Here is a 57,671-nt window from a genome sequence, read left to right on the forward strand (position 1 = left end):
TCGTTCCTTCTACTTTGGTTGTTTGTACCACTTTTGTATTTGTAATGTCATAACCTTTGACTTCTGTTTGATATCCATCTACCGGTTGTTCTTTTACTTCATACTTATATGCATTTCCGTCTGTATCATATGCTGCTAAATCTTTGAATTCATATTTCCAACCGCTTGCTTCTGTTACTTCTTGCGTTGTGATTACTTTTCCATTTTGTAGTAAGTCTACTTTAATCATGCTCGGACGATCTTTCGCATTGTCGCCTTTCCATGTTTTTGTTCCTGCAATGGATGTAGTTTTCACTTTATTGGAAATTGGTAACTCGACTCCATTTTCAGCATCTGCTTTTACTTCAAACTCTACTTTTGCCTGACGATCAAAATCGATATAGTCTGGAGCTGAAACCTCTTGCACATAATATTTACCTGGTGTTAATTTAGGAGTCTCAATTATCCCCTTGTCATTCGTTGTATATTCGCCTCCAACTTGTTCACCAGACTCTTTATACAACTTAAACGAAACACCCGGGATTACTTTTTTTGTATTTCCTTCAATATGTTTAACAATTTTTAACGTTCCTTTTGGAATCTGGTTACCTTCAGCACCACCGCCAGCTGACATATTTTTGGTTTCGGCAGTACCTGAATCAGAAACGTGGTCTTTGTTTTCCACTTGGTACTCAATCTTATAATCATTCTTAAAAAATTCTTGTTTTATTCCGTCTTCCGTTATAGTAGTAGTGTAACCAATCGAAAATTTGTTACCACTTGCTTTATCCTTATTAAACACAAATTTAAATGAATTATCACTAGTAAACGTAACTGTTCCATAACCTTGATCTTCAAAGTCTTTCAGTGATAAAGAAATTTTGTCATTAACGTACATATAGAAGCTATCTTTATTCAGTGTTTGACCTTCTTGCAAACTATCAGACAAAACAATATCTGTATTTAATTTTTCACGGTTGTAGTTTACATTCAAGAACCAGCGTACTTCATTTTCATTACCGCGCATATCACCAGCTTTATAAAAGAACGGTCCCTCTCCAGGGTCTGTACCACCGCCACCTTTTGGGCCAGTAATTGTTACAGTCTGCTTATCTAAATTTGTACCAAAATTTGTTTCAATCTCTTTCTTTTCATCAGTTCCTACACCATTAGCTATCACATTAAAGTTTAAATGCCCTTTAATATTCTCATGTGTATCTACTTTATCATTAAATGTACATACCACAGTACCTTCATTTACTTTACAAATACCATAATCATCTAACTTAATCGTTCCCTTATATCCTTGTAATTCTGGAGGCAGTGTCAATGTTAGTGTGTCTCCAGGCTTCAGCTTAACTCCATCTTTTTCACTGAAGGTTACAGTTACTTGTGTCGATTCTCCGCTCTGTAGATTTGTATTATCAATCTTAAAGCTATCCACAAGTCCTAATGTATTTAACTCTTGTGCATTTACTACTATAGGTAGCAAACTCTGACCTATAGTAAACATAAAAATCATTATAATCGAAAAAATCGAAGTTATTCTTTTTAGATACATGCTTTCTGTTACCCTCCCTATAAAATTAAATATTTCTAGATTTTGATACAAACATACTATGACAAAGATGCTATGATTCAATGTCATTAAGCTATTTTGCTTACATATGTTTGATAGCTATTATCATCTTTTTCTCTTTTTCAACTCTTCTATTGCTTAGAGACTTGAAATTTGACCTTTATATAGATTCATCCAATTTCTCCGACATGTCTAAACTGTGCTATTTCTGGTCTATATTGTTTACCAAAAACAGATACGGGAAAGGACAAACTTAAATAAAGGAATCCAAATTACAAATACACATGAACGGGCCATAGAACAACTTCAAAGTCAGGAGAAGACAATTCAACAAGCATTCACGATAAAACTCATGACAGTCATTCGTCTTATTATGCCGTAGAGTTTCCGAAATTTCTTCGTATCCAACGCAAACGGTTGCTCAATACATAAAAATTTCATTGCAGGCAAATATAGACGAACTACTCCACAGCAAATATGCTTTTGATCAAATTCCATCATTATCCTCGTAAAGAATAACAAGAAGTACAGCGTATAATCGAATTTAGCACCCCAGCCGAAGAAGGTTATGGCTGTGAAACATGCTAGAATACTCGTATTCTAAAGGATATCATTGAAGATATGGTTTCGTTTTCTATCATCATGGGTCGACGTGAGATTAGCCATATGTTAAAACGTTCTATGTTGCGTTGCACAACTGAACTACACACCGAAACAATCAGACAAGAAAAACAAGAAATGTTCCAATATAAGCGCTATATGATAAAAAACGCTCCGGACGAAATATTGCTTGCCCATGAAGATAAAAGTCATATTCTCCAAATCTGAATACAGTGGAATGAATTTGGGGGTAAATAAAAAAGAGTTTAATTGGCAACTAATTTCATATGAATCGTGTAGAAATATGAAATTCAGCCTTTTCATTTTTGGAGTCTATAAATGAGTGTCGAGAAAAAGTAATTTACCTAATGGATCTATGGCTATATCGAAGAATTAAAATGAACTTATACATACATTTCACTTACTCGCTAAGAAGAGTTAGCTTTTCTAGGGTGATATTATATATATTAAAATCGCGATGTTTATATATATAAGTGATGATAATGTCAAAATCGAGAGATTTATATCCTTTCATTACTTTTATCAAATCATGAAAACTTCAGTTGGACTATATGTACTATTTTAGACATAAAACCCCTAGTTTCTTAGCTAGGTTGGAAATTTTCAAGATTAATTACTAATTGTTTAGATGCTTGGTTAAATGAAGTGCTATTTTAGTATTTGGCATAGCTGTAACAACATTATTTACAACAATCGCAACATTCCACCAACTAATAATACATGTGCGACTTTTTGATAAATTTACCCCCGACTCCCTATTATTCTAGAATCATTCTAAAAAATCAATAGTTAATTGGTGTTTTTCTATTTTCCTTTTATCACCACAGCATATATTTGTCACATATATTTAGATTAGAAAACCGAAACAAAAAAAGAGATAGCTTTGCCATCTCTTTTTTCTGCCCAGCTTTCCCCCATCAATCTATAGGCTGATGAGATAGTTTTATATCAACTTGTATATCACTTTCATACAAAAATAAGCATCTTTTCTCTATTGTCTAGCTCTGCCTCCTAGTCCCTTGCGTCTAAGAACCTTCCCCACAAGAAGGTAAAAAGCACCTTCTGTGGGAAGAACCTTAGCCACCGGGACTAAACAGTCGGCTCCGCTTTTCTCTATTACATTTTCTCCGGTGCAGATACACCTACTAATGCTAATGCATTTTGAAGTGTAATGCGTACTGCACGCATTAAGTCATAACGAGCTTTACTTAACTCTAAGTTATCTTGGTTTAATACTTTTTCTGCATTGTAGAAGCTGTGAAGTGCTGCTGCTAATTCAAATGCATAGCTTGTAATGCGGTGTGGTAAACGTTTTTGCGCTGCATCTGCAACTACCGCTGGGAATTCACCAAGCTTTTTCAGTAATTCTACTTCTTTTTCAGAAGCAACTAGTTTGTAGTTTACATCTCCGCCTGCAGTCAGTCCAAGTTCTTCGCCTTGACGAAGGATGCTGCATACACGTGCATGAGCGTATTGTGCATAGTATACAGGATTTTCGTTAGATTTTGACACAGCTAAGTCCATATCGAAGTCTAAATGAGAATCACTGCTACGCATTGCAAAGAAGTAACGCATTGCGTCCACGCCCACTTCTTCCATAAGCTCACGAAGTGTAACAGCTTTACCTGTACGCTTACTCATTTTCATTTTTTCACCGTTTTGGTACAGTTGCACCATTTGGATGATTTCTACTTCTAGTGTATCTTTATCGTAACCAAGCGCTTGGATTGCTGCTTTCATACGAGGAATGTAACCATGGTGGTCAGCACCCCAAATGTTAATTAATTTATCAAATCCACGCTCTAACTTATCACGGTGGTATGCGATATCTGGTGTTAAGTATGTGTAAGATCCATCATTTTTAATTAATACACGGTTTTTATCATCACCATAAGTCATAGAACGGAACCAAGTTGCGCCATCTTCTTCAAAGATTTCGTCACGCTCTTTTAATACTGCAAGTGCTGCGTCAATTTTCCCGTTTTTATATAATGATGTTTCAGAGAACCAAACATCGAATTTAACACGGAAGCTTTCTAAGTCTTTTTGAAGTTTTGCTAATTCATATTTTAAACCGTACTCACGGTAGAACTCGTAGCTTTCTTTTTCATCAGCTTTTGCATAACGATCGCCAAATTCTTCTGCTAAACGTTGTCCAATTCCAATGATGTCCGCACCATGATAGCCATCTTCTGGCATTTCTTTATCTAGACCTAGCGCTTGCATGTAACGAGCTTCAACAGAAAGTGCTAAGTTATGAATTTGGTTACCAGCGTCATTGATGTAGTATTCACGAGATACATCGTATCCTGCTTTTGCTAACACGTTACATAATGTATCACCTACAGCTGCACCACGTGCATGCCCTAAGTGAAGGTCGCCTGTTGGGTTTGCAGATACGAACTCAATTTGTACTTTTTCACCTTTACCAGTGTTTGTTTCACCGTAAGCTTCACCAGCTTTAACGATTGCTGGAATTAGATCTGTTAAGTAGCTGTTATCCATATAGAAGTTAATAAAACCAGGACCAGCAATTTCAATTTTTTCAATAGAAGCTTTCGCTTTATCAAAGTTTGCAATTAACTCCTCTGCAATCATACGAGGTGCTTTTTTCGCAACACGTGCAAGTTGCATCGCCATATTCGTAGAGAAATCACCATGTGTTTTATCCTTTGGAGATTCTAATACAACGTTTGGAATTTGTTCTGCTGTTGCTAATTCAGCTTTTAATACCGCAGCCTGAATTTCGTCTTTAATCAATTCTTTTACTTGTTCTAAAGAGTTCATTATTTTGCCTCCTTCAAATTAATCGTAATTGTATATCGGCCCGCCTCTTGTTCACCTAGAAGCAGTGCGTACGTTAAAAAGAGTTGTCCTTTTTTCTTCTCATCCGACCATTTAAAAAGAACATTATCGGTTTTCGTTTGCAATGCAAACGTACCAAGTTCACTCGTATACGTACCAGTTGTCCATTCACCTTTCGCATGCGTCTGACGCATAGAAACAGCACCTGAACGCATAATGAGAACTTGTTCACCTTGAATTTTAATAATCGTCTTCACTTCACCTTGTTCGTTCGGCTCTTGAAATGTTACATATGTACCTTGACCTTTTACATAGTATTGACCATTTGCCTCAAAAGCAACGGTCTCCTTTCGAGCCCCTTCTCGGATTTCTGTTACGAAATGAACGTGTACCGGCAAGCCTGCAAGTTGTTTCTCCACGTCTTGCACACCTTTCAACATGTTATAGATATAAAGTAAACTTTATAATAAATCACTTTTCCTATCATATCAAAAAAAGCCCATGTCTGTCTGCTCAAAAATGAGGAAAACGATGTTTCAAAAAAACAATTCATTACATTCGGTTCTTTATGATAAAATATCTTTCAAATCTAAATTTTCCCCCATTATATTTTAACAAACTAAAAAAGGAGCACATGAATCGCTCCTTTATGTTTTCTGCAATTGTTCTAAAGCTTTTTCTGGAATCTCATCTTTTGAAACTTCAGCCCAGCCCTTTCCTTGCATTCCCTTCGCATAAATCTTTATAAAATCACCTGAATGCAATTGACGGTTCACCATCTTTTTAATCGTCTGCTGTTTTCCATCTTCTGTATATCCCTTTAGTGTATACAAATATTCATCATCTATTTTTTCACCCTTATTTATAACCGCATAATAATCTTTTATTTCCTTATTTGAAAAGAAGTTATCGACAAACGCTTGAACACCTTCTGTTTTGGAATGTAAATAATATGCCGTACCACCTAACAAAATGGCAAAAACGGCTAAAACCTTGATTACCAATTTCATGCACATGCCTCCTATATAACCTTGATCGATCTTCACATAAACATATTTGTAATTATACATAAAGGGGGATACTATTCTCTATTGAAATGACTTACACTTTCCTTACATTATTGTAATAAAAACATTTTGTAGTATTTTCCTAATAAAAAAATTTTCCGTTTAAACAACTTTTGTATTATTATTGAATAATACAAATTTTTATAACAAATATCAAAAAGGAGACATTTATCAAATGGCCATCTTGCAAGGTTTAGCACTACTACTTATTGTACTTTTTCTTTTCACACTATTTAGCTACCGTGCTCCTTACGGAATGAAAGCAATGGGTGCTTTAGCCAACGCTGCAATCGCAAGTTTTCTGATTGAAGCATTTCATCGTTATATCGGTGGCGAAATGTTTCATAACAGCTTTCTGCAATCGGTTGGACAAGCATCAGGTAGTATGAGCGGTGTCGCAGCTGCCATTTTAGTGGCACTCGCAATTGGTGTATCTCCTGTATATGCTGTTTTAATCGGTATTGCCACGAGCGGATTTGGTATTTTGCCAGGCTTTGTCGCTGGATATGTTTGCGCCTTCGTCGTGAAATTTCTTGAAAAGAAATTGCCAGCTGGCGTAGAGTTTTTAGCAATCTTGTTCATCGCTGCACCACTTTCACGCGGAATGGCTATGCTTATGGATCCGGTTGTGAATGCAACCCTTGGAAAAATCGGTTCTATTATTTCAATTGCAACCACAGAAAGCCCGGTTATTATGGGCATTATGCTTGGCGGGCTCATCACAGTTATCTCTACATCACCATTAAGCTCCATGGCGCTAACTGCTATGCTTGGTTTAACAGGATTACCGATGGCGATTGGTAGTCTTGCAGTAGCAGCCTCTGCCCCAATGAACTTTATTTTCTTTAAACGTTTAAAGATTTGTTCAAAGAAAGATACGATCGCTGTAGCAATTGAGCCATTAACACAAGCTGATATTGTCGCAGCAAATCCAATCCCGATTTATACGACAAACTTTGTTGGCGGGGCACTTGCCGGCATTATTACATCCCTATTCCAACTTGTAAACAATGCACCTGGTACAGCATCACCAATTCCAGGCCTCCTTGTCCTCTTTGGATTCAATGATGTAATAAAAGTAACAATCGCTGCTATATTATGTGGAATTGTTACCACAATTATTGGTTATATCGGAACAATTATTTTCCGCAAGTACCCAATTCGTACCGCCGATGAAATTCGCGGCACTACTCCGGAAGAAAAAGTTGCATAAGAAAAAGGAGCGAGTCCAAAAGCATGGGAACTCGCTCCTTTTTTTCTTATAGACAACGGCTAGAATGGTCGGTGGCTTCACTTCTTCCTGCGAGGCAAAAATCGCCTCTACGTCTGAAGCTCCATCCACCTCTCATTCTGAACGAGCCGTTTCCGCTTTTATTTTACCCAACCAAGAAGCATTTCCCGCACGAATTTGCTTGCTGCGATTGGTGTTTGGTCACTATGGTCGTAGACTGGGGCTACTTCTACTAAGTCAGCTCCAACTACTTTTATATTTGAATTTGCAATTGCTACGATGGAATCTAATAGTTCTTTAGATGTAATACCACCAGCTTCTAATGTTCCTGTTCCAGGAGCATGCGCTGGGTCTAATACGTCAATATCAATTGTGACGTAGACCGGGCGTCCTGCAAGCTTTGGTAATACTTCTTTCAATGGTTCTAATACATCAAATTTATATAGGTTCGTACCTACTTCTTTTGCCCATTCGAATTCTTCTTTCATTCCAGAACGAATTCCGAAAGAATATACGTTTTCCGGACCAATTAAATCGCACACTTTACGAATTGGTGTAGAGTGAGATAAAGGCTCTCCTTCGTATGCCTCACGTAAGTCAGTATGAGCATCCATATGAATGATTGCTAAATCCGGATATTTTTTTGCCATTGCCTTAAAAATTGGCCAAGACACTAGGTGCTCACCGCCGAGACCTAATGGAAACTTACCGGCATCTAATAGTTTTGCTACATATTCTTCAATCATGTCTATACTACGCTGTGGATTTCCGAATGGTAATGGAATATCACCAGCATCAAAATATTTCACTTCTTCTAGTTCACGATCTAAATATGGACTATACTCTTCTAATCCAATCGATACTTCACGAATACGTGCAGGACCAAAACGAGAACCTGGACGGTAGCTTACTGTCCAATCCATTGGCATCCCGTAAATAACAGCCTCTGACTCTTCAAAACTTGGATGACTTTTAATAAATACTTTACCTGAATAAGCTTCATCAAAACGCATATTCTTTTCCTCCTTATGTGGAACTTAAGGTATCCCAACCTTTCATTATTTCTCAAATTTGGAGTGCTATACTCCTCTTTCTCGATTTACCTCAATCTTCTTTTAACGATGAGAAGATTATTTTTACAATAGCGTCAGCAGCTAGCATGCTCAAGTCTTGTGGACGTGCACCTTAAATGAGCTACTTACACTTTCATCTATTATCCAGCTACAGCGGCTAGAATACTCGGTGGCTTCGCGCCTTTCTCCGAGGTAAACTATACCTCTCTGTCAGGAGCTCCATCCACCTCCTATTCTGAACGAGCCGCTTCTGCTTTTATTATTTAATTAAATCCCCAACAAATCTCGGTAACACAAATGCTGCTTTATGCAATTCTTTTGTGTAATATTTCGTTTCGATTTCGTGGAAACGCTCCTCGCTTACTTCTAATGGATCATGTTGCTTAGATCCAATTGTGAATGTCCAAAGTCCACTTGGGTAAGTTGGAATGTTTGCAGTGTATAGACGTGTAATTGGGAAGATTTCTTTTACGTCTTTAAACACAGTTGAAATTAACTCTGGTGTAAACCAAGGGTTGTCCGTTTGTGCAACAAAAATACCGTCTTCTTTTAATGCTTTAGAAATTCCAGCGTAGAATCCTTTTGTAAATAGGTTTACTGCTGGTCCTACTGGTTCTGTAGAGTCAACCATAATTACATCGTATTCATTTTCACTTTCTGCGATGTGTAGGAAACCGTCTCCTACTTTTACTTCAACGCGCTCGTTATCTAATGCGCCTGCAATTGATGGTAAGTACTGTTTAGAGTACTCGATTACTTTGCCATCGATTTCTACAAGTGTTGCTTTCTTTACGCTTGGGTGCTTTAATACTTCACGGATTACACCACCGTCACCACCGCCAACAACTAATACGTTCTCAGGGTTTGGATGTGTAAATAAAGGTACGTGTGCTACCATTTCGTGATAAACGAACTCGTCCTTCTCTGTCGTCATAACCATGCCATCTAAAATAAGCATGTTTCCAAATTCTTCAGTCTCAACCATATCAAGCTTTTGAAATTCTGTTTGCTCCGTATGTAATGTGCGGTTAATACGCGCAGTAATTCCAAAGTGTTTTGTTTGTTTTTCAGTGAACCATAGTTCCATCGTACAATCACGCCTTTCGCTGCAAATTTATAATAGGGACATCATTAATGTCCCCTAACAAAAATAAAACAAAACATACAAAATGTATAGTTAAAAGTACAAAAATACCGAAAATATATTTTAATTAAAGTATTTTTATTCATATATCACTTAAACACTATATTTAACAACAAAGAAAACCCTTTCTTAAGAAAGGGAACACGGTGATTTGACGAAAGTGGTGAATGAAATTTTATCAACCATTTCTCACAATATATCGGCGCAAATTTAAATATATCGGCGATTCGACAAAGGATACCGACTAACCAACAAAAAAACGACAAAAAACAGGAGCTCCTAGCTCCTGTTTCCTAACACGCTGGTTATGAAAGGGTTTCTGCTTCTACTTTAGAATCTTCTCGAATAGGAATCAAAATCATAATACAACCAACTAATACAACGATTCCTCCAACTAAAAATGGACTTTGTGGTGAAATCGTATGACCGATAATTCCTGATAAGATTGGGGCAATTGCTCCGCCAAGCCAACGGACGAAATTGTATACACCAGACGTTACAGATCTTTCATAAGGTGAAATATCCATGACATAGCTTGTATATAAAGCGTTATTTAATCCAGATGCTAATCCAGATAAGACGATAAGAGCAATTTGTAACCACATAACGTTCACAAAGAATAATGCAATTAACAAACCTGCAAATACAAATAAGCTAAATCTTAATAATGCTTTCGGTTCATATTTCCCTTCTAATTTATGCGCTAATATGGCCGAACCATACGCTAGCGCCAGTCCCCAGCCGCAAAATACGAAGCCGAGCTGAATTGCAGATAAATGCATAATAAGTGGTGAATATGCTAATACAACGAAAAACCCATAATAATATAACATGCCTGAAATGGCGCCTTGCATAAACAGTTTATATTTAATCAGGTTAAGTAATTCCCCTACTCCAGCGGCTTTACGCTGCACTTTGCGCTCCGGTTCTTTTACAAAAAAGAAAACAAGAATAAATGCTAATAAAATTAAAAGACTTGTCGCAAAAAACGGGTATCGCCAAGAATATCCGCCAAGTAATCCACCTAATAACGGACCACCTGCCATCCCTAAACCAATTGCTGCTTCATATAAACCGACCGCTTCATGTACTTCTTTACTTAAAGCAATTAATAATGTCATCGCTGTTGCGAAAAACATCGCATTTCCTAGCCCCCAGCCAGCCCGGAAAAGAGACAACTGAGCAATTGTTTGTGATATACCACATATAAAAGCAAATACAGTTACAATCGATAAGCCAATTGTCATCATTCTCTTATCGCCAAATCTTGCTGCAAATAAACCAGCAGGCAACATCATAATTGCCATCGTTAAAATATAGGCTGTAAATAACATTTCCACTTGCCAATGTGTTGCACCGATCTTCTCAGCAATGATCGGCAAAATAGGATCGACTACCCCTATGCCTGAAAAAGCAAGGAAGGTAGCCAGTACTGTAATCAATCTCCCCATTTTTTGTTTGCTCTCCATATTTATTACTCTCCTTTTGTTTTCTCCAAGAAATTACTTGCGCGCTCTAAACTATCTTCTAGTTCTGCTTTCACGCGCTCCATCTGTTTCATTTTTGCATCAAGCGTTTGCACTTGATTCTCGAGCATATCCTTAATTTCTTGAATCACTGCACGATCACGTGGATTGTCGCTATTTCGTCTTTGCTCCATACGCTCTTTTAATGATAAGAAATGCTGCATTTCTTGAAGTGTAATTCCTAATACTTCTTTCGCTTCTACAATCCTCTTAATACGTTCAATATCTTCATCTGTATAAAGACGAATATTTCCTTCGCTACGCTCCGGCGGATGAATCAGGCCAATTTCCTCATAATAACGAAGTGTACGCTTTGTTAATCCAACTTGCTTTGTGACTTCATCGATTTTATACATGTGTATTCCTCCTTTCATCACATTATTACATTTTACGTTAACGTTAACTTTTATGCAACTGTTATACTTTTGTAAATGTTTGGCATATAAATTGTATTTTTTTCGCCGTAGTTTCATAATGAAAGAAATGAACTCATAAGGAGATTTTCAAATGAAAAAACCACTTATTTTTGCCCATCGCGGAGTGAGAGGCACACATCCAGAAAATACAATGATTGCTTTCCAAGAAGCGGAACGTGTTGGTGCTCACGGCATTGAACTTGATGTTCACCTTTCAAAAGATGGTGAGCTCGTTGTAATTCACGATGAAACTGTTGATCGTACGACAAATGGAATGGGGCTAGTTTCTGAGAAAACAGTAGTGGAATTACAAGCGCTTGATGCAGGAAGTCATAAAGCCCCTTCTTTTCACGAAGCAAAAATTCCAACCTTACGAGAAGTACTCATTTGGTTATCTACGACAAATTTAGAACTTAATATTGAATTAAAAACAGACATAATCCACTACCCAGGTATCGAAGAGAAAGCTGTCGACCTTGTTCGTGAATATCACCTTTCAAACCAAATTACCTTCTCTTCGTTTAACCACGATTCTGTTTCTTTACTGGCAAAACTCGCTCCTGAAATTCCGAGAGCTATTCTATACGACGAACCGCTCCCTGATCCAATTGCTGAAGCAAAGAAAAGGGAAGCGGCAGGGTTACACCCTAATTTCCAACTATTAACAAAAGAATTTGTCCAAACTGCAAAGCAGCAAGGTTATATATTCCGCCCTTATACAATCAATGAATATAAAGATTTACAAACTATGATTGATTATGGCGTAGATGTAATTATCACAGATTGGCCAATGCGCGCTTTTGAGCTTCTTTCTTAATTGAAAGGGCTCTTTTTCATTTTGTGTTTAAAATACGAAAAAACCCTCAATACTATTAAAGTGAAACTTTAATGAGTGGGGCTTCACCAATCGAGCCTTTACGGGCAGCTTATACTTCTTTGCCTTTTCTACAGTCTGAGGGTAGGAGATTACTGCCCTCGAATAGCGGGATACAAGTATATGATGAGGGGGACGCAAAAGATGGATCAAACTATAAATCCAAAACTAAAAAAATATAAACGTCTTTTCTTCACCGCACTTTTTTCATGCGTTCTTTTTTTCGTTTTTTCTTTATTTATTATTATTATTGCTGCAAAGATTATGGGCCCGCCCCCCGTCGCTGTACCGCAAACAAGTATCTTTTATGCTAATGATGATACTGTAATGGGACAAAGTAATGGAATACAGAAACGTTATAATGTATCCCTCGACCAAATTTCCCCTTATGTAAGAGAAGCAACGCTTTCTATTGAAGACCAACGCTTTTATGATCATCATGGTTTCGATATGAAACGAATTGCCGGTGCAATCGTTGCAGATATAAAGGCAATGGCAAAGGTTCAAGGTGCTAGCACCATTACACAGCAGTATGCCCGCAATCTGTATTTAGATCATGATAAAACTTGGAAACGAAAAGCGTTAGAAGCACTCTATACGATTCGTCTTGAAGTCAATTACGATAAGAATCATATTTTAGAAGGATATTTAAATACGATCTATTACGGACACGGCGCTTATGGTATTGAAGCAGCTTCTCGTCTTTACTTTAATAAATCAGCTAGTGACTTAACATTAGCAGAAGCAAGTATGTTAGCCGGCATTCCAAAAGGCCCTAGCGTATATTCCCCCTATGTAAAAGAAGAGCGAGCAAAAACAAGACAGTCTATTATTTTAGATGAAATGGTAGAACAAGGTTACATTACAAAAGGCCAAGCAACCTCTGCAAAAAAAGAAAACCTTACGTTTGCTTCATTAAAAACAAAAGAAGTCGCGGAAATCGCACCTTATTTCCAAGACGCTGTGCAAAACTCTCTTCTTCATGATATCGGACTAGATGAGCAAGCATTGCAACGCGGTGGACTTCGTATTTACACAACATTAGATCCAAAACTACAAACAATAGCTGAGCAAGCTGTAAAAGATACGATTTCAGAAACAACGAATATACAAACTGCCGTTGTCTCAATGAATCCCAAAACAGGAGAAGTAGCAGCTCTTGTCGGGGGAAGGGATTATAAGGAGAGTCAATTTAACAGAGCGATTCAAGCAGCTCGTCAGCCAGGGTCTACCTTTAAACCGTTTTTATACTACGCTGCACTTGAAAAAGGGTTTACACCCGCAACTCGTTTGAAAAGTGAATATACAGTATTTACACTAGGCGATGGTGTTTCTAAATATAAACCGAAAAATTACAAAGACTATTATGCTGATGATTTTGTAACGATGGCGCAAGCTCTTGCAGTATCAGATAACGTATATGCTGTAAAAACACATCTGTTTTTAGGGGAGGATTCTCTCACAAAAACTGCTAAACAATTTGGTATTAAAAGTGCGCTAAAAGATGTGCCATCCCTTGCTCTTGGTACTTCTCCCGTCAAGCCAATTGAAATGGTAAGCGCATATAGTATGTTTGCTAATGGAGGAAAACAAGTACAACCAACCTTTATCCGTCGCGTTGTTGATAACGAAGGGAATATTTTATACGACGCACATTTAGAAAGTAAACAAGTACTCGATAAAAGTAATACATTCGTAATGGAAGAAATGATGACAGGAATGTTTAATGACAAGCTAAGTGGATACGCATCAGTAACAGGGCACTCTCTTCTCCCAAAACTTTCTCGTACATATGCAGGAAAATCCGGTTCCACGGAAACGGATAGCTGGATGATTGGCTTCACTCCGCAAATTGTAACAGGTGTTTGGGTAGGATATGATCAGCCGAAATCTATTTCCAATACAGCAGAACAAAGCTACGCCAAGAAGATTTGGGCCACTACGATGGAAAAAGGGCTAGACGGTCAACCGAAAAAGAACTTCAAACAGCCAAGTGACGTTGTTGCTGTTGGTATTAATCCCGAGAATGGGAAAATTGCAACAAAGAGCTGTCCTGTTTCTGTGAAAATGTATTTTGCAAAGGGAACAGAGCCGACTGAATACTGTATGGATCATGTTGATGACAAAGAGGAATTTGAGAAGGCTAGTGAAGAAAAGAAAAAGGAAGGTTGGTGGAAGAAATACCTTCCTTGGTAGAAAAAACATACTATTCACAAAGGAGCAGCTTCATTCTCTGCTCCTTTTCTATTTTGAAATGCTATGCATCAATCTTTCTCATTAATAATTGCTAGCACTTGATGGCTTTCCCACTTCCCATTAATCTTTACATTTTCTCTGGCAATCCCCTCCTTATGAAATCCAACTTTTTCTAAAACGTGAATAGATCCTTTATTATGTGGCATAACTTCAGCTTCAATCCTATGAAGCTTTAATTCATGAAATGCATACGAAACAACAAGACCGACCGCCTCTGTCATATACTCTTTTCCATTGTGCTGCTTATCCAAGTAGTAGCCGATGAGGCAATTTTGTAAAGGGCCTCGCAGTATATCTGAAAGTGCAATATTTCCAATTAATTCTTCTGTTTCAATCAAAAAAATTCCGAATGAGTATGCTTGATCTAACTTTCTCTTTTCATATTGTTTTCTAATTCGATCTCTCTGCCCTTCCAAAGTGTAAAACGCAGCATCTCGGAATGGCGTATACGTCTCAACAAAATCTCGATTCTTCAATTCTACTTGTAACATTGCGTTAACATCATACTCTTCAAGAGCCTTCACAAAAATACGCTTCCCTTGTATTTTCACTTTATATCTCCCCCTTTACCTATCTTCCAGCACAAATAAGAAATCCCCTTCTATTTTGAAGGGGATTTCTTATTACTCTCCTAATAATGCATGACGCAATTCTTCACTAGATTCATTCCAAATTGCTTCATTATGCTCTTTTAAGAATGTACCAAGTACCTTTTTAGATGATTCATCCATATGATCAACCATGATGTGACGCTTTAATGATTTATCCATCTTGTTTACATGCTCTGGGAGAGATTTATAACCACGGCGAATTTCACGATCAACTGTCATTTCACAAGCTGTAACACCTGCATAATAAGCTCCATGCGCTGTTCTTTCAATCGTTACCCACACAAGCCAATATGGCTTTCCGTTTGGAACCTCGTCTTTATTCGTTAAAAATTTAATTCCTTTTTCAACAGTACTACGCGCATGCATTGCACCGATATCAACGAATGCATTTTGTTCTACTACATCCACGAAAACAGGTGAAATGTTTTCTAAACTTAGCGCTCCAACACCAAAGCCACCATGTCCGTCTGTCGAATCGTTCTTCACGATATTAAAACCGATTTTTTTCTTTTTCTCTGTCATATGTAATTCCTCCTCACTCATTCATTACATAAGCCCAAATATAGGCGCAATTATACTTTCTAAAAACCCTAGCACATACGGTATTACCACCTGAAAAATTGGTTGAATTGTATAACGATCAAGCGGCGTAATAACAAGAATTAATAAAGCGATTGTTCCGTATTTCTCATATTGCGTCATTTTCGCACGAATATTTGCTGGTGCTAAATCTTCAATCACACGATATCCATCAAGCGGTGGAATCGGTAATAAATTGAAAACAAGTAAAACGATATTAAGAGTAATAAAAATTTGAAAGAATTGACGTAATGTATCTGCCACTGCAAATGGAATGGCCTCTAGTACCCCAAATCTTATTAAGCTGTACCAAATAATTAAACCTATAGCACTTAAGATGAAGTTACTAATCGGTCCTGCAATCGATACTAACACACCAGCAAGACGCGGTCTTTTAAAATTATACGGATTCACTGGCACTGGACGCGCCCAACCAAATCCAATGATTAATATCGCAATCATCCCTATCGGATCCAAATGAGCCATTGGCGATAACGTTAAACGTCCCTGCCTTTTGGCCGTATCATCCCCAAATTTATATGCAACATATGCATGTGCAAATTCATGCACAGATAAAGCGATAATAATAGCCATTGCTACCAATGGAATTTGGTGCAGTGGATATATAAAGAAATTCTCCATACTTCATCTCCTCTTCATTATGTCAAAAAAGAAAATATTTGTTTTTCCGATTGTTCTTCCTCATAATCCGTTATAATAAGATTGTAACTTACATAAAGGGAGCGATTGTACATGCCATACGTAACAGTGAAAATGCTAGAAGGACGCACAGAAGAACAAAAGAAAGCTCTTGCTGAAAAAGTAACAGCAGCAGTAAGCGAAACAACTGGTGCTCCAGAAGAAAACATCGTTGTTTTCATCGAAGAAATGTCTAAAAATCATTATGCAGTTGGCGGAAAACGCTTAAGCGACAAATAATTTCAAGTTTCTTTCACAAGAAGCAGTCCATGGGCTGCTTCTTATTTCTTTCCTTCTAATAATTCAATAATTTTCTCTTTATATTTTCCTTTTCTTCCGCCTTCATAAATTAAATCATGCGGATAGAAAAGTTTTTGATCCCTTCTCTTCTTACCAGTAATCGCTTCTACGATATCAGATTCACGTGAAAGTTCCCTAAGGTCTCCGTTTGGCATAAGAAGCAAGATTGGAAGCCTTTCTTCTTCTTCACCAGCACGGTAAAAGTCATACGGTAAGTCCGATGTTGAATCCACAACTAAATAGTACTCCGGATCCAGTCCAATCTTTTTAAATAAACTGCTTAATTCCATCCAATTATCTAAACCATGATTCTCTGTAAATTCCACGTATTTAAAGAGATTTCGGTTCATAAAACGACGACATAAATCACTTAAAATTTGGTCATCTTCATCTTGCCATACCTGGAAATAATAATACATTACATTCTCATCTAGCTTTAAATAATCCTCTACCGTTACTTCTTCTTCAAATAAAGAATAGAAGTGAACTGGATAATGTTTAAATGTATAATACTGCTCATGTAATGTTTTCGCACGGTGTAAAATCTTTGTTAAAATCACTTCTGCACTGCGCGTTACAGGATGAAAGTATACTTGCCAGTACATTTGATAACGGCTCATAATATAGTGCTCAACAGCGTGCATACCACTATTTTTAATTACCACTTGATTTCCGTATGGGCGCATGACACGAAGTATACGCTCCATATCAAAATTCCCGTATTTTACACCCGTAAAATATGCATCTCTTAATAAATAATCCATACGATCTGCATCAATTTGACTAGAGATCATACTAATCGCTAATTTATTATCAGACGTTTTCGCAATCACATCTGCTACTTTTTGCGGAAATTCTCGGTCTACACGGCTAAGTACATCATTGATTTCTGTATCACCAACAATAATTTTTTGCGTGAACTTCTCATGATCTAATGAAAATACTTTTTCAAAAGAATGTGAGAACGGACCGTGTCCAACATCATGTAAGAGCGCTGCACATAAACATAATAATCTATCTTCTGCATTCCAATTCGGTCTGCCATCAAACACATCATCAATCATACGACGAATAATCTCATATACACCTAATGAATGAGTAAAGCGACTATGTTCTGCACCATGAAATGTAAAAAATGTCGTTCCGAGCTGCTTAATACGGCGCAGACGTTGAAATTCCTTCGTTCCGATTAAATCCCAAATAACACGATCACGCACGTGCACATACTTATGTACTGGGTCTTTAAACACTTTTGTTTCGCTGAGTTTGTCGTTTAAATATACCATCTCGACATCCTCCTTCCTTACTACATTCTTACTTTATATTATAAACGAAATCGGAAACAGAAAGAAACGAAAGACTATATAAATCCAAATTTAAAGACGAATATCAAGCCATTCTTTTAGATGGATGAGAGCATCCGGCCACGCATAGAAGCGGTCAATACCTTTTTTAACCCCATGCCATGGAAAAACAAAAGGAGAAAATGAGTAAAAGTCTCTATTTGTTCTCCGTAGCCATAATTTATCCCGCACCAATGGGCAGGAACCCCCCACTGATTAAAGTTTCACTTTATCTATTTACAAACTCAAATTGAATTTGTATAGAAATGTAAAAAATCACTTTCGCTATAGCGAAAGTGATTTTCTTTGTTTACTATTTTCCTAAAACGAACTCAGCAATTTCGTCTAAGATCATTTCTTTACCAAGCGGGAAGTATCCTTTGTTTAGATCTTCATTTTTGATTGTAAATACGTGATTGTTTTTAACAGCATTCATGTTTTTCCAAATTGTTTCTTCTTGGAATTCTTTTAAGCGCTGAGAACCATCGCCAGTTGTAAATACGAATAAATAATCTGGGTTATAGTCGATTAACGCTTCTTTTTGTACTTGTACTAATGGTTTATCCATTGGTGTACCTGGAACTGCTGGTAATTTTAAGTCTTTGAAGATTACGCTACCATAACCGTAGTCACCGTATACACGGAATGCATTTGGATATGCAGCCATTTTCATAAATGTCGCATCGCCAGTTTTTGCAACGATTTTATCATGTAACTTACTTGCTTTTTCATCATACTTCTTGAACCATTCAGTTGTTTCTTTTTCTTTATCGAAGATTTTACCTAGCTCTTCAAACTTTGGACGCCATTGATCTAATGGAGTTTGTAACATAACTGTTGGTGCAATTTTAGATAATTGATCATAGATTTTTTCTTGGCGGTTATTCACAAGGATTAAATCTGGTTTTGCAGCAGCTACTGCTTCGATATTAATTTTATCGCCCCATGCAGAGCCGACCGGTTGTACACCTTTTAATTGATCTGCAATATGTGCATCAATCTTCTCTTGAGACGTATTTGCAGTAATGATTGGTTTCATTCCAAAGATTAATAATTCTTCTGTTGAGCCACTAAGGTCAGCAATTTTCTTTGGATTTGCAGGAATTTTGATTTCACCTTTTGCATGTTTTACAGTACGCTCTTCCACTTTCGCATCTGCTTTCTTCTCTTCTTTCTTATCAGAAGAACAAGCTGCAAATAGGACAGAAGTAACGACTAGTACCATCGCTAATAATAACGCTTTAAAATTCTTCATATTCCCACTCCTTTTGGATGTATTTCTCTTATAAGTTGTATATAACTATAAGAAACTACAAACAACATTTAATTGATATATTTTCATTAATCGTTGTATGTAGCCCGTTCTAACGGGCGCTCAACCTCCCAAAGCAAAAATGAGAAGCTCAACGTCCGTTAGAATCCCTCCTCCTACTAAAATATAAATAGGAGGAAGAGTTCTCTTATGCTTGCTTGCGTACTTGTTTATTTATCATCGTCAAATCGTACGTTAAACAAATTGGCTTACAGTTGACAGGACATGGAACAATTTGCGCTTCAATTTCAAATACATCGCGAAGCGTTTCACATGTCATCACTTCATCCGGTGTCCCTTGTTTCATTAACTTACCAGCCTTTAAAGCCACCATATGATCTGAAAAACGAGAAGCGTGGTTTAAATCATGAATAACCATCACAATCGTGCGGCCTTCTTCTTGATTTAACTTCTTCAACAAATTTAATATTTCTAGCTGATGAGCCATATCTAAATATGTTGTCGGCTCATCTAGCACAAGTAAATCTGTTCCTTGCGCAAGAGCCATCGCGATCCATACTCGCTGGCGTTGCCCACCTGATAAAGCTTCCGCTGGGCGGTTCGCAAACTCGGTCATACCTGTTACTTCAAGTGCCCAGTGAATATAACGATAATCTTCTTCTTTCAGTGTTCCAAATCCTTTTTGGTGCGGGAAACGTCCATACGAAACAAGTTCAAACACCGTAAGACCTGTCGGCACTTCTGCAGTTTGTGGTAAAATCGCCATTTTCTTTGCAATTTCTTTTGTTGGCTGCTTCTCAATTGCTTTCCCATCAAGATATACAGTACCTCGTTTTGCTTTCAAAATACGAGAAGCTGTTTTTAACAATGTAGATTTTCCGCATCCATTTGGTCCAATAATTGTTGTAATTTTCCCTTCTGGAATTTCCACTGATAATCCATCGATAATTAACCCTTCATTATAGCCAACAGATACCGAATCAACCGCTAAAGTTGCCATACAAAAAGCCTCCCTTTATTTTGTCCTCATAAGTAAATAAATGAAATATGGTGCACCAATTACCGAAATAACAAGACCGACCGGTATTTCAGATGTCGTTAGTACACTTCTTGAAATTAAATCTGCAAATAATAATAATAACGTTCCAATTAATGCTGCTGTCGGCAACATAATTTGATGCTTTCCTCCAACAAGACGTCTCGCCAAGTGTGGTGCCATTAAACCAATAAAGCCAATTCCACCTGCAACTGCAACAGACGCTCCTGCTAAACAAACTGCAATAAATAATAATTTACGTCTTTCTTTCTCTACGTTTACACCAAGTCCAACTGCCGCAGCATCGCCTAAATTCATTACATTTAATATGTGTGCTTTACGAATCGCAATTGGTAAAAAGATGAGCATCCACGGAAGTACGCTTAATACGAATTTCCAGTCTGTTCCCCATAAACTTCCCGCTAGCCAAATCGTAGCAAAACGGAAATCATTCGATGTCATTTTCATTGAAAAAATTAAACTAACTGCGCTAAATCCTGCTGCAACTGCGATACCAACAAGTATTAAACGAGTTGATGATACGCCGTCCTTCCATGCCAGTGCATAAATAATAACTGCTGCCAATATTGCACCGACTAACGCAAAGAATGGAAGAATGAATACAGAGAGAAAAGCACCAGTTCCAACTTTCCCAAAAAAGAAGTATACGAACACAACAACAGTTAATCCTGCACCTGCATTAATACCAATAATTCCTGGATCAGCAAGTGGATTTCGTGATAACCCTTGCAGAATCGCCCCTGACATTGCTAATGCTGAACCAACCAATATCGCAATCACCATACGTGGCATACGAAATTCAAATAAAATAACTGACTGATCTTCTGCTCCAAGTCCAACCAATGATTTCAATACATCCATTGGTGGAATTTTAAACGTTCCTGTATTTAAACTAACAAGGAATACTGTAACAATTAAAGCAATTAAAATTGTTACAACTGAAATGTTCCTTTTTGTTAAGACGGTTGTCTTCACATTTTTCCTCTCCCTTCGTTACGTGCTAAGTAGAGGAAGAATGGAACGCCAATTAGCGCTGTAATAGCTCCAATTGGTGTTTCAAACGGCGGATTAATAATTCGTGATAACATATCTGCACATTCGATTAACAGCCCACCTAATACAGCAGAACATGGAATAACCCATCTATAATCTGAACCGACAAGAAAACGCGTCATATGCGGGATTACAAGCCCAACAAATCCAACAGATCCTGCCATAGAAACCGCTGAACCCGTTAACACAAGTACAAGTACAGTCCCGATAAATTTAATCAGTGTTGTATTTTGCCCAAGTCCAATCGCAATTTCTTCACCAAAACTTAAAATAGTAATGTATCTCGACATCATAATTGCTATAACAAGACAAACAAGTCCAATCGGCAAGAGCATGTCAATACTCTGCCATTTCACACCAGCAACGCCGCCTGCATTCCACATACTCACCTCTTGTGCGAGATTGAAATAGAGTGCGATACCAGATGAAATAGCCCCTAGTAGAGCGCTAATTGCAGCTCCAGCTAACGCCAATTTAACAGGTGTTAATCCGCCCGGTGAAGATGCCCCAATACCGTATACAATACTTGCACCAAATGCTGCTCCAATAAAAGAAGCGATAACAAACATTAAATATGGTGAATTCGGGAAAAACGCATACATAATTGCAATCCCAAATACCGCTCCATCAGTAATCCCCATTAATGATGGAGATGCAAGCGGATTCCGTGTCATCCCTTGCATAATCGCGCCGGATACTGCTAGAAAGGCACCCGCAACAACTCCGCCGATTGCCCTCGGCATGCGCAGTTCCCAAATCACATTATGATGCGTCAAAGAACCGTCAAACTGGAAGACAGCTTGCCAGACAGTCTTTAGACTAATATCTGCAGCACCAAATGAAATTGAAGTTGCCATGCTTAAAGCTAACAAAATTGTCCCCGCTATTAAAATAATAGAAGCAATAAGCGGTCTACTCTTAATCTCTTTTACGTCTACTTCTTGCTGCTCAATACTCCTCGCACTTGCTTCCATCCCTCAACCATCCTAACTAACAACATATATTTATTAAAATGAGATTTATTCTCAAGAAACAGCAAAAAAAACCGGGTTTACTTACCCTTTCGTGATAATGATTCTCACAATCACACTTTCTATTCTACCTATCGTTATAAAAAGCTGTCAACCATTATTTTGCAATATAAAACTAATGTAATTAATATAAAACCAATATCATACTATGCAAATTATCCATTCATACGCGTTCATTTCATATCGTTATCTCAAAATAATCTTTAAATTTTAACAATAAAAAAGAAGAGTAAAATATTCACTCTCCTTCTTCTTTACTTATTTAATTTCACTTCGATTTTCTTAATCAGTTCGTCTTCGGTTGGTGCTGCAACTGGACGATTATTAACGAAAGCGAATGATTTTTTACGACCTGGTCCACAATAAGATTGACAGCCAACTTCAATATTTGCACATGAATCTACTTTTTTGAGCTTCGGTATCAATGTCTTAATGTTTGTCGCCTGACAATCATCGCAAACACGAAATTCGTTTCCCATTTAATATAACACTTCCTCTATTTTAAACTTTTCACAAGTACATTTAACAATAAACACTAAATGGTATTTTACCGCTCTTTGAGGCTTGATGCAAGTTCCCCCCATGAGTCCTTTATGATGAAAAAACTCATTTCCCTCCTTATTTTCCCCCTTATAAGATTCCTTCATTCACACATCCATTTCTTACTTTCATCAAAATCTACCATATTTTTAAAAGCTTTGTATAAAAGCGATTTCTTTTGCCCATTATAAAAATAGGAAGTTCATAAAAAGAAAGGGAGTTGAATCTATGAAAGTAAGACAAGATGCTTGGACAGATGAAGATGATTTATTACTTGCTGAGACTGTATTACGTCATGTTCGTGAGGGAAGTACACAATTAAATGCATTTGAAGAAGTTGGTGATCAATTAAACCGTACTTCAGCTGCTTGTGGGTTTCGTTGGAATGCTGTTGTTCGTTATAGCTATGAACAAGCTTTACAATTAGCAAAACGACATCGTAAAGATAAAATGCGTGCCGCTGGTGGTGAACAAACAAAAAAACGCCTTTTATATACACCACCTGCTTCAGCAGCGGTCATTACGAATGATGAAGAACCGGTTGTAACTACAACTGTTCCTCGTTCAGAACCAGTTGTCTCTAGCTCTTCTATAACAATGCACGATGTAATTTACTTTTTACAAACAGTAGGATCTTCAAACGCGAAAGTAACAGCGCTCGAAAATGAGAATACGAGATTAAAACAGGAAATAAAAACACAAGTACTCCGCAATGAAGAATTAGAAAAGAGACTAGAAAAACTAGAAAAACAATCTAATACAGTACAAGAAGATTATGAAACGCTTATGAATATTATGAACCGCGCTCGTAAATTAGCATTAATGGATGATGAAGGGCCTGCTCAAACTTCATTTCGTATGGATCGAAACGGCAATTTAGAAAAAATTGCAGAATAAAAAGGATGCAGACGCCTGCATCCTTTTTATCATGGTTTTAAATTCAACATATGGGACTCTTCTAACTTAGAATCCTTGCGAATATTTGGGTAGATTTCTTTTTTAGGGTTTTCTTTAAATTCCACTACCCCAACTGTTTTTACTGGAGCACTAAGTGTTTCGTACGCTGAATCACTTACTACCGCGAACATATCTGCATATTTGCGAGCATCACCAAGAATTACATTACCTTCATACTTCATTTTTTTATCGCCAATTACAATATCACTTTGTTCAGTTTTTGCAAATACAATACCGGCATCATTAGAGACAGATGGTAATGTTGTAATTGGTTTCGTATCTTCACCATCTACTTTTCTTAACAGCTTTTCTTTTACAAATTTCTCTGCTGTCGTTTTATTCATGATTAATACTTTTTGGTCATTTACCTTATCAAATTTAACAGTATACTTCGCTTCAGATTCTATTTCTTTTTTATGTTGATCAATTGTTTGTTGCACAACTGCTTCATCACCATACATCAATACGCCGTTTGCTTGTGGGGCAATCATATCCATAATCGAGCAACCACTAAATACAGCTGCTGACATTACTGCTACAAGTCCTAATTTTACTTTTTTCATTTGTATTCCTCCTAAAACTATAATTACAATGCCTAGCTTAACAAGCACAGCTGCTTTTACCAATCGCCTTCCCTTACAGTAAAATTACAATTTCGTAAGGTTCTTTTGTACAACTCTCCCCTCCTCTCTCTTTTTTGCTATAATAAAGGTTGTCATTTTATAAATAAGGGGTTAGTTATATGAGCGATTCCCGTTCGATTTTATCTCAACCAGAGTGGCGTATTGTTGATCAGTCTAGTTTAGGTCAAACCTTTCATGCACTCCAATCATTCGCCATGGATGATACATTGTGCACAACAATTGGAAAAGGTATATCTGCTTCAACAATGCGTTCTTGGGTTCATCACAATACAATTGTTCTTGGCATTCAAGATTCTCGTCTTCCTCATTTGCAGGAAGGGATTTCTTTTTTAAAACAGAAAAATTTCAATGTCATTGTTCGTAATTCAGGTGGTCTGGCAGTCGTACTTGATGAAGGAGTTTTAAATGTATCGCTTCTATTTCAAGAGACGGACAAAGGAATTGATATCGATCTTGGATACGATACGATGTGGCATTTAATTAAAGAAATGTTACAAGATTACGATGTTGATATTGAGGCAAAAGAAATCGTTGGTTCTTATTGTCCTGGAAGTTATGATTTAAGCATTCGCAACCAAAAATTTGCAGGTATTTCACAGCGCCGTATTCGCGGAGGGGTTGCCGTACAAATTTATTTATGTGCTACAGGAAGCGGATCTGAACGTGCGGCACTTGTTCGTGATTTTTACAACTTAGCTATTCAAAAAGAAGAAACAAGGTTCACATACCCTGAAATTGTTCCAAGTACAATGGCTTCATTATCTGAACTACTTGGTGAAACGATTACAGTTCAAGGCTTAATGATGCGTCTTTTAAAAACATTACAGCATTTCGCACCAAAGTTAACACCATCACAATTAACAGTGGATGAAGTTCCTTTATACGAAATGAATTTACAACGCATCATTGACCGCAATAATAAAGCACTTAATCTTGAAAAGTAAGAAAAGCCCCGCTATAGTAGCGGGGCTTTCCTATTATAGTGCTTGAGCTGCTGTAATTAGAGCTAGCTTGTACACTTCTTCTTCATTACAACCGCGAGATAAATCGTTTACTGGCATGTTTAAGCCTTGTAAGATTGGTCCCACTGCTTCAAAGTTACCTAAGCGTTGTGCAATTTTGTAACCGATATTACCAGCTTCTAAGCTTGGGAATACGAATACGTTAGCATCACCTTTAATAACAGAACCTGGTGCTTTCTTCTCAGCTACAGATGGTACAAATGCAGCGTCAAATTGGAACTCACCGTCTAATGTTAATTCAGGAGCCATTTCTTTTGCAATGCGAGTTGCTTCTACAACTTTTTCTGTTTCTGGAGATTTCGCAGAACCTTTTGTAGAGAAGCTTAACATTGCAACGCGTGGATCAATGCCGAATAGTTCAGCAGTTTTCGCACTTTCAATACCAATTTCAGCTAAATCTTGGCTGTTTGGTGCAATGTTGATTGCACAGTCAGCGAATACATACTTCTCATCTTCACGTACCATAATGAATACGCCTGAAGTTTTTGTAACGCCTGGTTTTGTTTTAATAATTTGAAGTGCTGGACGAACTGTATCAGCTGTAGAGTGAACTGCACCACTTACTAAGCCGTGTGCTTTTCCCATGTATACAAGCATTGTACCAAAGTAGTTTTCGTCTTTTAAGATTTCACGAGCTGCTTCTTCTGTTGCTTTACCTTTACGGCGTTCAACGAAAGATGCTACCATTGCATCCATTTCTTCATATGTAGCTGGGTCGTAAATATCAACGCCTGCTAATGTTAAATTCATGCTAGCAGCTTTTGCGCTAATTTCTTCTTTATTACCAACTAAAATTGGTTTTACTAATTCTTCTTTTGCTAAACGCTCTGCAGCGCCTAAAATTCTTTCATCAGTTCCTTCAGGAAGTACGATGGAAATGCCTTTTCCTTGAACTTTTTCTTTTACTGCTGTAAATAAATCGCTCACGAATAAACCCTCCTACAAATGTTAAAAAAACTCTACTTTTAAGAATACTTCTTTTCATCTATATTTTAAACTTATAGCTCCTAAAAAATAGGCAAAATAAAAATGATTATATTTTCATAAAATTCAGCGTGGTTAATCTATTATGGAAAACATGAAAAAACTTTCTTTTTTAGATGGAAAAGAGCGTCTAGCCATGCATAGATGCGGTCAGGGCCCTTTTTCTCCCCATGCCATGTGAAAACACAAAGAGAACATGAGTGTAGGGCTCTTTTTGGTTTCATAACCATAATTTTTATGTGAAAACAGAAAAACTCTCTTTTTAGATGAGAGAGCATCCGCCCATGCGTAGAAGCGGTCAGGGCCTTTCCCTGCCCCATTCCATGTAAAAACACAAGGAGAAAATAAGCGTAACGCTCTTTTGGTTTTCATAACCGGAATTTTTAATTGATAGCAAAAAGCCTTTATCCGTACTCCTCTATCTAGCCTTTTCAAATGTGACAATTTTATGCACCAAAGCGTTCCATAGGTGACTTTAAACCTATATATGCTATAGTTAACGTGTAAAATATCATTAACTGAGGTGAATAGAATGAGTGAAGCAGCAAAAACATTAGATGGTTGGTATTGCCTGCACGATTTACGTTCTATCGACTGGGCAGCATGGAAAACATTATCTAGCGATGAACGTGGGGAAGCGATGTTTGAATTTTTAAACATCATCGAGAAATGGAATAAAACTAACGATGCGAAACAAGGCAGTCACGCAATGTATACTGTTGTTGGTCAAAAAGCAGATATTATGCTCATGATTTTGCGCCCAACAATGGAGGAACTAAATGAAATTGAAACAGAATTAAATAAAACAACATTAGCTGAATATATGGTTCCAGCATACTCTTACGTATCTGTTGTTGAGTTAAGTAACTACCTTCCTGCCGAGGAAGACCCATACCAAAATCCACAAATCCTTGCGCGCCTATACCCAGAGTTACCAGAAGCAAACCATATTTGTTTCTATCCAATGGACAAGCGTCGTCAAGGTGATGACAACTGGTATATGCTTCCGATGGAAGAACGTAAAAAGCTAATGTACAGCCACGGTAAAATTGGTCGTCAATACGCTGGAAAAGTACGCCAAGTCATTACTGGCTCAGTTGGCTTCGATGATTATGAGTGGGGCGTAACACTATTTGCTGATGACATTCTTCAATTCAAAAAGCTTGTATATGAAATGCGCTTTGATGAAGTAAGTGCTCGCTATGGCGAATTCGGTACTTTCTTTGTCGGTAACATTTTACCAAGCGACAAAGTAGCTAAATTTTTACATGTATAATACAAAAGGAACGAAATTCGTTCCTTTTTCTTTATTTCTGATAAAAAACCTCAAAAACCCCCCTATTTTCGTCAATTTTAAACAAAGTTAGACAATAACTTGTCAAATTCCCTATTAAATCATTACCTTTTTATATTCAAAATTATGCTAAAATGATACGAGCTATATGCTAATAACGATGCGAAGGTGATAATGTATATGAGGAAAATTTTATCTATTTTACTAGCGTTTCTATTGTCATTTTCTTCCTTAGGAGTAACAACCTCCCATGCAGAAGAAAAAATACATATAGAAGCTGCCGCCGCTATTCTTTTTGATGCAGATACAGGAAAGATACTGCACGAACAAAATCCAGATGAATTACTAGCTATTGCTAGCATGTCAAAGCTTATTGTTGTTTACTCCGTTTTAGAAGCTATTAAAGAAGGAAAAATCACTTGGGATACAAAAGTGAACATCTCTGATTACGCCTATGAAGTTTCCCGAAATAATGAATTCTCCAACGTACCTTTCGAAAAAGGCCGACAATATACAGTGAAAGAATTATATCATTCTATTGTTATCTTCTCTGCAAACGGGTCCAGCATTGCACTTGCTGAACTTCTTGCAGGAAGTGAAAAAAACTTCTTAAATCTTGCAAATGAATACGCAAAAAAACTAGGGTTAAAGAAATATAAATTTGTAAATGCTACTGGGTTAAATAATGCTGATTTAAAAGGAAAGCATCCGGAAGGAACAGATCCAAATGGAGAGAACTCCTTATCGGCTCGTGACATGGGTATTCTATCAAAAATAATTATTACAAAGTATCCGGAAATGCTAGAGGATACAAAACAAAGATTTAGAAACTTCCCAGATAATCATCCAAAACCAATTCGCATGGAAAACTGGAACTGGATGCTACCAGGTGCCGCTTTCGCTTACGAAGGAACAGATGGTTTAAAAACAGGAAGTTCAGATACAGCTGGGTATGGATTTACAATTACTGCAAAACGCGGAGACTTACGTCTTATCTCCGTTATTATTAAAACAAAATCAATGGATGAACGCTTCACAGAATCACGTGAATTAATTGATTACGGATTTAATAACTTTGAAAAACAGAAATTAAAAATAGATAAAAACAATACAATTTCTGTTGTAAAAGGAAAAGAAGACACTGTAACTGTGACACCTGAAAAAGAGATAACGGTAATCACACAAAAAGGAAGTAAACCTTCTTATAAAATTTCTACTGAGGCAGATAAATCACTTGCTGAAGATGGAAAATTAGTTGCACCAATTAAAAAAGATGCAAAAGTTGGCTCGTTCGTTTTAGAATCAACTGATCAATATGGTTTCCTAGAGGGAAACAAACAAATGAAAGTGGCTGCAAAAACAACAGAAGAAGTAGAAAAAGCAAATTGGTTCGTATTAACGATGCGATCCATTGGTGATTTCTTCTCAAACATGTGGTCAAAAATATTTGGATAATAGAAAGCTAGCAAATTGCTAGCTTTTTATTATGCTTCTATATAAATCCTCTTTGGTTTTTCGACATATGAGCTGCGGCTATGAAAGCAAAAACAATTCTCCACTTATTTCCTCTTTTTGTTTTCACACGGCATGGGGCGAAAAAAGGCACTGACCGCTTCTATGCATGGCCGGATCCGCTCTCCCATCTAAAAAGAATGGTTTTATGTTGGTTTTTCAATCCTAATTTATATAAAATTACTCCCCTTAAAACTTTGTTTGGTTGTCATATCTGAGCCCTTTTTCTCATACGTATGAACTAGTAATTGTTCCACACTTCATCTAGAAATAAACCTCTTTATCAAGTGCATTCCAAAAAGAGAGGTGAAACATAATGGGCGTTATTAACTATACAGAAGAACATGTAAAATTATTAGCAAGACTTATGCGAGCTGAAGCTGAAGGAGAAGGGCAACAAGGCATGTTAATGGTTGGGAATGTCGGCGTAAATCGTGTTAGAGGAAATTGTTTAGACTTCAAGAAGATACGCAATCTACAACAAATGGTATTTCAAAGCCCTGGTGGTTTCGAAGCAACCCAGAAAGGATATTTTTATCAACGAGCACGTGAGCAAGACATTGCCCTTGCAAGGCGTACAATTGAAGGGCAACGTTTTTGGCCTGCCAATTTCGCTTTATGGTTTTTCAGGCCCGAAGGTCCTTGTCCGCCAACTTGGTATAACCAGCAAAACTCTGGAAGATTTAAAAAACATTGCTTTTTCCAACCATCTGGCAAAGACTGCCCAGCAGTATATTAAGGAATGAAAACGAGGAGGGATTTTTGAATGGCACAGCAACAAAATCCATACTATGGAACTTATTTTCAACCTTCTGGAACCCAACTGCCTCCAGGACAGCAACAAATGACACCACAACAACAGCAACAAATGATGCAACAACAGGCGATGCAACAACAAGCTTCTCAAGCACAACTTTCAGCATCACAAGGTATGCTTCCACTAGAGCAATCATATATTGAAAACATCCTTCGCTTAAACAAAGGAAAGCAAGCAACTGTTGTTATGACATATGAGCGTGGTAGCTCGCTTGGCACACAATCCTATACAGGAATTATTGAGGCGGCTGGACGTGACCATATCGTCATCAGTGAACCACAATCTGGGAAGCGTTTCTTATTACTTATGATTTACTTAGATTATGTAGAATTCCCTGAAGAAATTAACTATTTACCTGTTCAACCAGCAGCATATCCTCCAAGATAATAATAAAAGCTGGCAAATGCCAGCTTTTGTTTTGTCTTTATAATCCTTTTACAACTGCAGTTCCTACTAAAATCCAACCGATAATAAATGCTACTCCACCAAGTGGTGTAATTGGTCCAAAAAATTTAATACCTGTTGTACTTAACGCATAGAGACTTCCAGAGAACATAATAATTCCGGCTACCATAAACCAGCCTGCTGTACTTAGTAAAGAAGATTGCATTTTATCCATTAATAACGCAACAACGAATAAGCCTCCAGCATGGAACATTTGATATGTAACACCTGTTTTCCAAACTTCTAACATTTTGGCAGAGACTTTATTTTCTAAACCATGTGCACCAAAAGCTCCTAATACAACTGATAGACCTGCTGCAATACACCCTAATAAGAAGAAAGTTTTCATTCGAATTCCCCTTTTTATTTTTATGATAAAAAATTTTCGCGCATAAGCCAAATAATTTAATTTTTAAAAATCAAATAAAGAGTTTCCATTTGCATCTTCTTCTTTCATATAGACAGGTTCCCCTGAAACTGGCATGACTTGCTGAGTTGTTGCTGTCATTGTCACCTGGCGAGATGGTATAACTTGTGATTGTAATTTTGGCTCTACATACGTATGAGATTCACCCTGTTCATCTAAAAGTAAATCACATAAAGCACGAACAACTGATAGATGTTCTTTCGCCTTCTGTCCTTCACTACTTTTTGCTTTTGCAATTTCATTTGCCATTTTATTTAAAATCTTATCGCTAGATACTTGCATTCCTTTTTCACCTCGTACTTTGTAATTCTTTCTCAAATTGCCCCAGCTTCTCTACTGGACCAAATACTATTATCATATCATGTTCTTGCAATTTTTCCTGCCCTGTTGGATTATGAATAACATTTCCATCCCTTAAAATCGCTAAAATTGTAACATCAAATTGATTTCTTATATTACTTTCTATCAATGTTTTTCCAATTAAAAGAGAACCTTCACCCATTTGAACTTCTTCTATTGCAAAGGACTGCTCTGTTCCATAAAGTACTGCATCAATATAATGGACTGTTAACGGATTTGCGATTCCTTTTGCAATGTGAATTCCGGCCATACTAGATGGATTAATAACTTTATTCGCACCAGCACGGCGTAATTTCTCTTCCGTTTCTGGTTTTTCAGCTCTAGCTACGATTTTAATTGCATCGTTGAGCCCTCGTGCTGTTAATGTGATAAAAACATTTTCAGCATCATTTGCAACAATTGCCACTAAACCTACCGCCTTCGTAATTCCTGCCTTATGCAATACTTGATCCTCTGTAGCATCACCCTGTATATATAAAAATTTTTCTTTCTCTAGCAAAGTTTCTTCTTTATCTACAACGACAAACGGGATGTTTTTCTCTTGTAATTCGTGTACAACTTGAAGCCCTACTCTACCACAACCACATACGATAATATGGCCCTGTAACTCTGCTATGTGTTTGTCCATCTTCTTCCTCCGCACTGCATGAAATAAATTCCCTTCAATAATCATTGCTGCTACTACCCCGATTGCATATGTAACAATCCCTACCCCAACAGGAATAATAAGCAGCGCAAAAACCTTACCGGCCTGTGTTAACGGAACTGCATCTCCATACCCAACCGTTAACACTGTAATCATTGTCATCCAAAAGGCTTGAAACAAACTGATCTCTTCTATCACCATAAAACCAATTGTTCCAAGAACCACAACAAAACACATACATACAACCGCAATACATAATTGTCTACGTGCATCCATCTCATTTTTCAACTCTTTTCTTTGCTACAACCTTTGCCAGTGGAAATAAGATACGTATATACTAGAAGCGGAATCTACGAAAGAGGTTGATATAATGAAAACATTTCTTTCCGCCCTACAGTGGGCATTATTTATTTTAGCTGGTAGTCTAATTGTACCAATCAGCGTTGCTGCCAACTATGGGCTTGAAGGTGCCGAGGCTATCGCTTTTGTACAACGAACATTATTTGTTCTCGGTTTCGCTGGCCTTTTGCAAGCTGTATTTGGCCATAGACTCCCTATTCAAGAAGGTCCCGCTGGCCTTTGGTGGGGAATCTTCTCGCTATATGCAAGCTTAGGTGTCGTATTATTCGGATCAAATAGCGAAACACTTCGGGTCTTGCAATACGCATTTCTTTTAAGCGGCATTATCTGTATTATTCTTAGTGTTTTAGGACTTATTGACAAGCTTGTTCGTTATTTCACACCAACAGTAATCGGAACATACTTATTCCTTCTCGTTGCCCAGCTCAGCGGTTCGTTCCTAAAAGGAATGTTTGGCCTTGATGGACAACATACTGAAGTACAAGCAAACGTATTCATCCTTTCACTCATTGTTATTTTACTATCTTTTTTCATCATGAAGCTACCTATTATTGGGCAATACTCTGTTCTTTTTAGCATTGTCTTCGGATGGATTTTATTTGCATGCTTTGGGTTATCAAATCCGGTTACACCTGTAACAGATATCATTCGACTTCCATCCCTATTCGTATTTGGATACCCCCGCATTGAATGGAATATGGCGATTACCGTTATCTTTGTCACACTGTTACTTCTAACAAATATGTTAGCAAGCATTCGTGTTGTACAAAAAGTTGTTTCTAAATACGAAAAAGATGCCGTCCACGATCGCTTTAAACAAGCTGGTGTTATCACAGGAATTAATCAATTGTTAGGCGGTTTGTTCTCAGCAATCGGTCCAGTCGCCATTTCAGGTTCCGCCGGATTTATTGCTACCACGAATATTTATAAACGACTTCCTTTTATGTTAGGATCAGGTTTTATTATTGTAATTAGTATATTTCCAAAAATCACTTCGTTCTTCGCAGCTATTCCTGTCGCTGTTGGATATGCAGCTATCTATCCTGTATTTGCAAGTATGATTGGTCTCGCTTTTCGGGAATACGATACTGTGGAAGATAGAGAGCGCCTATTCCGCGTTGCTGGTCTTTCACTTTTCACAGGAATTGGAGTTATGTTTGTACCTCCACAAGCATTTTCGACTCTTCCACCATTTTTAGCATCATTTTTAAGCAACGGCCTTGTACTCGGTTCTGTCATGGCCATTTTACTTGAAATGCTATTTTCCCGTTCAAAGGAAAAACAACCATCCTAAACTGGAAAACTTCCATTGTTTAGAGGTGGGAGTTCTCTCGAAAGATATGATAGAATTATCATGGGCAATACGCCCATGATAATATATACTAACAATACAGTCATTCACTTCACCATATAAAGTGAAACTTTAATCAGTGGGGGATTTTTTTCATCCCCCACTGATTATTAGTTGAACCAATCAGGCTTTTACGGACAGTTTCATCTCCCACCTAACTTCCTTTCTTCCGCTGAATTTTGAGGTGGGAGTGTTACTGTCCGTTAATGCGGGATAAATCGATTTTGATTTTTCAACATAGAAATTACGGCTCGGAAATCAAAAAAAGCCCTGCTCTCATTTTCTCCTTGTGTTTTCACATGGCATGGGGCTAAAAAGGGCTCTGTCCGCTTCTATCCATGAGCGGATTCTCTCTTCCATCTAAAAAAAGTGGGTTTCTATATTTTTCAATTTGCATTTATATATCTTCAAAGAGGTTCGATGTCTTACTATTCCCCTCATCAACTTGCTAGAACGAAATTTTAGCAACACCAACTATGATTTCAATACAGAAAGGAACTTTCTATATGTCTTATAAAATGATTGTTTTAGATTTAGATGATACTTTACTACGCGATGACCATACAATTTCAGAGCGTACAAAACAAGCTTTAATGACAGCCCAAGGGCAAGGTGTAAAGGTTGTACTTGCTTCCGGCCGTCCGACATTTGGTATGCGCCATATTGCGAAGGAGCTTCGCTTAGAAGAATACGGAAGTTTTATCCTATCATTTAATGGTGCAAAAATTATTAACTGTAAAACGGATGAAGAACTATTCAGTAGTACACTATCTCCTGAAATCGTTCACAGCCTATATGAAATCAGTAAAAATGAAGACGTTTGGATTCATACGTATGTCGGAGATGACATCGTAACAGAAGAGAATAATCCATATACAGACATCGAAGCCCAACTGACAGGCATGCCACTTATCCAAGTGGATAGTTTTAAAGCAGCTATCCAAGAACCTGTTGTAAAAGTGTTAATGAATAAAGAAGCTGAACGCCTTGTAGAAGTAGAAAAGAAACTCCAAAAACAACTAGAAGGTAAATTAAGCGTGATGCGTTCTAAGCCATTTTTCTTAGAATTTACTGAAGCTGGTGTAACAAAAGGAACAAGCTTAAATCAATTAATTCAAAAACTTGGCATCAAGCGTGAAGAAGTAATTGCAATGGGCGATAGCTACAACGATCAAGCAATGATCGAGTTCGCTGGCCTTGGTGTTGCCATGGGCAATGCGCCAGATGACATTAAAGAAATTGCAAACTACGTAACAGATACAAATATGAATGACGGCGTTGCTAAAGTTGTTGAGAAATTTGTACTTAAAACTGAAGTTCTAGTTTAGTATATAAATTTTTCAACATACACATTGCTACTATGAAACCAAAAGGTAACTTACACTCTCGTTCTCCTTTTGGTTTCACTTGGCATGGGACAGAAAAAGGCACTGTCCGCTTCTATCCACGGGCGGATCCTCTCCCCACCTAAAAAGAGAGGGTTTTTGTCTGTATTTCAATTTGCATTTATATAAAATCACACTTCCAATATGGGTTTGATTTCTACATGTATATGACTGCTTCCAAAACAAAAAGTGACTTACACTCTCTTTCTCCTTGTGTTTTTCACTTGGCATGGGGCTAAAAAAGGCACTGTCCGCTTCTACCCATGGGCGGATCCCCCCTCCCACCTAAAAAGAGAAGGTTTTTGTCTGTATTTCAATTTGTACTTATATAAATCCATTCACAAAACCCATTTGAAGTCAAATACTTCAAGTGGGTTTTTATTTAAATATAAGTAGCTTTGTGAAGATATTTTGAACTTTACAACATTCTCGTAGTGTAAACTTTGTTTTTATATATAATGAAACAAAATAGGCAATTTTATTTTGAATAAGAATAAAGATTTACTATATACAAGCTCACATTTAAGGAGGCCGTTTCATGTTATCTACACCAATCGGAAGATTAAGAGCAATTGGATTAGTCGAGGGGATTTCTTTCCTACTATTATTATTCGTAGCAATGCCTTTAAAATATTTTGCGGATTTTCCAGCAGCCGTTAAAATTACAGGTATGGCTCACGGCGTACTATTCATACTATTCATCTTTGCAGTAATTCAAGTAACAATCGTACACCGTAAATCGATCTTATGGGCTTTAGGTGCATTCATTGCTTCTGTTATCCCATTTGGTACGTTCGTACTAGATGCAAAATTAAAAAACGAACAACAATAAGCAAAAAGGTAGCTAACAATCATCCTGTTAGCTACCTTTTTTATAGGTTTGGAATTTGCCAATCCATTTCTTTCTCATTCATACTAGATAAGATCTCATTCACTTTTGAAAATGGTTTACTACCAAAGAAGCCTCTTCTTGCTGATAAAGGACTTGGATGTACGGATTCAATAATATGATGATTAGAATTTGTAATCAGCTTTTTCTTCGCTTGTGCGTGGCGCCCCCATAATATAAAAATCACTGGTTTATCTCTTTCATTTAAAAGTTCAATTACGCGATCAGTGAAATGCTCCCATCCTTTTCCCTTATGAGAATTAGCCTCTCCCTGCCTAACAGTTAATACTGCATTAAGCAATAGAACACCTTGCTCTGCCCACTTCACTAAATAACCGTTATTCGGAATTTCACAGCCGAGGTCTGCATGCAACTCTTTGTACATATTTTGCAGTGATGGCGGTGTTTTTACACCTGGTTGTACAGAAAAACTTAAACCGTGTGCCTGATTTGGTCCATGGTATGGATCTTGCCCTAAAATAATAACCTTTGTATCCTCATAACTTGTATAATGCAATGCATTAAAAATATCATCAGCGTTTGGGTATATTACATGGGTACTATATTCTTCTTTTAAAAACTGTCTTAGTTTCTGATAATATGGTTTTTCAAATTCTGGTGCCAGTAACGGCTCCCAATCATTCTTTAAAATATGTTCCATCTCTTCACTTCCTATTCATTTAATTGACCATGTCTTGCTTCATAAATACGACAAATGAAATGATAAGAGAAGCTACAGCCCAAACTGTTAAATTCATTAATGAAAAACTCATCGATAGGCCTTGCAACGCCGGTAACTTCCCTGATAAATAATCTGTGAGCGATAAATTTACGCTAAAAATATATTTTGCCCCTTCCCAAGAGGTTGCGAAGGAACTCAATATACCACCTGCAATCAACGCCGCTAGCATAACCCCCATACCAGCTGGTGTATTACGAATTAACACCGAAACCATAAAGGATATAGTTCCGACCACAATCGCAACAAACCATGCTAACCCATATGCCATTAAAATATATTGCCACTGCGGGATAAGATGGACAAAATTTGTATTCAGTGTTTCTTTATCAATTCCAAACCCCGTCAATGTTGGCAAATTCCATCCGGTATATCCGAAAACAACGCCCGATAATACATAAGAAAAAATCCCTACCAAAAGCAATATAAGTGAGATAAATAGCAGCATAGTCACGTATTTACTCAGGAGAATTTTCCAGCGCCGAATCGGCCTTGTTAGAAGCATTTTCATCGTTCCATCACTTCGCTCTCCCGATACGATGTCAATGGCAACAATCATTACAAGGAGCGGAATAAATAATGTAATTCCCTGTTCAATGAATGCTCGTACAAATGTCGGTGCTCCCGGTGCAGTTGGATTAATATCATTGTCTAAATAATATTGTTGTTGCTCAACTCGTACTTTCAACCAAGCACGCCATTCTTCTGGTAATCTAGAATTATTCAAGCGATTTTGTGAATCAACAATTTGCTGCTGCAGTGATACTTTCCAATCGCTCGTACCAAGGCGTTTTTGCGTTGTCTGCACTTCGCGATACTGTGCATAAACAAACAAAGGAATTAGAATTGCCAATATGAGCATAACGACAAAAATACGCTTCTTTCGATAAATTTTTTCTGATTCATTTAAAACAAGATTCGCAAATTCACGCATGTTGCTCACTCCTCGTGAGTTCGATAAATAGATCTTCTAGCGTAAATACAAGCTCCTTCACGCTATGTACAGCTATTCCACTTTCTACAAAACGTTTATTCCAATTACTAATTGTCGCAATATCCATTCGGCACAATAAACGTTCATTATCAATGCTAATTTCCCTGACTTCTGTTGAAGTTTTTAAAATTTCTAGCGCTTGAGAAATCGGTGTAACAACCCATTCAACACGATCGCTCGCGGTTTTAATTAACTCTTCAATTGGTGCAACCGTAATCATTTTTCCTTTATGAATAATAGCCACGCGATCACATATCATTTGTACTTCACTTAGTAAGTGACTCGAAATAAAGACACTCATATTTTCTTCTTTCACAAGCTTATGTATAAACTCCCGCATCTCTCTTATGCCAGCTGGATCTAAACCATTTGTTGGCTCATCTAATATAAGCAGTTTCGGATTTCCAAGAAGAGCCTGTGCGATTCCAAGACGCTGTTTCATACCAAGAGAATATGTTTTTACTTTATCGTGAATACGTTCGTCTAAGTGAACCATTTTTGCTATTTCTAAAATACGTTCATCTGATATACCGCCAAGCATCCGTGCAAATTGCTTTAAATTTTCCCATCCGGTTAAATATGTATAAAGCTCTGGATTTTCCACGATACTACCAATTTGCCTCATCGCCTTCTGAAAATCCTCTTTAATATGATAGCCGCCAACCGTAATCTCGCCCTCAGTTGCTTTAATAAGCCCTACTAGCATCCGAATGGTCGTCGTCTTTCCAGCTCCATTTGGACCTAAAAATCCAAACACTTCTCCTTGCTTCACATCAAACGAAATGTTTTCAACAAGCGTCTTTTTCCCAATGATCTTTTTCACATTTCGCACTGAAAGTATCGTCTTCATTTCGTCCCTCCTTCATTTAGCTTCAACTTACTTACAACATTTTGTAATAAGCGATCTGCCATATATGAGTAGCCTGTTTCATTCGGATGGAAATGATCTGAGTACAATAATTCCTTCCCACGATTTTGAAACAGATCGAACGTTGGTGTAATATATACATTTTTATTATCTATTGCTAATTTCTCTAAAGATGCGTTCCAATCTACAACAATCGATGAAGAACCTTTTAAATCCTCTACATCTTCAAATGGATTATATAATCCAAGCCAAAAAATCGGACTATCTGGATTTAACTTTCGAACGTCAGTTAAAATTTGCTTCGCCTGACTTTGAAATGTTTCTACATCAGGACGATATGCCTCTAAATCTATCTTTTCAAGTGATTCCCAACCTGGAAATAAGTCATTTCCTCCAATTGTTAAAACAATTAAGTCTGCTTGCTTAATGGCATACTGAGCGCCGCTGCTCTCTATTTGCTTTAGCAAATCTGGCATCTTCGCACCGCTCACCGCTAAGTTCGTTAATGCAACCTTTTGTTTATAATCCTTTTGTAGACTTTCTTTCACTCGTCCCACATAGCCAATGCCTTCTTTATCGCCAACACCTCGTGTTAAAGAATCCCCTAAGCTAACTACTTGCAATGTCCCTGGTTTTTGTTTCCCTTGTACTTGTTTTTCTTCTGTTTTCGTAGTTAAATTAGAAGCCTTCGGATTTAATACATCATTCACACCCGAAATAAAGCCATATGCAAATAAACAAAAAGATGCAATTGTAATAAGTAAAATTCCTTTTACTAATTTTGCCCTCATGTCAAAACTCCTTTTAGCCTAGTAGATTGCCCATATTATACCAAACGCCTATTTGAAAAGCGATTTTCATCTCTTCTATAACTTAGGTAGTTTCACGAATAGTCAATTGCGGTAAGAGTTCAATACTCTTCACATCTATTTTTTCATCTTTTATCTTCTCATATAGTATTTCAAATGCTTTTGCACCAACTGCTTTACTAGAATGAGCAATCGTTGTAATTCCTAATACATCTGCTACTTCTTGATCGTCACATCCAATAATAGCTAGATCTTCCGGAATTCGAATACTATGTTTTTTTGCTTCTGTTACCATCCCTGCCGCAATATGGTTACAAGAAATAAGGAATGCTGTCGGCTTTACAGACATCCGCATCCATTCCCTTATTACATTACGCCCGTCATCCACCTTAAAACACCCTTTAAATTTCCAGTTATCTGCAGGTGTAATAGAAATATGTTGCAGTGCATCCTCGTACGCTTGTTTTCTTCTTTGACTATTAATGCTATTGTCTCTTCCAATACAATATCCAATACAAGTATGACCAGCATCTATCAAGCTGTTCATTCCTTGTGAAAACACTTTATAATAATCAATATGTACGCTCGAAATGAAACTCGAATCTATTTCTTCACACACTACAATTGGCCCAAATTTCGTATACTCCTCGAGCTTTTCCTTATCATTTGTCCGGGAACATATAATGACTCCATCAAGCTTTTTCATTTTTAACATCTGCAAAATTTCAAGTTCCCGTTCTTCACTGTAATTCGTCTGACAAAGCATCATATGATAATTATTCTTTGCAGTTTCTCTCGATATCCCCTCAATAATCGCACTATAATATTGATCATTTACATGCGGCAATAAAACACCAATTACATTTGTTTTTCCTTTCACTAAATGAATCGCATTCACGTTTTGTGTGTAATTTAATTCCTCAATAATTGCTAAAATTTCTTTTCTCTTTTTATCACTTACATACGGATGGTTATTTAATACTCGCGAAACTGTTGATACTGATACACCAGCAATTTCAGCAATTTTTTTTATATTTGTCATCTTACTTCCTCGCCTTCTCTCATTTAAATGAACCTCATCAAAAATTCCCTCTTGACCTGGTAAGCTTTCCACAATATATCCTTTCCTAGCAAGTACATTCGGAAAGGATTTGAAACATATGATACGTCTAAAACTAGACTATATATTTTTTATTAGTGGACTACTCATCCTATCTCTTGGAATTAATATGATGACAACTATTACTTCATTTGGCCTTAGCCCTTATGATTCATTTTTCATTGCCCTATATCAAAACTTTGGAATTAGTATTGGCTTTTGGATTTTTATGATTAACTTTGTTTTTACACTTATTGTGCTCTTTCTAAATAAAAAGCATATTACAGTCGGAACAATTGTTACTATGGTTCTTATTTCTGTTTTTGTTGATTGGATTGGTTCTATCGATGCCATTATGAATTTAATCCGTTCTCTTCCAAAATATATAACACTTATATGTGGAAATCTATTTGTAGGTGCTGGAATTGGTATTTATGTATCTTCACAGCTTTGTGCTGCACCGCAAGAAGCATTTGTCTTAACCATGGCTGAAAAGAAAAAGTGGACATTTCGCCGCACGGAAATTTCATTAGCCTTTTTATTTTTAACACTCAGTTTCTTGTTAGATGGGCCTATTTACTTCGGAACCATTATCCTTTCCTTTACAACAGGCTGGATTATTCAAGCATTTATTCAGATTGGTACAAACATCCTCAACATAAAAAAGCCTATTGAGCATCATGCTCAATAGGCTTCATCTATTTCACTGAAAGACAGCTTTCTGAATATAATCAAAAACAACCTTTTCATCATTTGGTAATACACTCGGCTGAATTTTTTTCGTATCAATAGCGGTGTTCGGATCTTTCAAACCGTTACCTGTTAATACCGCTACAACCTGACTTCCTTTTGCAATCCCACCGCTTTGCAATTGTTTATAAACACCTGCAAGAGAAGCGCATGAAGCAGGTTCTGCAAAGATCCCTTCGTACTTCGCTAACCATTCATATGCCTCAAGAATTTCACGATCTGTTACTTCGTCAATTTTACCTCGAGATTGTTCTGTAGCTAGGACGGCTTGCTTCCAACTTGCCGGATTCCCAATGCGAATGGCTGTCGCGATTGTTTCTGGCTCCTCTATTTTATGTCCGCGTACAATCGCCGCAGCTCCTTCAGCTTCAAATCCATGCATCTTTGGTAAACCCGTACCAAGTCTTTCATGATACTCTTTGAAACCTTTCCAATACGCTGTAATATTGCCTGCATTCCCAACTGGAAGTGCTAAAATATCCGGTGCCTTTCCAAGCGCATCACAAATCTCAAATGCAGCTGTTTTTTGCCCTTCAATTCGGTATGGATTAACGGAATTTACAAGTGTAATAGGTGATAATTCGCTTAACTTACGCACAATTTGCAAAGCATGGTCGAAATTCCCATCAATACTTATAACCTCAGCACCGTACATGACGGCTTGCGCTAACTTTCCGTATGCAATCTTACCATTCGGGATAATGACGATGCATGATAGCCCTGCCCTAGCTGCATAAGCTGCTGCAGATGCAGACGTATTACCCGTAGATGCACAGATAATCGCCCCGCTCCCCGCTTCTTTCGCTTTCGCTACCGCCATTACCATACCGCGATCCTTAAAGGAACCGCTTGGATTCGCCCCTTCTATTTTCCCGTAAATTGTTACGCCCCACTGCTTTGAAAGGTTTTCTAGTAAAATAAGTGGTGTATTACCTTCATGCAATGTTAAGGGTGGTGTCTTTTCCGTAATAGGTAAAAACTCTTCATACTCAGCAAGCAAGCCTTTCCACATTACTTAGCATCTCCTTCGATTCGATAGTTTGCTTTTACACAACCTACTTCTTCGTATGTGCTCAGTGTATGTAAAATATATTCATAGTCTGCAAGTGATGCACGATGCGTTACGATAACAATCTCAGCCTTTCCTTTCTCACCAAGTGGCATTTGAATAATTTTCTCAAAGCTCACACCTCGTTCGGAGAATAAAGATGTAAGTTTTGCAAACACACCAATTTCATCTTTTACATGTAAACGTAAAAACTTTTTCACAAAAATTTCATTTGGCTCTTTTAATACCTTCTCATATTGCGGAGAAACTGCACTATTTCCAGTTACACCAAGGCGTACATTTTGCATTACAGCGACTAAATCAGAAACAACTGCTGTCGCTGTTGGTAAGCTTCCTGCACCAGGCCCATAAAACATCGTTTCTCCTACCGCTTCACCATACACATACACGGCGTTATATTCATTTTGAACAGCTGCAAGAGGATGTGTATTCGGAAGTAACGTTGGTTCAACTGTTACCTCTAACTTTTCACCATCGCGCTTTGCAAGCCCAATTAATTTAATTGTGTATCCTAAGCTTTTACTATACGCAATATCTTCCTCCGTAATGGAAGTAATCCCTTTCACCTTCACATCTCCAAGTTCTACATTTGTAGAAAAACCAAGAGTAGCCAAAATCGTCATTTTCCTTGCTGCATCTAAACCTTCAACATCTGATGTTGGATCTGCTTCCGCAAATCCAAGCTGCTGCGCTTCATTTAACACGTCGTCATACGCTCTCCCTTCGTCAGACATTTTTGTCAGAATAAAGTTTGTTGTTCCATTCACGATTCCCATCACTTTCGTAATCAGGTCGGAAGAAAGTCCTTCTACGATGCTGCGCAGAATCGGAATCCCTCCGGCTACACTCGCCTCGTAAAACAAATCAGCTTGATTCTCTTTTGCCACCGTCAAAAGTTCTGCTCCGTGCAATGCCATTAAATCTTTATTAGCAGTAACAACATGTTTACCATTTTTCAAAGCTTTTAAAATATAAGCTTTCGCTTCCTCTATACCGCCCATCACTTCAATGACAACATCAATATTAGGATTATCTATAATTTCATTCGCATTTTTCGTTAATAAAGTAGAGGGTACTTGGACCTCTCTCTCTTTTTCAATATTTTGCACTAATACTTTTGTTACTTTCACTGGACAACCAACTTGGTGCATCAATCGTTCTTGATGATCCGTAATAATACGAACTACACCGCTGCCAACTGTTCCAAGGCCTAATAAGCCTACTTGAATTTCATTCATGATACTGTCCACCCCTCTAGAAAATTGTATTTAGATGCCATTATATAAGTTAAAATTCTGAAAAACAATGTATTTTGAACATTTAGAAAAATAAAGAGTAGCCCTTACAAAGAAAACGTTGCCACGTGTTATATAATGACCATCCTATAAAAGATAAGGGGTTTCTTGATATACATAATAATTTAACCAATTTGAAAATAATAAGTTTCCATGACTCCGCCACCTTATAATTGGATCTTCAGATGGATTATTATGTTTAAAATAGTTTTGGGGCACCTTAATATTGAGCCCTTTTTGTTTATCACGTTCATATTCCTCTTTTAACGTATAGCAACTGTATTCACTATGACCAAGAGCAAAAACGTGCTTCCCCTCCTGCCCCATAACAAGGTGAACGCCTGCCTCTTCTGACGTTGCTAGTAAAGTCAATTCTCGTACTTTTTCAATATCAGATGCACGCACTTCCGTATGACGTGAATGCGGTGCAAAAAAGAGTTCATCGAATCCTTGCAATAATTTCACATGCTGCTCATGTACTTCATGTTCAAATACACCAAACATCTTTTCTTCAAGTGGGTATTTTGGAACGCCATAATGATAATACAAACCAGCCTGCGCCCCCCAACAAATGTGCAATGTAGATGTTACATTTGTTTTTGAGTACTCCATTATACGTCCAAGTTCTTCCCAATAATCTACATCTTCAAAAGGAAGTGTTTCAACTGGCGCCCCTGTAATAATGAGACCATCAAATTTTTCTCCCTCAATATCACGAAATGTTTTATAAAAACTTGTTAAATGATCTTGAGCTACATTACGAGAGATGTGAGACTCCATATGAAGCAAATGCACATCTAATTGAAGTGGTGTATTACCGAGTAATCGGAGTAATTGTGCTTCTGTTTCCTGTTTTGTTGGCATTAAGTTTAAAATTGCTATTTTTAAAGCACGTATATCTTGTGTTTCCGCTCGCTCTTTTGTCATCACAAAAATATTCTCTTTTTGCAATACTTTACGGGCAGGTAAATCTTTATCAACAATGATCGGCATGCGCTTTGCCTCCAACTAACGCTTTCTCTAGGTCCGCAATAATATCAGACACATCTTCGATACCGACTGATAAGCGAATTAAATCCGATGAAACACCCGCCAAACGCTGCTCTTCTTCATTTAACTGTCTGTGCGTTGTACTAGCAGGATGGATGACACATGTTCTTGCATCCGCTACGTGTGTTACAAGCGTTGCTAGTTTTACATTTGCAATAAACTCTTTCGCAGATTCTAATCCTCCTTTAATTCCAAATGTTAAAACACCACTTGCCCCTTTTGCCAGGTACTTTTGCGCTAGAGGATAATTCTCGTTACTCTCTAACCCCGGATAATTCACCCATTCAATACGATCATGATTAGCAAGCCACTTCGCCACTGCAAGAGCATTTTCACTATGACGCTCCATTCGCAAATGCAATGTCTCTAAACCAATGTTGCTAATATACGCATTGAATGGGCTCATACAGTTACCATAGTCTCTTAATAATTGAACGCGCGCTTTCACAATATATGCCGCCTGCCCAAAGTTCTGCACATAACTTACACCGTGATAACTTGGATCTGGTTCGACGAGCTCTGGATATTTTCCATTTGTCCAATCAAAATTTCCGCCATCGATAACAATTCCGCCTAATGAACTTGCATGACCATCAATATATTTCGTTGTAGAATGCACAATAATATTTGCCCCATGTTCAAACGCTTGGCACAAATATGGTGTCGCCAATGTATTATCCACGATAAAAGGTACTTCTATTTCTTTTGCAGCTTTCGAAAACTCTTTAAAATTTAAAACATTCATCGCTGGATTCCCCAGGGACTCTGCATAAATCAACTTTGTTTTGTCATTTGCAAGTGCCACAATTTCATCAGCAGATAAATTTGGATTAAAGAAGGTAACATCAATCCCTAGTTTACGTAGACTTACCCCAAACAAATTAAAAGTTCCCCCATAAACGGTTGAAGAACAAAGCAAATGATCACCACTACTACAAATATTTAAAACAGCAAGCATAATAGCCGCTTGACCAGAGGCTGTTGCAACAGCTCCAACTCCACCTTCGAGATCGGATAACTTTTGTTCAAATGCTGCTAGTGTCGGATTTCCAATACGCGTATAAATGTAACCCTCTGCCTCTAAATTAAAAAGTGCTGCTAAATCATCTGACGTATCATATTTGTACGTCGTACTTTGATAAAGCGGTAAAACACGCGGTTCACCATTCTTCGGTGTATAACCACCTTGCACACAAATTGTTCCTCTTCCCCATGATTCACTCATTTTCTATACTCCTTTCTTTTATAAAAAATAAAAAAACTGCTTCTTTCCCGAACAAGAAAGAAGCAGTTTGAAAACACGCTCTAAAGGCTCTTTCTTATCTCTCAGGGTTTATTACCTGCAGGATTTGGCACAATTCCGCTATACGGCTGTTGCCAAGGTTTCATAGGGCCTGTCCCTCCACCTTTTCTTGATAAGACTATGCAATTAACGTTGATTTTATAGCAATAATTTCCTAATGTCAATTATTTTTCTGAATGTTTACAAAATATTTTCTTTTATAATAGTCTTGTGAAACTTTCTCATAAAACGCCGCTTTCGTAGTATAAAAATATGGAATTAACCATAAGAAACCGATTCCGAAAGTAACGATACTTAATATAAACCAGCCGATAAAGCTTAAACATATTAAGAAATACTCCCTCTTATGCCCTTTCATTATACGGCGGCTTTCAGTAATAGCTCGGTTCATTGAAAATTCTGGATGGTCGTTTAAAATAAAGAAGGTCATAGTGTAAGAAAACAATTTAACAATTCCCGGAATGATAAACAGCATTGTCCATAAGGTAATATAGATATCCATTAATACAAGTATTAAAATTGATTTAATAAACTTCTTGACCGCTTTACACCATCTAAATAATTGCCCAATTCCAACTGCCTTTTCACGAACTGTATTTAAGGCCAGATAGTAAGCACCTAAAGTTAAAGGCCCAATCATTACTATTACAATAATATCTATCATAAACGATTCTATTATCCTGCTCCATCCCCAAAACCATACGAAAGGAAATATAATGAACAACGTAGCTCCTACCGCCAATCCCCATTTTCCATCAAGTTCATCAAGCGCTTGTTCTTTCAACTCACAAATCAAACAAGAAACCCCCTAAATCTAATGTGTATGTTAACTTGTACTAGTATACAATTCTCGTAGAGATTACAATAGTACTTTAGACAATCTACGTTTACTTCAGCACATGACATATGCATGATCATCTCTATGTGAGTAAAACCTTTAAACATCCCTTGTATTTCGCTTATTCAAAAGAAATAATACTAATAAATTTTGTAATATATGTTGAATAAGTAACTCTTTTTAAAAAATAATATGCATATTCAATTCATTCTTTTCGTACCAGAATCCCTAACCTTTCATAATAACGTATAAATAGAGGAGGCATAAAAATTGACTATTAGAAGAAATACACACTATTTACTCACCTTGTATGGTATGTTTCTAGGTTCTATCGTTGGTGCTACAGTCTGGTTATTTTTAGTTGTCACTAATGCTGGAATTCATTTCGTATGGGAATATTTACCGACAGAATTCGCATTACCATCCTATTACACAATTTGTATAACAACAATCGGTGGTATTCTTATCGGACTATCACAAAAATACTTTGGTACATACCCGCGTTTAATGCCAGAGGTAATGGCTGAATATAAGAAAACGGGTAGAATTGAATACCGATTTGTACATAAAGCTACATTAACAGCCGTTATTGTTTTAACATTTGGGGCAAGTTTAGGGCCCGAAGCAGCACTTGTTGGGATTATAGGTGGGCTTTGTACGTGGGTTGGCGATCGCTTTCAGTTTGCTGTAAAAGGAATGCAGGGGCTAACAGAAATTGGGATTGGTGCTACTTTAAGTGTTATTTTTAATGCACCGTTATTCGGCTATTTAGCACCAAATGAAAATGAGAATGAGCGACTTGCTGAAGTTTCTAAAGGAAAAAAGGCTATTGTATATGCCGCTACTACGTTTGCTGGTTTTTCTGTTTATTTACTCCTGAGTAAATTTGATAATCGAGGATCTTTTATCGTTAACTTTGGAGAGGGATCTTTTGCCCTTCGTGAGTGGGTTGCCTTTTTACCACTTGCTTGTATAGGAGCTAGTGTAGGCTACTTTTATTTCAAGATCGAACATACATTGGAGAAAATCGTACATCCTTTTAAAGAATATAAGGTAACATTAGGGATTATTGGCGGTATTCTTTTAGGGATTGCTGGAACTTATCTCCCATATACAATGTTTTCAGGAGAACATCAATTAAAAGAACTCGTACATGAATGGACAGAATTATCATTTTGGATGTTACTTCTTTCAGGCATTTTAAAATTATGTATAACGGCAGTTTGTCTAAATACAGGTTGGCGTGGTGGACATATTTTTCCGATTATCTTTTCTGGCGCAAGTATTGGATATGCGATGGCCACTGTCATACCGGTAGATCCACTTGCTGCTGTAGCTACCGTGACGACAGCCATTTCAAGCTACGCACTGCGAAAACCAATTGCTATTACCCTATTATTACTTATGTTTTTCCCAATCAATTTACTATTACCAATGCTTGGCGCTGCAATGATTGGTAATTTATTCCCACTCCCTAACAGTATTGAGAATAAACAAGCAGCTCTTGAAAATACCAAATAACAGAATAAGCAAATAAAAAGCAAGTACCGTCACTATAAAGTGGTAGTACTTGCTTTTTGAACAAAGAGTGTTTATTTTTACAAATAAAAATTCTTTTTCAACTATCCTTTTAAAATCTCATATAACTCGTCAAAACTCTGTATTTCATAGGTTGGTACAATCCCCGTTCGATTCGAATTCCTTCCCGGATTAAACCAGCAAGTATCTAATCCTGCTAACTGCCCACCTTTAATATCTGCACTTAAGGAATCACCGATAATTAACCCTTTCTCCACAGAAAAATTAGGAATTCTTGCAAAAACATAATCGAAGTATTCCTTCATCGGCTTTTGGTAGCCTGTGTCTTCCGAAACAAAAATATCCTTAAAGAGTGAATGTAATCCTGAATTACATAAACGTTTCTCCTGTGTCTTAGAAACACCATTTGTAACAATATATAAGTCATATTTGCTTTGAAGCTGTTGTACGAACTCAAAAGCTCCATCAATAAGCTGATTCCCTTCTTCTAAATACCTTCGATAATTCTGTTCAAACAAAGGTCCATCAACTTCTTGGCCATACTCCTTAATTGAACTCCCCCCACCTACCTCTAAACGAGCTTGAGGTGGGGGATTCTCCTGCTTCTGCTCGGGCAAAAACAGTTCCTCCCGTTCAACAAAGAGGATACAACGATATAGAGTTCGGTAGTGTCTGTATGGAATGTAAGACGACCTATTCCATCTTCCGACGAAAGGCAAACACAATAGGTACAACTACTTTTTCTTATATCGAGGCTAGAACACTTTATCATGCATCCAGTTCCTAGACTTGTTATCTGCTCTGGTAAGAAGCGTAAAAATCTGGGACAAAGTGTTCTTTTTTTATCATGCAAATATTTTTGCTAGTTTTTTCTTTTCATTTTCAAACAAGTGTAACCGTTCGATTTGTAAGACTTCTGTCGGCTGATCTACGTCGTATAGCTGATAGAAATGATGCGTGCTAATATCTAATCGATTGTTTAATTGATGCCAATGGCTCCAGTGATGTGCTTCTTTATTTGGAATATAAGGCTGCAATACCTTAGGCACTTTCTCTTTATATCCTAATCCCCGGCGACCAATTGTAAAAGCCGCGGATTGATGAATAGAGATACCGAATTTCCGCATGTATTTCATCTTTCCGGAGATTGAAGTGTAAGCGGGATTCACTTGAAAGACAGCCACGCCTCTTTTATCTGCACGACTGCGGATCGCACTTGTCATCTTCTCATACGCAAACATACTCTTCATTTGATTCGCTCGCTTATTTCCGTAACGATCCCCAGTTTTCGATTGGGTCGTATCTAATTTCTCTAGTACAATTGGTTTGTTATACCGCTCCGCTAAGTCCACTAAGCGAATGGCTTCCACTTCGATGATTTTTGTGATATGCCCTGTAGATTTCCCCATGGTAGCAAAACGGAGGGAACCACTTCCTTTGTAATTTCCATCCTTCGTTACATTTGCCCAAGCAAAATGCTCAAGATTACAATCTACACTGATGACACCATCTGATGTGCTGTAATTCGTGTGTGGATTTTCCGGTACATCGACTAAACATTTCACAATATAATAGGAACCATAGTCTTCCACAGACCATGCAATTGGTTTGCCATGCTTTTTCTTATTCTTACACTGTAATTGAGTTGTGATTACTTCTTCAATTTTTTCTTGCCCATGCGGGAACATAACAGCTGGAAACATAAGTGTTTTCCCAGAACTTGTCGTCATCCATAATTCTTTTGTCGCCGGCACATACTGAAATACAAAATTTCCATGTTTGGCATCTTTACGGCCAGATAGGATCAGTTGTTTATTTCGAGCACGAGAAAATACTGTTTTCCATTTGTCATGGTTACGTACAAACTCGCGGATGGTAAATTGCGAGCGAAACAGTTTTTTGCTTCCAAATACTGCGCTTGGAATATTCGTTTGATCGGATGAAAGTTTTTGCGTTAAACGGGATTGTCTATGAGTGAGATGACCGATTTTCGCCTGAATTCTTTTGATTTGAACATCTAAGTATTGGTGTTCAAACAAATATTCATTTAGCCAAATTAAGGTGTATTTTTTACGAGATAAGGAGATGAGGTTGTTGTGCTTCTCGAAGCGGGTGTTTTTCGGAAACGTCAGCGCTCCTTTCACACAACTTTGTTTGATTTTGCGAAGATTTGTTAGTTTTGTCCGTTCTTGTTTCAACTTTTTCTTGAGTTTCTTAAGCTTCTCTTGCGTTTGCTTTTCATATAGTTTTTGTAATGCNNTTTCGATTGTCTCTGCCAATACATCTACCATTTCATGCGGCAAATCTATCTTGTAGATCCGTTTCGAAAAATACGCTTTCTTCACCTGTTCTCACCTTCTTTTATTTGATAAGATCATTATAAACCAACTCAAACATACGTTCTACAAAAAGAGACGTTTTCTTTAAAAAGAAAAAACCGATTCATCCCCCACCTTCACTTCGTTTAGAGGAGGGGGTCTTCTCGGTTAAAATGATAAAAAAGCAATACCAACGTCTTAAAAACGTTGATACTGCAAGGGTACTTGCTATGTTTGAGTGACGATTATATTTTAATTAAAACGAGCTTGCTACTTTCACAGCTTTTTCAAGACCTTCTGCAATAATCTCTTCTGCTTTATCTGGGAATTGATTATGACCTTCAATAATAACTGTTTCCATATTTGTTACACCAAAGAAGCCCATCATACTTGCTACATATTTAACAGCCATTTCTACACCAGCTGCTGGTCCTTCAGAATATACGCCACCACGTGCATTTAATAATGCAATCTTCTTATCACCAATAAGCCCTACAGGACCTTCCGATGTATATTTGAATGTTTTTCCAGCGCGGTTTAAGTAATCGATATATGTGTGAAGTACCGCTGGAATTGTTAAGTTCCATAATGGGAAACCAAACACTACTTTATCAGCTGCAAGGAATTGATCTAAATATTTATCAGCAATAGCTACTGCTTTTGCTTCTTCTTCAGTTAAGTCAAACCCTTTACTAGTTTTAAATGTACCGTTAATCATATCAACGCCTACATATGGTAATTCTTCATTATATAAATCAAGCTCTACTACTGTATCATTTGGATGTGATTCTTTATAGCTTGCTAAAAATGCTTCATATAATTTCACGCTAACTGCTTGGTCCGCTGGGCGGTTGTTAGCCTTTACGAATAAAACCGTTGTCATGTTTATTTTCCTCCTAGTACTCACTCTTACGTTGTTTATTATTTACTCGCTAAAAAGGGATATCACTTGTAATTGTTGTTGCTTACAAATATATTCTATACTCTCATCCCTTTCATTTCTTCCTCACATAGACGTATCTTTTCATAAAAAAAGTCCGCCTCCTAAAGGCGAACTTAGTCCTACGACTTTTGTCTTATACAATTCCATTTTTCACTGCATATAAAGCTGCTTGTGTACGATCCGATAACTGCAACTTACTTAAAATGCTACTCACATGTGCTTTTACTGTTTTTTCTGTAATAACTAAAACAGATGCAATCTCCTTATTACTCATCCCTTTTGCTAAAAGCTGTAACACTTCATTCTCTCTTGCGGTTAGTACATCTACATGGATATTTGATGGTACCTCTGCCTCTTCTTGCGGCAATGTTTGAGAAAGAAGGCTACTGGCTATGTCCGGATGAAGTTGAATATTTCCTTTATATGCGCTACGAATCGCTTCTACTAGTTGATCTGGTTCAACATCTTTTAATATATATCCACTTGCCCCAGCCTTTAAAGCAGGTAACACATGTGCTTGATCTGAAAAACTAGTTAATACAAGTACTTTCACATTTGGATATTCTTTTTTAATACATGCAGTTGCCTCAATTCCATCCATCTCTGGCATATACAAATCCATTAAAACAATATCGGGCTGTGTTTCTTCTACTTTCATTAACGCTTCTTGTCCATTATTCGCCTCTCCCACTAATTCTAAGTCTTCTTGTGTACTTAAGAAGAACGCTAATCCTTTTAAAACAACCGTATGATCGTCGACTAACAATACTTTTATCTTCACAAATTTCCCTCATTTTCACATGGCATTATAATGGTATGATGACTTTTACACTCGTTCGCTTTTCCTCACTTGTAATCGTAATACATCCACCAAGTAACTCTGTACGTTCACGCATCGTTGTCATACCGAGCGATTTTCTCTCTTTTATATCTTTTTCTGTAAAGCCAAGTCCGTAATCCACTACCTCTAGGGACACTTCTTTCTCTGTTACTTTCAAATACATTGTCGCCTCCGTTACCCCCGCATGTTTACTCACATTATTTAAAGCTTCTTGTCCAATTCGCCATAATGTTTCTTCCACTACACGTGGTAACTCGCGCACACCTTTAACTTGTTCACGAATATTCAATCCTAAGTTCTCTCCATATTGCTTTAAGGCGGGTAACAAGCCTTTTTCTAACCCTGCTGGGCGAAGTTGCCAAATAAGTGTCCGCATTTCTTTTAAAGCCCCTTGCGCTAGCTCTCTCATCTCATGAAGAGACTGATCTACTCTTTCATTTTGTCCCTTCAAAACAGCTTCTGCTCCCTTTGTCATGAAGGTTAATGAAAATAACTTTTGTGAAACTGAATCATGCAGATCCCTTGCCAAACGGTTTCGCTCTTCCATTCGAGCAAGTTCACGCCGCTGCTCATTTAACCGCAAATTCTCAATCATTAATGAAACATGATTCGTTAATGATTGAAGTACGTCTACAGTATTTGTATCAAACTCACCATTGTTGGAATTCACACACAAAACACCAAACACATGATTTCGAATATGTATTGGAGCTGCAATAATAGAACCGTTAGGATGAATGCCTTTTCCAACTTGTCTTTTCATTAAAACAGGTCGCTTCTTTTCTATTACTTCTTTTGCCACACTCTCTAAACTCGAATCTTCTTGTAATGTACGCTCCTTATAGAAAGCTCGCATAGATAAGTTCTGTTCTTCCTTTATAAAAAACGCAACTTTCTCCCACTGAAATACATCTCCCACTTGTTTTACAACTTCCTCTGGTAATGTATTTAACTTATGAATTTTTCTTAACTCCTGAATAAACTGCTCTAGTTTCACATAATAATGAGCACGTTTCTTTTCATTTTCATATAATTTCGTTCGTTTTAAAGCTGTCCCAATTTGCAGGGCGACCGATTGTAATAGCATAAGTTCTTCTTCAGAAAAATGCGTTTTCCCTGGACTTGCAACATTTAAAACACCAAAATCCTCCCCGCCAGCCTTTAAAGGAACTGTTGCATGATGAAGAATCCCTTCTGTATCTCCCCAATTATTTTCAACCGCGGTGTTAATTCGTTTACATTCAATAATATTAACTGCCCGCTCTAATTTTCCTTCCACAAAGCGGCGCAAACACCAGCATTCTCCTTCACACATCGGTCGTTTATTTTGAAACGCGAGCGCTGCCGGTAAATGATAATCAATTAATTTTGTATATCTACCATTCGCATCAGCAAGAAAAATCCATCCTGTTGTTAACCCTGTTACATGCAATAATTTTTCTAAGACCGCTTGCAACACGTGGTATGTATCATTGGATGTATTTAATGTTTCTGCAATTTCTTTTAATATAGCTAATTCACTTATACGATTCCCTTGAAACATAAATTGTCTCCTATATACAATATTTTCATTTCCTATTGTAACAAATTCAATATCTTTTCAATCAAGTTAACTACTTTTTCACTTTGTACTTATTCACAACATTGATATAATGGTTAAAAATGTAGTTTTCATTATATCACCTAAGGGGGCTTTCTCAATGACATTAAACAAGGCACTTACAATCGCTGGTTCTGACACAAGCGGCGGCGCTGGTATACAAGCGGATTTAAAAACGTTCCAAGAACTTGGTGTATATGGAATGACATCTCTTACAACAATCGTAACGATGGATCCGCATAACGGATGGGCTCATAACGTATTCCCTATTCCTGCTTCTACACTCAAACCACAATTAGCAACAACAATTGAAGGTGTTGGTGTTGATGCTTTAAAAACAGGTATGCTTGGATCTGTTGAGATTATTGAAATGGTTGCTGAAACAATTGAAAAGCATAATCTACAAAATGTAGTAGTAGATCCAGTTATGGTTTGTAAAGGCGCAGATGAAGCATTACATCCTGAAACAAATGACTGCTTACGCGATGTACTTGTTCCAAAAGCATTAGTTGTTACACCAAACTTATTTGAAGCATATCAACTAAGTGGTGTGAAAATTAATTCCCTTGAGGACATGAAAGAAGCTGCGAAAAAAATCCATGCTTTAGGTGCAAAATATGTACTAATTAAAGGTGGTAGTAAACTAGGTACAGAAACTGCAATCGATGTATTGTACGATGGGGAAACATTCGATCTTCTAGAATCAGAAAAAATCGATACAACAAATACGCACGGTGCAGGTTGTACATACTCTGCAGCAATTACAGCAGAACTTGCAAAAGGTAAACCTGTAAAAGAAGCTGTAGCAATCGCAAAAGATTTCATCACTGCTGCAATCCGTCATTCATTCAAAATTAACGAATATGTAGGACCAACACATCACGGTGCATATCGTAAATTTGCTGCTAACAAAGAACTTGTATAATAAAATGAAACTTTAATCAGCCCGCACCAATCGGACTTTTACAGACAGTGAATGCGGGATAAATTAAAAAACAAGCTATTTCGATAGCTTGTTTTTTATTATGCTAACATACACATATCTCTTAATCCTGCTTTTCCCCATTTTTGCTGTTCCACGTGAAACAACAAAAATCGAAAAAAAGAGCGACGAATCGCTCCTTCTCTTCAACAACATCTTGATATTTTTCCACCTTTTGCATTAAATCTAGCTTCTTGTGCCTCAGCAAAAAACTGTTTCTGGCATAAAATCGTTTCTTCTGGATGGTGCTTCTTCATATGAGTAACGTACGTTTCATAGCTTGGTACTCCAACGAGTAAACTAATAAATTGCTTTCTTATTTTCCACACTCGCCTAAATTTTTCAAGCATAATTTCTCGACTCACTTTCATCTCTTGAAATATATGGTGCTTCTTTTAATGGTGTCGCTTTATTTTGCAACACCTTAATCCATATACGAATAGCCGAAATAAGAACTGCTATTACAACTAACATGAAAATCCCACAAAGCGTAGCATCAATATAGTCATTGAAAATAATTTGTTTCATTTGCGCTACATTTTTCGCCGGTGCTAATATTTTCCCTTCATCTAAAGCCGTTTGAAATACTTTCGCATGCGATAAAAATCCAATTTTCGGATTCTCATGGAATAATTTTTGGTAGCCAGCTGTCATTGTCACAATTAACAAGCCAACCGTTGGGATAAGTGTAACCCACACATATGCCTTTTTCCCCATCTTGAACAATATTGTAGTTCCGAGTAATAACGCAATACCCGCCAACATTTGGTTGGCGATGCCAAAGAGTGGCCACAATGTATTAATCCCACCAAGTGGATCGACTACACCTTGATATAAGAAGTATCCCCATCCTAACACACATAACGTTGTTGCAATAACATTAGCTAGTGTAGAATCCGTTTTCGCAAACGGTTTATATACATGACCTAAAATATCTTGAATCATAAATCGTCCTACACGTGTACCCGCATCAATTGTAGTTAAAATAAATAGCGCCTCGAATAAAATAGCAAAATGATACCAAAATGCCATCATTGCCGTTCCACCGATTACTTGTGAAAAGATATACGCCATTCCAATTGCTAGCGTTGGTGCACCACCTGTCCTTGATAATATCGTTTGTTCACCAACATTTACAGCCAGCTCTTTTAATTCATTTGGTGTAATTGCAAAGCCCCAGGAAGAAATCACTTGCGCCGCTTGCGAGACATCTGTTCCAATAAGAGCCGCTGGGCTGTTAATTGCAAAATACGTCCCTGGTGTTAATACACAAGCTGCAATCATTGCCATCGCTGCAACGAATGACTCCATTAACATTGCCCCGTAACCAATCGGCTGAGCATGTCCTTCTCTTTCGATCATCTTCGGCGTAGTACCAGAAGAAACTAAAGCGTGAAATCCTGATACAGCCCCGCATGCGATTGTAATAAACAAAAATGGAAATAGGTTCCCAGAAAATACTGGACCTGTTCCATCAATAAACTTAGACACAGCTGGCATTTGTAAGTCTGGTGCTACAATTAAAATTCCAATTGCAAGCCCTACAATCGTCCCAACCTTTAAAAATGTACTTAAATAATCACGTGGAGCAAGAAGCATCCACACTGGTAAGGCAGACGCAATAAAGCCATATACAATAAGCATAATCGCGATTGTTTCACCATTAAAAGTAAACATACTTGCAAGCGTAGGGTTCTCAGCTACATACTGTCCTCCTACAAGGGATAATAGAAGTAAAATAATACCGATAACGGAGCCCTCACCAACGCGTCCAGGGCGAATATAACGCATGTAAACGCCCATTAAAATTGCAATCGGAATTGTCGCTGCAATTGTAAACATTCCCCAAGGACTTCCAACAAGTGCTTTCACAACCACTAAAGCTAATACCGCTAATAAAATAATCATAATACCTAAAATACCAATCATCGCAATCAATCCCGTTACAGGACCAATTTCATCTTTAATCATTTCGCCTAGTGATTTTCCATTACGTCTCATTGAAGCAAATAAAATAACAAAATCTTGTACTGCCCCAGCAATTACAACTCCAACAATAATCCAAATTGTTCCTGGTAAATACCCCATCTGCGCCGCTAAAATCGGTCCAACTAATGGTCCGGCTCCAGCGATAGCTGCAAAATGATGTCCAAATAATACCCATTTATTCGTCGGAACATAATCCTTCCCATCGTTTAGCGTCTCAGCAGGTGTTTGTCGATTATTATCTAATTCAAATACTTTCTGTGCAATAAATCTACTATAAAATCGATACGCAACCGCATATACAGAAACTGCTGCAACTAATAACCATACAGCATTAATCGTTTCGCCTTGTGATAAAGCAATTACACCAAACCCCACTGCTCCTAACGCTGCGATTACACCCCAAAGTAAAATGGACTTAAATGCCTTCACATACAATCCCTCCCATTATTATTGCTTAGGTGAGATTGTACTAAATTTTCTGAATTTTTTAATCAAA

At 37.4% G+C, this 57,671-nt stretch carries 54 protein-coding genes, 1 pseudogene and 1 riboswitch; of the genes and pseudogenes, 16 read left to right on the plus strand and 39 right to left on the minus strand.

What is annotated here, in order from left to right:
* From CN373_RS14010 to CN373_RS14025, 4 genes are all read right to left on the minus strand, one after another.
* Window positions 1–1,540 (minus strand): Cna B-type domain-containing protein (locus CN373_RS14010; RefSeq protein WP_133116037.1); only part of this gene is annotated, 1,540 nt, incomplete at its 3' end.
* Between the two features lie 1,755 nt (window positions 1,541–3,295).
* Window positions 3,296–4,966 carry an arginine--tRNA ligase gene (gene argS / locus CN373_RS14015; RefSeq protein WP_001086434.1) on the minus strand — a complete coding sequence of 557 codons (1,671 nt, stop codon included), beginning with the start codon at window positions 4,964–4,966 and terminating at the stop codon, window positions 3,296–3,298.
* Window positions 4,966–5,403, minus strand: coding sequence for a DUF1934 domain-containing protein (locus CN373_RS14020; protein WP_000414870.1), 438 nt, complete (start codon window positions 5,401–5,403; stop codon window positions 4,966–4,968). Before CN373_RS14020 ends, argS begins: the two co-directional genes overlap by 1 nt.
* Before the next feature lie 228 nt (window positions 5,404–5,631).
* Window positions 5,632–5,994, minus strand: a complete 363-nt coding sequence (locus tag CN373_RS14025; protein ID WP_000779934.1) for a YxeA family protein — start codon at window positions 5,992–5,994, stop codon at window positions 5,632–5,634.
* A gap of 232 nt (window positions 5,995–6,226) precedes the next feature.
* Here CN373_RS14025 and CN373_RS14030 point away from each other — a divergent pair, with 232 nt between their 5' ends.
* A complete protein-coding gene (locus CN373_RS14030) occupies window positions 6,227–7,264 on the plus strand; it encodes a PTS sugar transporter subunit IIC (RefSeq protein ID WP_000996302.1) in 1,038 nt (345 codons plus the stop codon).
* A gap of 158 nt (window positions 7,265–7,422) precedes the next feature.
* Here the strand turns inward: CN373_RS14030 and speB are convergent, their stop codons facing one another.
* The 4 genes from speB to CN373_RS14055 all read right to left on the minus strand — a co-directional run bounded on the left by speB (window position 7,423) and on the right by CN373_RS14055 (window position 11,381).
* Window positions 7,423–8,295 (minus strand): agmatinase, encoded by an 873-nt coding sequence (speB, locus tag CN373_RS14035; RefSeq protein ID WP_098359558.1) that lies wholly within the window; start codon window positions 8,293–8,295, stop codon window positions 7,423–7,425.
* Between the two features lie 319 nt (window positions 8,296–8,614).
* Window positions 8,615–9,442 (minus strand): polyamine aminopropyltransferase, encoded by an 828-nt coding sequence (gene speE / locus CN373_RS14045; RefSeq protein ID WP_098359559.1) that lies wholly within the window; start codon window positions 9,440–9,442, stop codon window positions 8,615–8,617.
* A 362-nt stretch (window positions 9,443–9,804) separates the two neighbouring features.
* Window positions 9,805–10,968: an MFS transporter gene (locus CN373_RS14050; RefSeq protein WP_000444251.1), complete on the minus strand. Its 1,164-nt coding sequence runs from the start codon at window positions 10,966–10,968 to the stop codon at window positions 9,805–9,807.
* 5 nt (window positions 10,969–10,973) lie between these two features.
* A complete protein-coding gene (locus CN373_RS14055; RefSeq protein ID WP_000276574.1) occupies window positions 10,974–11,381 on the minus strand; it encodes a MerR family transcriptional regulator in 408 nt (135 codons plus the stop codon).
* 151 nt (window positions 11,382–11,532) lie between these two features.
* Here CN373_RS14055 and CN373_RS14060 point away from each other — a divergent pair, with 151 nt between their 5' ends.
* Both CN373_RS14060 and CN373_RS14065 read left to right on the plus strand, forming a co-directional pair.
* Window positions 11,533–12,258, plus strand: a complete 726-nt coding sequence (locus CN373_RS14060; protein ID WP_000743101.1) for a glycerophosphodiester phosphodiesterase — start codon at window positions 11,533–11,535, stop codon at window positions 12,256–12,258.
* A 201-nt stretch (window positions 12,259–12,459) separates the two neighbouring features.
* Complete coding sequence (locus CN373_RS14065) at window positions 12,460–14,511, plus strand: transglycosylase domain-containing protein (RefSeq protein WP_000372927.1); 2,052 nt, start codon at window positions 12,460–12,462, stop codon at window positions 14,509–14,511.
* A 68-nt stretch (window positions 14,512–14,579) separates the two neighbouring features.
* On the opposite strand, the gene CN373_RS14070 is transcribed toward CN373_RS14065, so the two are convergent.
* The 3 genes from CN373_RS14070 to CN373_RS14080 form a co-directional block, all read right to left on the minus strand.
* Window positions 14,580–15,122, minus strand: coding sequence for a GNAT family N-acetyltransferase (locus CN373_RS14070; protein ID WP_098359560.1), 543 nt, complete (start codon window positions 15,120–15,122; stop codon window positions 14,580–14,582).
* Window positions 15,123–15,194: 72 nt separating this feature from the next.
* Window positions 15,195–15,704: a YwhD family protein gene (locus CN373_RS14075; RefSeq protein ID WP_000136689.1), complete on the minus strand. Its 510-nt coding sequence runs from the start codon at window positions 15,702–15,704 to the stop codon at window positions 15,195–15,197.
* A 24-nt stretch (window positions 15,705–15,728) separates the two neighbouring features.
* Complete coding sequence (locus CN373_RS14080; protein WP_000426943.1) at window positions 15,729–16,403, minus strand: site-2 protease family protein; 675 nt, start codon at window positions 16,401–16,403, stop codon at window positions 15,729–15,731.
* Between the two features lie 111 nt (window positions 16,404–16,514).
* Between CN373_RS14080 and CN373_RS14085 the strand changes: the two genes are divergently transcribed.
* Window positions 16,515–16,700, plus strand: a complete 186-nt coding sequence (locus CN373_RS14085; protein ID WP_001147171.1) for a 2-hydroxymuconate tautomerase — start codon at window positions 16,515–16,517, stop codon at window positions 16,698–16,700.
* Window positions 16,701–16,741: 41 nt separating this feature from the next.
* Here CN373_RS14085 and CN373_RS14090 read toward each other — a convergent pair whose 3' ends face one another.
* The 6 genes from CN373_RS14090 to CN373_RS14115 form a co-directional block, all read right to left on the minus strand.
* Window positions 16,742–18,046 (minus strand): HD domain-containing protein, encoded by a 1,305-nt coding sequence (locus CN373_RS14090; protein ID WP_000262732.1) that lies wholly within the window; start codon window positions 18,044–18,046, stop codon window positions 16,742–16,744.
* Window positions 18,047–18,416: 370 nt separating this feature from the next.
* Complete coding sequence (locus CN373_RS14095) at window positions 18,417–19,358, minus strand: ABC transporter substrate-binding protein (protein ID WP_000787669.1); 942 nt, start codon at window positions 19,356–19,358, stop codon at window positions 18,417–18,419.
* A gap of 205 nt (window positions 19,359–19,563) precedes the next feature.
* The gene (locus tag CN373_RS14100) at window positions 19,564–20,376 is read right to left on the minus strand and encodes an ABC transporter ATP-binding protein (protein ID WP_000212074.1); all 813 of its coding nucleotides are present in this window, start codon (window positions 20,374–20,376) and stop codon (window positions 19,564–19,566) included.
* 15 nt (window positions 20,377–20,391) lie between these two features.
* Window positions 20,392–21,408, minus strand: coding sequence for a FecCD family ABC transporter permease (locus CN373_RS14105; protein WP_000859171.1), 1,017 nt, complete (start codon window positions 21,406–21,408; stop codon window positions 20,392–20,394).
* Window positions 21,405–22,460: a FecCD family ABC transporter permease gene (locus CN373_RS14110; protein WP_000388288.1), complete on the minus strand. Its 1,056-nt coding sequence runs from the start codon at window positions 22,458–22,460 to the stop codon at window positions 21,405–21,407. Before CN373_RS14110 ends, CN373_RS14105 begins: the two co-directional genes overlap by 4 nt.
* A gap of 311 nt (window positions 22,461–22,771) precedes the next feature.
* Window positions 22,772–22,996, minus strand: a complete 225-nt coding sequence (locus tag CN373_RS14115) for a DUF1450 domain-containing protein (protein ID WP_000526070.1) — start codon at window positions 22,994–22,996, stop codon at window positions 22,772–22,774.
* A gap of 289 nt (window positions 22,997–23,285) precedes the next feature.
* Here CN373_RS14115 and CN373_RS14120 point away from each other — a divergent pair, with 289 nt between their 5' ends.
* Window positions 23,286–23,954, plus strand: a complete 669-nt coding sequence (locus CN373_RS14120; protein WP_098359561.1) for an RsfA family transcriptional regulator — start codon at window positions 23,286–23,288, stop codon at window positions 23,952–23,954.
* 29 nt (window positions 23,955–23,983) lie between these two features.
* Here CN373_RS14120 and CN373_RS14125 read toward each other — a convergent pair whose 3' ends face one another.
* Window positions 23,984–24,577 (minus strand): lipoprotein BA_5634 family protein, encoded by a 594-nt coding sequence (locus CN373_RS14125; protein WP_033664859.1) that lies wholly within the window; start codon window positions 24,575–24,577, stop codon window positions 23,984–23,986.
* Window positions 24,578–24,756: 179 nt separating this feature from the next.
* Between CN373_RS14125 and CN373_RS14130 the strand changes: the two genes are divergently transcribed.
* Entirely contained in the window at window positions 24,757–25,602 is an 846-nt protein-coding gene (locus tag CN373_RS14130) for a lipoate--protein ligase family protein (protein WP_001285357.1), read from the plus strand.
* A gap of 33 nt (window positions 25,603–25,635) precedes the next feature.
* Here the strand turns inward: CN373_RS14130 and pta are convergent, their stop codons facing one another.
* Window positions 25,636–26,607: a phosphate acetyltransferase gene (pta, locus tag CN373_RS14135; RefSeq protein WP_001281328.1), complete on the minus strand. Its 972-nt coding sequence runs from the start codon at window positions 26,605–26,607 to the stop codon at window positions 25,636–25,638.
* Between the two features lie 589 nt (window positions 26,608–27,196).
* Here pta and hemQ point away from each other — a divergent pair.
* The 4 genes from hemQ (at window position 27,197) to gerQ (ending at window position 30,674) form a co-directional block, all read left to right on the plus strand.
* Window positions 27,197–27,940 carry a hydrogen peroxide-dependent heme synthase gene (gene hemQ / locus CN373_RS14145; RefSeq protein WP_001287108.1) on the plus strand — a complete coding sequence of 248 codons (744 nt, stop codon included), beginning with the start codon at window positions 27,197–27,199 and terminating at the stop codon, window positions 27,938–27,940.
* Window positions 27,941–28,132: 192 nt separating this feature from the next.
* Window positions 28,133–29,413, plus strand: coding sequence for a serine hydrolase (locus CN373_RS14150; protein ID WP_113740970.1), 1,281 nt, complete (start codon window positions 28,133–28,135; stop codon window positions 29,411–29,413).
* A gap of 373 nt (window positions 29,414–29,786) precedes the next feature.
* Window positions 29,787–30,209: a cell wall hydrolase gene (locus CN373_RS14160; protein ID WP_000538223.1), complete on the plus strand. Its 423-nt coding sequence runs from the start codon at window positions 29,787–29,789 to the stop codon at window positions 30,207–30,209.
* A gap of 27 nt (window positions 30,210–30,236) precedes the next feature.
* Entirely contained in the window at window positions 30,237–30,674 is a 438-nt protein-coding gene (gene gerQ / locus CN373_RS14165) for a spore coat protein GerQ (RefSeq protein WP_000068653.1), read from the plus strand.
* 37 nt (window positions 30,675–30,711) lie between these two features.
* Here the strand turns inward: gerQ and CN373_RS14170 are convergent, their stop codons facing one another.
* From CN373_RS14170 to CN373_RS14180, 3 genes are all read right to left on the minus strand, one after another.
* Window positions 30,712–31,080 carry a DUF423 domain-containing protein gene (locus CN373_RS14170; RefSeq protein ID WP_000846609.1) on the minus strand — a complete coding sequence of 123 codons (369 nt, stop codon included), beginning with the start codon at window positions 31,078–31,080 and terminating at the stop codon, window positions 30,712–30,714.
* 63 nt (window positions 31,081–31,143) lie between these two features.
* Window positions 31,144–31,440, minus strand: coding sequence for a YwdI family protein (locus CN373_RS14175; RefSeq protein WP_001198365.1), 297 nt, complete (start codon window positions 31,438–31,440; stop codon window positions 31,144–31,146).
* Between the two features lie 7 nt (window positions 31,441–31,447).
* Entirely contained in the window at window positions 31,448–32,440 is a 993-nt protein-coding gene (locus CN373_RS14180; RefSeq protein ID WP_000340072.1) for a potassium channel family protein, read from the minus strand.
* Between the two features lie 94 nt (window positions 32,441–32,534).
* On the opposite strand from CN373_RS14180, the gene CN373_RS14185 reads away from it, so the two are divergent.
* The 3 genes from CN373_RS14185 to CN373_RS14200 all read left to right on the plus strand — a co-directional run bounded on the left by CN373_RS14185 (window position 32,535) and on the right by CN373_RS14200 (window position 36,092).
* Window positions 32,535–33,818, plus strand: coding sequence for a purine/pyrimidine permease (locus CN373_RS14185; RefSeq protein ID WP_000847009.1), 1,284 nt, complete (start codon window positions 32,535–32,537; stop codon window positions 33,816–33,818).
* 563 nt (window positions 33,819–34,381) lie between these two features.
* Entirely contained in the window at window positions 34,382–35,203 is an 822-nt protein-coding gene (locus CN373_RS14195; protein ID WP_000120677.1) for a Cof-type HAD-IIB family hydrolase, read from the plus strand.
* Window positions 35,204–35,798: 595 nt separating this feature from the next.
* A complete protein-coding gene (locus CN373_RS14200; protein ID WP_000953391.1) occupies window positions 35,799–36,092 on the plus strand; it encodes a DUF3817 domain-containing protein in 294 nt (97 codons plus the stop codon).
* Between the two features lie 40 nt (window positions 36,093–36,132).
* Here the strand turns inward: CN373_RS14200 and CN373_RS14205 are convergent, their stop codons facing one another.
* The 5 genes from CN373_RS14205 to CN373_RS14225 all read right to left on the minus strand — a co-directional run bounded on the left by CN373_RS14205 (window position 36,133) and on the right by CN373_RS14225 (window position 40,601).
* A complete protein-coding gene (locus tag CN373_RS14205; protein WP_000400082.1) occupies window positions 36,133–36,810 on the minus strand; it encodes a uracil-DNA glycosylase in 678 nt (225 codons plus the stop codon).
* Window positions 36,811–36,829: 19 nt separating this feature from the next.
* Window positions 36,830–37,822, minus strand: a complete 993-nt coding sequence (locus CN373_RS14210) for an ABC transporter permease (RefSeq protein ID WP_098359564.1) — start codon at window positions 37,820–37,822, stop codon at window positions 36,830–36,832.
* Window positions 37,815–38,732, minus strand: a complete 918-nt coding sequence (locus CN373_RS14215; protein WP_000849235.1) for an ABC transporter ATP-binding protein — start codon at window positions 38,730–38,732, stop codon at window positions 37,815–37,817. The genes CN373_RS14210 and CN373_RS14215 overlap by 8 nt, the downstream gene beginning before the upstream one ends.
* Entirely contained in the window at window positions 38,729–39,541 is an 813-nt protein-coding gene (locus CN373_RS14220; RefSeq protein ID WP_001201867.1) for an SGNH/GDSL hydrolase family protein, read from the minus strand. Before CN373_RS14220 ends, CN373_RS14215 begins: the two co-directional genes overlap by 4 nt.
* Before the next feature lie 82 nt (window positions 39,542–39,623).
* Window positions 39,624–40,601: a LacI family DNA-binding transcriptional regulator gene (locus CN373_RS14225; protein WP_098359601.1), complete on the minus strand. Its 978-nt coding sequence runs from the start codon at window positions 40,599–40,601 to the stop codon at window positions 39,624–39,626.
* A 118-nt stretch (window positions 40,602–40,719) separates the two neighbouring features.
* Here CN373_RS14225 and CN373_RS14230 point away from each other — a divergent pair, with 118 nt between their 5' ends.
* Window positions 40,720–41,349: a YczE/YyaS/YitT family protein gene (locus CN373_RS14230; RefSeq protein WP_033664367.1), complete on the plus strand. Its 630-nt coding sequence runs from the start codon at window positions 40,720–40,722 to the stop codon at window positions 41,347–41,349.
* A 12-nt stretch (window positions 41,350–41,361) separates the two neighbouring features.
* On the opposite strand, the gene thrC is transcribed toward CN373_RS14230, so the two are convergent.
* From thrC to CN373_RS14255, 5 genes are all read right to left on the minus strand, one after another.
* Window positions 41,362–42,420 (minus strand): threonine synthase, encoded by a 1,059-nt coding sequence (gene thrC / locus CN373_RS14235; RefSeq protein ID WP_000265456.1) that lies wholly within the window; start codon window positions 42,418–42,420, stop codon window positions 41,362–41,364.
* Window positions 42,420–43,715 carry a homoserine dehydrogenase gene (locus CN373_RS14240; RefSeq protein ID WP_098359565.1) on the minus strand — a complete coding sequence of 432 codons (1,296 nt, stop codon included), beginning with the start codon at window positions 43,713–43,715 and terminating at the stop codon, window positions 42,420–42,422. The genes thrC and CN373_RS14240 overlap by 1 nt, the downstream gene beginning before the upstream one ends.
* Window positions 43,716–43,859: 144 nt before the next feature.
* The gene (gene metA, locus CN373_RS14245) at window positions 43,860–44,765 is read right to left on the minus strand and encodes a homoserine O-acetyltransferase MetA (RefSeq protein ID WP_001121818.1); all 906 of its coding nucleotides are present in this window, start codon (window positions 44,763–44,765) and stop codon (window positions 43,860–43,862) included.
* Window positions 44,749–46,047 (minus strand): bifunctional O-acetylhomoserine aminocarboxypropyltransferase/cysteine synthase, encoded by a 1,299-nt coding sequence (locus CN373_RS14250; protein ID WP_098359566.1) that lies wholly within the window; start codon window positions 46,045–46,047, stop codon window positions 44,749–44,751. Before CN373_RS14250 ends, metA begins: the two co-directional genes overlap by 17 nt.
* A gap of 91 nt (window positions 46,048–46,138) precedes the next feature.
* Window positions 46,139–46,244, minus strand: a riboswitch (SAM riboswitch).
* A gap of 41 nt (window positions 46,245–46,285) precedes the next feature.
* Complete coding sequence (locus CN373_RS14255) at window positions 46,286–46,921, minus strand: DUF975 family protein (protein WP_000562826.1); 636 nt, start codon at window positions 46,919–46,921, stop codon at window positions 46,286–46,288.
* A gap of 357 nt (window positions 46,922–47,278) precedes the next feature.
* Between CN373_RS14255 and CN373_RS14260 the strand changes: the two genes are divergently transcribed.
* On the plus strand, window positions 47,279–48,484 hold the full coding sequence (locus CN373_RS14260) for a chloride channel protein (RefSeq protein WP_002058598.1): 1,206 nt from the start codon (window positions 47,279–47,281) through the stop codon (window positions 48,482–48,484).
* Between the two features lie 101 nt (window positions 48,485–48,585).
* On the opposite strand, the pseudogene CN373_RS14265 reads toward CN373_RS14260, so the two are convergent.
* From CN373_RS14265 to CN373_RS14285, 5 genes and pseudogenes are all read right to left on the minus strand, one after another.
* Window positions 48,586–49,050 (minus strand): annotated as a pseudogene (locus tag CN373_RS14265) (YjjG family noncanonical pyrimidine nucleotidase); the annotation flags it as partial.
* A gap of 297 nt (window positions 49,051–49,347) precedes the next feature.
* Window positions 49,348–50,847 (minus strand): IS200/IS605 family accessory protein TnpB-related protein, encoded by a 1,500-nt coding sequence (locus CN373_RS14270; protein WP_098359567.1) that lies wholly within the window; start codon window positions 50,845–50,847, stop codon window positions 49,348–49,350.
* A 229-nt stretch (window positions 50,848–51,076) separates the two neighbouring features.
* The gene (locus CN373_RS14275; RefSeq protein WP_000214300.1) at window positions 51,077–51,703 is read right to left on the minus strand and encodes an FMN-dependent NADH-azoreductase; all 627 of its coding nucleotides are present in this window, start codon (window positions 51,701–51,703) and stop codon (window positions 51,077–51,079) included.
* Window positions 51,704–51,896: 193 nt separating this feature from the next.
* Window positions 51,897–52,544 (minus strand): response regulator, encoded by a 648-nt coding sequence (locus CN373_RS14280; protein WP_000695814.1) that lies wholly within the window; start codon window positions 52,542–52,544, stop codon window positions 51,897–51,899.
* Between the two features lie 25 nt (window positions 52,545–52,569).
* Window positions 52,570–54,147 carry a GAF domain-containing sensor histidine kinase gene (locus CN373_RS14285; RefSeq protein WP_098359568.1) on the minus strand — a complete coding sequence of 526 codons (1,578 nt, stop codon included), beginning with the start codon at window positions 54,145–54,147 and terminating at the stop codon, window positions 52,570–52,572.
* A 157-nt stretch (window positions 54,148–54,304) separates the two neighbouring features.
* Between CN373_RS14285 and pdxK the strand changes: the two genes are divergently transcribed.
* Window positions 54,305–55,129 (plus strand): pyridoxine/pyridoxal/pyridoxamine kinase, encoded by an 825-nt coding sequence (gene pdxK / locus CN373_RS14290; RefSeq protein ID WP_098359569.1) that lies wholly within the window; start codon window positions 54,305–54,307, stop codon window positions 55,127–55,129.
* A 203-nt stretch (window positions 55,130–55,332) separates the two neighbouring features.
* Here pdxK and CN373_RS14295 read toward each other — a convergent pair whose 3' ends face one another.
* On the minus strand, window positions 55,333–55,536 hold the full coding sequence (locus CN373_RS14295; protein ID WP_098359602.1) for a YbdD/YjiX family protein: 204 nt from the start codon (window positions 55,534–55,536) through the stop codon (window positions 55,333–55,335).
* On the minus strand, window positions 55,529–57,604 hold the full coding sequence (gene cstA, locus CN373_RS14300; protein ID WP_000642952.1) for a carbon starvation protein CstA: 2,076 nt from the start codon (window positions 57,602–57,604) through the stop codon (window positions 55,529–55,531). The genes CN373_RS14295 and cstA overlap by 8 nt, the downstream gene beginning before the upstream one ends.
* Window positions 57,605–57,671 lie beyond the last annotated feature (67 nt).

Source organism: Bacillus cereus, assembly GCF_002561295.1.
In the GTDB taxonomy this organism is placed as follows: Bacteria; Bacillota; Bacilli; order Bacillales; family Bacillaceae_G; genus Bacillus_A; species Bacillus_A cereus_S.

What these genes read in the sequence shown, in the direction of transcription:
- CN373_RS14195 (WP_000120677.1), top strand. Translation starts at nt 34,382, where the DNA reads ATGTCTTATAAAATGATTGTTTTAGATTTAGATGATACTTTACTACGC.
- CN373_RS14130 (WP_001285357.1), top strand. Translation starts at nt 24,757, where the DNA reads ATGAGCGATTCCCGTTCGATTTTATCTCAACCAGAGTGGCGTATTGTT.
- CN373_RS14050 (WP_000444251.1), bottom strand. Translation starts at nt 10,968, where the DNA reads ATGGAGAGCAAACAAAAAATGGGGAGATTGATTACAGTACTGGCTACC.
- speB (WP_098359558.1), bottom strand. Translation starts at nt 8,295, where the DNA reads ATGCGTTTTGATGAAGCTTATTCAGGTAAAGTATTTATTAAAAGTCAT.
- CN373_RS14240 (WP_098359565.1), bottom strand. Translation starts at nt 43,715, where the DNA reads ATGAATGAAATTCAAGTAGGCTTATTAGGCCTTGGAACAGTTGGCAGC.
- CN373_RS14295 (WP_098359602.1), bottom strand. Translation starts at nt 55,536, where the DNA reads ATGCTTGAAAAATTTAGGCGAGTGTGGAAAATAAGAAAGCAATTTATT.
- gerQ (WP_000068653.1), top strand. Translation starts at nt 30,237, where the DNA reads ATGGCACAGCAACAAAATCCATACTATGGAACTTATTTTCAACCTTCT.
- CN373_RS14285 (WP_098359568.1), bottom strand. Translation starts at nt 54,147, where the DNA reads ATGTTTCAAGGGAATCGTATAAGTGAATTAGCTATATTAAAAGAAATT.
- CN373_RS14080 (WP_000426943.1), bottom strand. Translation starts at nt 16,403, where the DNA reads ATGGAGAATTTCTTTATATATCCACTGCACCAAATTCCATTGGTAGCA.
- CN373_RS14230 (WP_033664367.1), top strand. Translation starts at nt 40,720, where the DNA reads ATGATACGTCTAAAACTAGACTATATATTTTTTATTAGTGGACTACTC.
- CN373_RS14100 (WP_000212074.1), bottom strand. Translation starts at nt 20,376, where the DNA reads ATGGCAACTTTAGCGGTTGATTCGGTATCTGTTGGCTATAATGAAGGG.
- CN373_RS14085 (WP_001147171.1), top strand. Translation starts at nt 16,515, where the DNA reads ATGCCATACGTAACAGTGAAAATGCTAGAAGGACGCACAGAAGAACAA.
- CN373_RS14275 (WP_000214300.1), bottom strand. Translation starts at nt 51,703, where the DNA reads ATGACAACGGTTTTATTCGTAAAGGCTAACAACCGCCCAGCGGACCAA.
- CN373_RS14215 (WP_000849235.1), bottom strand. Translation starts at nt 38,732, where the DNA reads ATGAAGACGATACTTTCAGTGCGAAATGTGAAAAAGATCATTGGGAAA.
- CN373_RS14210 (WP_098359564.1), bottom strand. Translation starts at nt 37,822, where the DNA reads ATGCGTGAATTTGCGAATCTTGTTTTAAATGAATCAGAAAAAATTTAT.
- CN373_RS14115 (WP_000526070.1), bottom strand. Translation starts at nt 22,996, where the DNA reads ATGGGAAACGAATTTCGTGTTTGCGATGATTGTCAGGCGACAAACATT.
- CN373_RS14110 (WP_000388288.1), bottom strand. Translation starts at nt 22,460, where the DNA reads ATGGAAGCAAGTGCGAGGAGTATTGAGCAGCAAGAAGTAGACGTAAAA.
- speE (WP_098359559.1), bottom strand. Translation starts at nt 9,442, where the DNA reads ATGGAACTATGGTTCACTGAAAAACAAACAAAACACTTTGGAATTACT.
- CN373_RS14120 (WP_098359561.1), top strand. Translation starts at nt 23,286, where the DNA reads ATGAAAGTAAGACAAGATGCTTGGACAGATGAAGATGATTTATTACTT.
- CN373_RS14205 (WP_000400082.1), bottom strand. Translation starts at nt 36,810, where the DNA reads ATGGAACATATTTTAAAGAATGATTGGGAGCCGTTACTGGCACCAGAA.
- thrC (WP_000265456.1), bottom strand. Translation starts at nt 42,420, where the DNA reads ATGTGGAAAGGCTTGCTTGCTGAGTATGAAGAGTTTTTACCTATTACG.
- CN373_RS14025 (WP_000779934.1), bottom strand. Translation starts at nt 5,994, where the DNA reads ATGAAATTGGTAATCAAGGTTTTAGCCGTTTTTGCCATTTTGTTAGGT.
- argS (WP_001086434.1), bottom strand. Translation starts at nt 4,966, where the DNA reads ATGAACTCTTTAGAACAAGTAAAAGAATTGATTAAAGACGAAATTCAG.
- CN373_RS14090 (WP_000262732.1), bottom strand. Translation starts at nt 18,046, where the DNA reads ATGGTATATTTAAACGACAAACTCAGCGAAACAAAAGTGTTTAAAGAC.
- CN373_RS14030 (WP_000996302.1), top strand. Translation starts at nt 6,227, where the DNA reads ATGGCCATCTTGCAAGGTTTAGCACTACTACTTATTGTACTTTTTCTT.
- CN373_RS14095 (WP_000787669.1), bottom strand. Translation starts at nt 19,358, where the DNA reads ATGAAGAATTTTAAAGCGTTATTATTAGCGATGGTACTAGTCGTTACT.
- CN373_RS14200 (WP_000953391.1), top strand. Translation starts at nt 35,799, where the DNA reads ATGTTATCTACACCAATCGGAAGATTAAGAGCAATTGGATTAGTCGAG.
- pdxK (WP_098359569.1), top strand. Translation starts at nt 54,305, where the DNA reads ATGACATTAAACAAGGCACTTACAATCGCTGGTTCTGACACAAGCGGC.
- CN373_RS14225 (WP_098359601.1), bottom strand. Translation starts at nt 40,601, where the DNA reads ATGACAAATATAAAAAAAATTGCTGAAATTGCTGGTGTATCAGTATCA.
- CN373_RS14185 (WP_000847009.1), top strand. Translation starts at nt 32,535, where the DNA reads ATGAAAACATTTCTTTCCGCCCTACAGTGGGCATTATTTATTTTAGCT.
- CN373_RS14125 (WP_033664859.1), bottom strand. Translation starts at nt 24,577, where the DNA reads ATGAAAAAAGTAAAATTAGGACTTGTAGCAGTAATGTCAGCAGCTGTA.
- metA (WP_001121818.1), bottom strand. Translation starts at nt 44,765, where the DNA reads ATGCCGATCATTGTTGATAAAGATTTACCTGCCCGTAAAGTATTGCAA.
- CN373_RS14055 (WP_000276574.1), bottom strand. Translation starts at nt 11,381, where the DNA reads ATGTATAAAATCGATGAAGTCACAAAGCAAGTTGGATTAACAAAGCGT.
- CN373_RS14150 (WP_113740970.1), top strand. Translation starts at nt 28,133, where the DNA reads ATGTATATGAGGAAAATTTTATCTATTTTACTAGCGTTTCTATTGTCA.
- CN373_RS14180 (WP_000340072.1), bottom strand. Translation starts at nt 32,440, where the DNA reads ATGGATGCACGTAGACAATTATGTATTGCGGTTGTATGTATGTGTTTT.
- CN373_RS14170 (WP_000846609.1), bottom strand. Translation starts at nt 31,080, where the DNA reads ATGAAAACTTTCTTCTTATTAGGGTGTATTGCAGCAGGTCTATCAGTT.
- CN373_RS14075 (WP_000136689.1), bottom strand. Translation starts at nt 15,704, where the DNA reads ATGACAGAGAAAAAGAAAAAAATCGGTTTTAATATCGTGAAGAACGAT.
- CN373_RS14160 (WP_000538223.1), top strand. Translation starts at nt 29,787, where the DNA reads ATGGGCGTTATTAACTATACAGAAGAACATGTAAAATTATTAGCAAGA.
- CN373_RS14220 (WP_001201867.1), bottom strand. Translation starts at nt 39,541, where the DNA reads ATGAGGGCAAAATTAGTAAAAGGAATTTTACTTATTACAATTGCATCT.
- CN373_RS14250 (WP_098359566.1), bottom strand. Translation starts at nt 46,047, where the DNA reads ATGAGTGAATCATGGGGAAGAGGAACAATTTGTGTGCAAGGTGGTTAT.
- hemQ (WP_001287108.1), top strand. Translation starts at nt 27,197, where the DNA reads ATGAGTGAAGCAGCAAAAACATTAGATGGTTGGTATTGCCTGCACGAT.
- CN373_RS14175 (WP_001198365.1), bottom strand. Translation starts at nt 31,440, where the DNA reads ATGCAAGTATCTAGCGATAAGATTTTAAATAAAATGGCAAATGAAATT.
- CN373_RS14260 (WP_002058598.1), top strand. Translation starts at nt 47,279, where the DNA reads ATGTTTCTAGGTTCTATCGTTGGTGCTACAGTCTGGTTATTTTTAGTT.
- CN373_RS14060 (WP_000743101.1), top strand. Translation starts at nt 11,533, where the DNA reads ATGAAAAAACCACTTATTTTTGCCCATCGCGGAGTGAGAGGCACACAT.
- CN373_RS14065 (WP_000372927.1), top strand. Translation starts at nt 12,460, where the DNA reads ATGGATCAAACTATAAATCCAAAACTAAAAAAATATAAACGTCTTTTC.